55 protein-coding genes and 2 pseudogenes (1 of these 57 running past the window's edge) are annotated in these 55,265 nt (G+C 62.9%); 23 read left to right on the forward strand and 34 right to left on the reverse strand.

Features of this window, described 5'->3' with window-relative positions:
* Positions 1-203: 203 nt before the first annotated feature.
* From C7I36_RS12910 to C7I36_RS12920, 3 genes are all read right to left on the reverse strand, one after another.
* Positions 204-1,124 (reverse strand): LysR substrate-binding domain-containing protein, encoded by a 921-nt coding sequence (locus C7I36_RS12910; protein ID WP_106454114.1) that lies wholly within the window; start codon positions 1,122-1,124, stop codon positions 204-206.
* A gap of 10 nt (positions 1,125-1,134) precedes the next feature.
* The gene (locus tag C7I36_RS12915; protein WP_106454115.1) at positions 1,135-2,241 is read right to left on the reverse strand and encodes a 1-acyl-sn-glycerol-3-phosphate acyltransferase; all 1,107 of its coding nucleotides are present in this window, start codon (positions 2,239-2,241) and stop codon (positions 1,135-1,137) included.
* A gap of 83 nt (positions 2,242-2,324) precedes the next feature.
* The gene (locus tag C7I36_RS12920; protein WP_106454172.1) at positions 2,325-2,918 is read right to left on the reverse strand and encodes a LysE family translocator; all 594 of its coding nucleotides are present in this window, start codon (positions 2,916-2,918) and stop codon (positions 2,325-2,327) included.
* A gap of 119 nt (positions 2,919-3,037) precedes the next feature.
* Between C7I36_RS12920 and C7I36_RS12925 the strand changes: the two genes are divergently transcribed.
* The 3 genes from C7I36_RS12925 to C7I36_RS12935 are packed head-to-tail and all read left to right on the forward strand — an operon-like array spanning position 3,038 to position 5,167.
* Positions 3,038-4,018 carry a hydrolase gene (locus C7I36_RS12925; RefSeq protein WP_106454116.1) on the forward strand — a complete coding sequence of 327 codons (981 nt, stop codon included), beginning with the start codon at positions 3,038-3,040 and terminating at the stop codon, positions 4,016-4,018.
* Entirely contained in the window at positions 4,015-4,239 is a 225-nt protein-coding gene (locus C7I36_RS12930) for a YheU family protein (RefSeq protein ID WP_106454117.1), read from the forward strand. Before C7I36_RS12925 ends, C7I36_RS12930 begins: the two co-directional genes overlap by 4 nt.
* 58 nt (positions 4,240-4,297) lie before the next feature.
* Positions 4,298-5,167: a phosphoribulokinase gene (locus tag C7I36_RS12935; protein WP_106454118.1), complete on the forward strand. Its 870-nt coding sequence runs from the start codon at positions 4,298-4,300 to the stop codon at positions 5,165-5,167.
* Positions 5,168-5,421: 254 nt separating this feature from the next.
* Here C7I36_RS12935 and C7I36_RS12940 read toward each other — a convergent pair whose 3' ends face one another.
* Both C7I36_RS12940 and C7I36_RS12945 read right to left on the reverse strand, forming a co-directional pair.
* Complete coding sequence (locus tag C7I36_RS12940) at positions 5,422-6,420, reverse strand: cytochrome-c peroxidase (RefSeq protein WP_106454119.1); 999 nt, start codon at positions 6,418-6,420, stop codon at positions 5,422-5,424.
* 152 nt (positions 6,421-6,572) lie between these two features.
* Positions 6,573-6,977, reverse strand: coding sequence for an OsmC family protein (locus tag C7I36_RS12945; protein WP_106454120.1), 405 nt, complete (start codon positions 6,975-6,977; stop codon positions 6,573-6,575).
* A gap of 180 nt (positions 6,978-7,157) precedes the next feature.
* Between C7I36_RS12945 and crp the strand changes: the two genes are divergently transcribed.
* Positions 7,158-7,796, forward strand: coding sequence for a cAMP-activated global transcriptional regulator CRP (gene crp, locus C7I36_RS12950; RefSeq protein ID WP_106454121.1), 639 nt, complete (start codon positions 7,158-7,160; stop codon positions 7,794-7,796).
* 91 nt (positions 7,797-7,887) lie between these two features.
* Complete coding sequence (locus tag C7I36_RS12955) at positions 7,888-8,238, forward strand: putative quinol monooxygenase (RefSeq protein WP_106454122.1); 351 nt, start codon at positions 7,888-7,890, stop codon at positions 8,236-8,238.
* 67 nt (positions 8,239-8,305) lie between these two features.
* On the opposite strand, the gene C7I36_RS12960 is transcribed toward C7I36_RS12955, so the two are convergent.
* From C7I36_RS12960 to hutI, 6 genes are all read right to left on the reverse strand, one after another.
* Complete coding sequence (locus C7I36_RS12960; RefSeq protein ID WP_106454123.1) at positions 8,306-9,409, reverse strand: phosphoribosylaminoimidazolesuccinocarboxamide synthase; 1,104 nt, start codon at positions 9,407-9,409, stop codon at positions 8,306-8,308.
* Positions 9,410-9,511: 102 nt separating this feature from the next.
* Complete coding sequence (locus C7I36_RS12965; RefSeq protein ID WP_106454124.1) at positions 9,512-10,180, reverse strand: metal-dependent hydrolase; 669 nt, start codon at positions 10,178-10,180, stop codon at positions 9,512-9,514.
* Positions 10,181-10,290: 110 nt separating this feature from the next.
* The gene (hutH, locus tag C7I36_RS12970; protein WP_106454125.1) at positions 10,291-11,823 is read right to left on the reverse strand and encodes a histidine ammonia-lyase; all 1,533 of its coding nucleotides are present in this window, start codon (positions 11,821-11,823) and stop codon (positions 10,291-10,293) included.
* 3 nt (positions 11,824-11,826) lie between these two features.
* Positions 11,827-13,521: a urocanate hydratase gene (gene hutU, locus C7I36_RS12975; protein ID WP_106454126.1), complete on the reverse strand. Its 1,695-nt coding sequence runs from the start codon at positions 13,519-13,521 to the stop codon at positions 11,827-11,829.
* A gap of 14 nt (positions 13,522-13,535) precedes the next feature.
* Positions 13,536-14,465: a formimidoylglutamase gene (hutG, locus tag C7I36_RS12980; RefSeq protein ID WP_106454127.1), complete on the reverse strand. Its 930-nt coding sequence runs from the start codon at positions 14,463-14,465 to the stop codon at positions 13,536-13,538.
* Positions 14,462-15,670, reverse strand: coding sequence for an imidazolonepropionase (hutI, locus tag C7I36_RS12985; protein WP_106454128.1), 1,209 nt, complete (start codon positions 15,668-15,670; stop codon positions 14,462-14,464). Before hutI ends, hutG begins: the two co-directional genes overlap by 4 nt.
* Before the next feature lie 177 nt (positions 15,671-15,847).
* Here hutI and C7I36_RS12990 point away from each other — a divergent pair, with 177 nt between their 5' ends.
* Both C7I36_RS12990 and C7I36_RS12995 read left to right on the forward strand, forming a co-directional pair.
* Entirely contained in the window at positions 15,848-17,170 is a 1,323-nt protein-coding gene (locus tag C7I36_RS12990) for a YjiH family protein (RefSeq protein ID WP_106454173.1), read from the forward strand.
* Positions 17,171-17,259: 89 nt separating this feature from the next.
* Positions 17,260-17,796, forward strand: coding sequence for a YaeQ family protein (locus C7I36_RS12995; RefSeq protein WP_106454129.1), 537 nt, complete (start codon positions 17,260-17,262; stop codon positions 17,794-17,796).
* A gap of 61 nt (positions 17,797-17,857) precedes the next feature.
* Here C7I36_RS12995 and hutC read toward each other — a convergent pair whose 3' ends face one another.
* Positions 17,858-18,568, reverse strand: coding sequence for a histidine utilization transcriptional repressor HutC (gene hutC, locus C7I36_RS13000; protein ID WP_106454130.1), 711 nt, complete (start codon positions 18,566-18,568; stop codon positions 17,858-17,860).
* A gap of 131 nt (positions 18,569-18,699) precedes the next feature.
* Between hutC and C7I36_RS13005 the strand changes: the two genes are divergently transcribed.
* Positions 18,700-19,182 (forward strand): MarR family winged helix-turn-helix transcriptional regulator, encoded by a 483-nt coding sequence (locus C7I36_RS13005; protein WP_106454131.1) that lies wholly within the window; start codon positions 18,700-18,702, stop codon positions 19,180-19,182.
* Here the strand turns inward: C7I36_RS13005 and C7I36_RS13010 are convergent.
* Positions 19,179-19,760 (reverse strand): YjaG family protein, encoded by a 582-nt coding sequence (locus tag C7I36_RS13010; RefSeq protein ID WP_106454132.1) that lies wholly within the window; start codon positions 19,758-19,760, stop codon positions 19,179-19,181. The genes C7I36_RS13005 and C7I36_RS13010 overlap by 4 nt on opposite strands.
* Before the next feature lie 155 nt (positions 19,761-19,915).
* On the opposite strand from C7I36_RS13010, the gene C7I36_RS13015 reads away from it, so the two are divergent.
* Both C7I36_RS13015 and C7I36_RS13020 read left to right on the forward strand, forming a co-directional pair.
* Positions 19,916-20,860 (forward strand): D-2-hydroxyacid dehydrogenase, encoded by a 945-nt coding sequence (locus C7I36_RS13015; protein WP_106454133.1) that lies wholly within the window; start codon positions 19,916-19,918, stop codon positions 20,858-20,860.
* Positions 20,854-21,438 carry a uracil-DNA glycosylase family protein gene (locus C7I36_RS13020; RefSeq protein ID WP_219899655.1) on the forward strand — a complete coding sequence of 195 codons (585 nt, stop codon included), beginning with the start codon at positions 20,854-20,856 and terminating at the stop codon, positions 21,436-21,438. The genes C7I36_RS13015 and C7I36_RS13020 overlap by 7 nt, the downstream gene beginning before the upstream one ends.
* Here the strand turns inward: C7I36_RS13020 and znuB are convergent.
* Together znuB and znuC are read right to left on the reverse strand one after the other, a co-directional pair.
* Positions 21,435-22,223 carry a zinc ABC transporter permease subunit ZnuB gene (gene znuB, locus C7I36_RS13025; RefSeq protein ID WP_106454135.1) on the reverse strand — a complete coding sequence of 263 codons (789 nt, stop codon included), beginning with the start codon at positions 22,221-22,223 and terminating at the stop codon, positions 21,435-21,437. The two genes, C7I36_RS13020 and znuB, sit on opposite strands and share 4 nt — an antisense overlap.
* Positions 22,213-22,950 carry a zinc ABC transporter ATP-binding protein ZnuC gene (gene znuC / locus C7I36_RS13030; RefSeq protein ID WP_106454136.1) on the reverse strand — a complete coding sequence of 246 codons (738 nt, stop codon included), beginning with the start codon at positions 22,948-22,950 and terminating at the stop codon, positions 22,213-22,215. The genes znuB and znuC overlap by 11 nt, the downstream gene beginning before the upstream one ends.
* A gap of 88 nt (positions 22,951-23,038) precedes the next feature.
* Here znuC and znuA point away from each other — a divergent pair, with 88 nt between their 5' ends.
* Both znuA and mepM read left to right on the forward strand, forming a co-directional pair.
* Entirely contained in the window at positions 23,039-24,004 is a 966-nt protein-coding gene (znuA, locus tag C7I36_RS13035; RefSeq protein WP_106454137.1) for a zinc ABC transporter substrate-binding protein ZnuA, read from the forward strand.
* A gap of 188 nt (positions 24,005-24,192) precedes the next feature.
* Positions 24,193-25,539 carry a murein DD-endopeptidase MepM gene (gene mepM / locus C7I36_RS13040; RefSeq protein WP_106454138.1) on the forward strand — a complete coding sequence of 449 codons (1,347 nt, stop codon included), beginning with the start codon at positions 24,193-24,195 and terminating at the stop codon, positions 25,537-25,539.
* A gap of 67 nt (positions 25,540-25,606) precedes the next feature.
* Here the strand turns inward: mepM and hemE are convergent, their stop codons facing one another.
* Positions 25,607-26,674: a uroporphyrinogen decarboxylase gene (hemE, locus tag C7I36_RS13045; RefSeq protein WP_106454139.1), complete on the reverse strand. Its 1,068-nt coding sequence runs from the start codon at positions 26,672-26,674 to the stop codon at positions 25,607-25,609.
* 187 nt (positions 26,675-26,861) lie between these two features.
* Here hemE and rsd point away from each other — a divergent pair, with 187 nt between their 5' ends.
* Together rsd and C7I36_RS13055 are read left to right on the forward strand one after the other, a co-directional pair.
* A complete protein-coding gene (gene rsd / locus C7I36_RS13050; protein WP_106454140.1) occupies positions 26,862-27,329 on the forward strand; it encodes a sigma D regulator in 468 nt (155 codons plus the stop codon).
* A 13-nt stretch (positions 27,330-27,342) separates the two neighbouring features.
* Entirely contained in the window at positions 27,343-27,708 is a 366-nt protein-coding gene (locus tag C7I36_RS13055) for a PilZ domain-containing protein (protein ID WP_106454141.1), read from the forward strand.
* Here the strand turns inward: C7I36_RS13055 and radA are convergent.
* A complete protein-coding gene (gene radA, locus C7I36_RS13060) occupies positions 27,705-29,072 on the reverse strand; it encodes a DNA repair protein RadA (protein WP_106454142.1) in 1,368 nt (455 codons plus the stop codon). The genes C7I36_RS13055 and radA overlap by 4 nt on opposite strands.
* A 70-nt stretch (positions 29,073-29,142) precedes the next feature.
* On the opposite strand from radA, the gene C7I36_RS13065 reads away from it, so the two are divergent.
* Positions 29,143-31,422: a PilZ domain-containing protein gene (locus C7I36_RS13065; protein WP_106454143.1), complete on the forward strand. Its 2,280-nt coding sequence runs from the start codon at positions 29,143-29,145 to the stop codon at positions 31,420-31,422.
* On the opposite strand, the gene serB is transcribed toward C7I36_RS13065, so the two are convergent.
* The gene (gene serB, locus C7I36_RS13070) at positions 31,382-32,353 is read right to left on the reverse strand and encodes a phosphoserine phosphatase SerB (RefSeq protein ID WP_181256377.1); all 972 of its coding nucleotides are present in this window, start codon (positions 32,351-32,353) and stop codon (positions 31,382-31,384) included. The genes C7I36_RS13065 and serB overlap by 41 nt on opposite strands.
* Positions 32,354-32,450: 97 nt before the next feature.
* Between serB and C7I36_RS13075 the strand changes: the two genes are divergently transcribed.
* Entirely contained in the window at positions 32,451-33,011 is a 561-nt protein-coding gene (locus tag C7I36_RS13075; RefSeq protein WP_106454145.1) for a hypothetical protein, read from the forward strand.
* Here C7I36_RS13075 and deoD read toward each other — a convergent pair.
* From deoD to C7I36_RS17985, 10 genes and pseudogenes are all read right to left on the reverse strand, one after another.
* Positions 33,003-33,722: a purine-nucleoside phosphorylase gene (gene deoD / locus C7I36_RS13080; RefSeq protein ID WP_106454146.1), complete on the reverse strand. Its 720-nt coding sequence runs from the start codon at positions 33,720-33,722 to the stop codon at positions 33,003-33,005. The genes C7I36_RS13075 and deoD overlap by 9 nt on opposite strands.
* Before the next feature lie 336 nt (positions 33,723-34,058).
* Positions 34,059-35,285 carry a phosphopentomutase gene (locus tag C7I36_RS13085; protein ID WP_106454147.1) on the reverse strand — a complete coding sequence of 409 codons (1,227 nt, stop codon included), beginning with the start codon at positions 35,283-35,285 and terminating at the stop codon, positions 34,059-34,061.
* Complete coding sequence (deoA, locus tag C7I36_RS13090) at positions 35,282-36,613, reverse strand: thymidine phosphorylase (protein WP_245880111.1); 1,332 nt, start codon at positions 36,611-36,613, stop codon at positions 35,282-35,284. Before deoA ends, C7I36_RS13085 begins: the two co-directional genes overlap by 4 nt.
* Positions 36,613-37,386: a deoxyribose-phosphate aldolase gene (deoC, locus tag C7I36_RS13095; protein WP_106454149.1), complete on the reverse strand. Its 774-nt coding sequence runs from the start codon at positions 37,384-37,386 to the stop codon at positions 36,613-36,615. Before deoC ends, deoA begins: the two co-directional genes overlap by 1 nt.
* A gap of 192 nt (positions 37,387-37,578) precedes the next feature.
* Complete coding sequence (locus tag C7I36_RS13100; protein WP_106454150.1) at positions 37,579-38,859, reverse strand: NupC/NupG family nucleoside CNT transporter; 1,281 nt, start codon at positions 38,857-38,859, stop codon at positions 37,579-37,581.
* A 168-nt stretch (positions 38,860-39,027) separates the two neighbouring features.
* A complete protein-coding gene (locus C7I36_RS13105) occupies positions 39,028-39,795 on the reverse strand; it encodes a TatD family hydrolase (RefSeq protein ID WP_106454151.1) in 768 nt (255 codons plus the stop codon).
* 79 nt (positions 39,796-39,874) lie between these two features.
* Positions 39,875-41,464 (reverse strand): peptide chain release factor 3, encoded by a 1,590-nt coding sequence (prfC, locus tag C7I36_RS13110; RefSeq protein WP_106454152.1) that lies wholly within the window; start codon positions 41,462-41,464, stop codon positions 39,875-39,877.
* A gap of 379 nt (positions 41,465-41,843) precedes the next feature.
* Positions 41,844-42,143, reverse strand: a complete 300-nt coding sequence (gene sorU / locus C7I36_RS13115; RefSeq protein ID WP_181256374.1) for a SorU family sulfite dehydrogenase c-type cytochrome subunit — start codon at positions 42,141-42,143, stop codon at positions 41,844-41,846.
* A gap of 57 nt (positions 42,144-42,200) precedes the next feature.
* The gene (locus C7I36_RS17785) at positions 42,201-42,632 is read right to left on the reverse strand and encodes a molybdopterin-binding protein (RefSeq protein WP_245880112.1); all 432 of its coding nucleotides are present in this window, start codon (positions 42,630-42,632) and stop codon (positions 42,201-42,203) included.
* Between the two features lie 58 nt (positions 42,633-42,690).
* A pseudogene (locus tag C7I36_RS17985) lies at positions 42,691-43,440 on the reverse strand (molybdopterin-dependent oxidoreductase); the annotation flags it as partial.
* Between the two features lie 175 nt (positions 43,441-43,615).
* On the opposite strand from C7I36_RS17985, the gene C7I36_RS13125 reads away from it, so the two are divergent.
* From C7I36_RS13125 to fabG, 3 genes are all read left to right on the forward strand, one after another.
* A complete protein-coding gene (locus C7I36_RS13125; RefSeq protein ID WP_106454154.1) occupies positions 43,616-44,176 on the forward strand; it encodes a tRNA-uridine aminocarboxypropyltransferase in 561 nt (186 codons plus the stop codon).
* A 430-nt stretch (positions 44,177-44,606) separates the two neighbouring features.
* Entirely contained in the window at positions 44,607-45,833 is a 1,227-nt protein-coding gene (locus C7I36_RS13130; protein ID WP_106454155.1) for a urate hydroxylase PuuD, read from the forward strand.
* 357 nt (positions 45,834-46,190) lie between these two features.
* Positions 46,191-46,943 carry a 3-oxoacyl-ACP reductase FabG gene (gene fabG / locus C7I36_RS13135; RefSeq protein ID WP_106454156.1) on the forward strand — a complete coding sequence of 251 codons (753 nt, stop codon included), beginning with the start codon at positions 46,191-46,193 and terminating at the stop codon, positions 46,941-46,943.
* A gap of 3 nt (positions 46,944-46,946) precedes the next feature.
* Here the strand turns inward: fabG and C7I36_RS13140 are convergent, their stop codons facing one another.
* Genes C7I36_RS13140 through C7I36_RS13160 form a run of 5 tightly spaced genes read right to left on the reverse strand, consistent with a single transcriptional unit; the run spans position 46,947 to position 51,026 of the window.
* Positions 46,947-48,425: a PhnE/PtxC family ABC transporter permease gene (locus C7I36_RS13140; protein WP_245880113.1), complete on the reverse strand. Its 1,479-nt coding sequence runs from the start codon at positions 48,423-48,425 to the stop codon at positions 46,947-46,949.
* On the reverse strand, positions 48,425-49,096 hold the full coding sequence (locus C7I36_RS13145) for an ATP-binding cassette domain-containing protein (protein ID WP_106454157.1): 672 nt from the start codon (positions 49,094-49,096) through the stop codon (positions 48,425-48,427). The genes C7I36_RS13140 and C7I36_RS13145 overlap by 1 nt, the downstream gene beginning before the upstream one ends.
* Positions 49,096-49,974, reverse strand: a complete 879-nt coding sequence (locus C7I36_RS13150) for a putative selenate ABC transporter substrate-binding protein (protein WP_245880114.1) — start codon at positions 49,972-49,974, stop codon at positions 49,096-49,098. Before C7I36_RS13150 ends, C7I36_RS13145 begins: the two co-directional genes overlap by 1 nt.
* A 55-nt stretch (positions 49,975-50,029) precedes the next feature.
* Entirely contained in the window at positions 50,030-50,359 is a 330-nt protein-coding gene (locus tag C7I36_RS13155; protein WP_106454158.1) for a branched-chain amino acid transporter permease, read from the reverse strand.
* Positions 50,352-51,026 carry an AzlC family ABC transporter permease gene (locus C7I36_RS13160; protein WP_106454159.1) on the reverse strand — a complete coding sequence of 225 codons (675 nt, stop codon included), beginning with the start codon at positions 51,024-51,026 and terminating at the stop codon, positions 50,352-50,354. Before C7I36_RS13160 ends, C7I36_RS13155 begins: the two co-directional genes overlap by 8 nt.
* A 156-nt stretch (positions 51,027-51,182) precedes the next feature.
* On the opposite strand from C7I36_RS13160, the gene C7I36_RS13165 reads away from it, so the two are divergent.
* The 3 genes from C7I36_RS13165 to C7I36_RS13175 all read left to right on the forward strand — a co-directional run bounded on the left by C7I36_RS13165 (position 51,183) and on the right by C7I36_RS13175 (position 54,722).
* Complete coding sequence (locus C7I36_RS13165) at positions 51,183-52,067, forward strand: LysR family transcriptional regulator (protein WP_106454160.1); 885 nt, start codon at positions 51,183-51,185, stop codon at positions 52,065-52,067.
* A gap of 601 nt (positions 52,068-52,668) precedes the next feature.
* Positions 52,669-53,625 carry a DUF1852 domain-containing protein gene (locus C7I36_RS13170; protein ID WP_106454176.1) on the forward strand — a complete coding sequence of 319 codons (957 nt, stop codon included), beginning with the start codon at positions 52,669-52,671 and terminating at the stop codon, positions 53,623-53,625.
* 53 nt (positions 53,626-53,678) lie between these two features.
* Complete coding sequence (locus C7I36_RS13175; RefSeq protein WP_106454161.1) at positions 53,679-54,722, forward strand: methionine synthase; 1,044 nt, start codon at positions 53,679-53,681, stop codon at positions 54,720-54,722.
* A 116-nt stretch (positions 54,723-54,838) separates the two neighbouring features.
* Here the strand turns inward: C7I36_RS13175 and C7I36_RS13180 are convergent.
* Positions 54,839-55,012 (reverse strand): annotated as a pseudogene (locus C7I36_RS13180) (NAD(P)(+) transhydrogenase (Re/Si-specific) subunit beta); the annotation flags it as partial.
* An 18-nt stretch (positions 55,013-55,030) separates the two neighbouring features.
* On the opposite strand from C7I36_RS13180, the gene C7I36_RS13185 reads away from it, so the two are divergent.
* Positions 55,031-55,265, forward strand: partial view of a methyl-accepting chemotaxis domain-containing protein gene (locus C7I36_RS13185; RefSeq protein ID WP_106454162.1) — the 5' portion only. It continues 56 nt past the right edge of the window; only the first 235 of its 291 coding nucleotides appear in the window; its start codon is at positions 55,031-55,033; its stop codon lies beyond the right edge, outside the window.

Here is a 55,265-nt window from a genome sequence, read left to right on the forward strand (position 1 = left end):
GCAGAAGATAGCCAGCATGAACACAGACTATCTGGATCAGGTCTTGGCAGCGGGGCTGAGGGCAATGGCGGCGCAGTGAGCATGAACACCTTGGTTTTTTAACAAAATGTTCACGCTCTCACCCTGGGGACAGTGCTCATGATAGAGAAAGGAACTTGGCTAAAAAACGGAGAAAAACCAAAACCATCTATTGTAAAAACTGGTTAAACCTTATCGATCAGGGATGAACAGTTTACAGCCCCCGTTTCCCCGTGCAGCCAGTCGCAGAACAGGCGGATTTCCGTCAGGCGGGGCGAGTCGGGTCGCCACACCAGGTAGTACTGGTGCAGGGGCTTGAGTTCAGGGGCGAAGGGGCGGCACAGCCGGCCGTCGCGCAGCAGATCCGCCACCAGCACCGAACGGCTCAGGGTCACCCCCTGCCCCGCCAGCACCATGTCCAGCGCCAGGCTGCCGTCGTCCACCGTCATGTGCCGGCAGCGGGCGAGCAGTTCGGGCCGGCCGGCCAGCGCCAGCCAGTTGGCCCAGCTCACCCCGGCGTATTCCGGCGCCGTCACCAGGGGCACGCCCGCCAGCTCATCCAGGGAACCTAGCCGTCCGGCCAGGGCCGGGCTGCACACCGGAAAAGCGGTGTCCGCCATCAGCAGCTCGCAGGCGAGATCCGGGTATCGGCCCCGGCCATAGCGGATGGCCAGATCGACCTCTCCCCCCGCCACATCGGCAAGTTGCTGGCTGGGTTGCGGACGGATCTCGATATCGGGGTGGGCTTCGGCGAAGCGCCATAGTCTGGGCATCAGCCAGCGCGCCGCCAGGGACGGCAGCACGCTGACAACCAGAGGCCTGGCGCCGGACGGGACCAATTGTTCCAGCCCCTGGCGCAGCAAAGCCAGCCCCTGCTCCACAAAAGGCAGCAGTTGGCGCCCTTCCCGGGTCAACACCATGCCTGCGCCCCGTCGCACGAACAGCCGGCAACCGAGGGACCGCTCCAGGTTGCGGATTTGCTGGCTGACCGCCGCCTGGGTCACGCACAGTTCGGCGGCGGCGGCCGAATAACTCCCATGGCGGGCGGCGGCGGCGAACACCCGCAGGCCGCTCAGCCGGCTGGCGGTAAGGGAAGGCGCGCGCACAGGCCCGGACTCAGTCCTTGTTCAGCACGGGCCGGGCATACATGGAAAGCACCCGCTCGCGCAGATCGGCGGGAATGCCCGTCATGTGCCGCTCAAATGCCTCGGCGGCGGCGGGATCCACGCCGGCGGTTTGTCCGGCGGCCAGCAAATTACTGGGGAACAGGTGATAGTTGGCGTGGATTTCCCGGTCGATGGCCGCCGCCAGGTCGTCGGCGTTATCGAAGTCGCCGTGCACCGGCTGGCCAAAGGTCACGTGTACCCGGCCCTTCTGGCCGACGATGCCCTGCACTATGCTCTGGATATCCTCGAACTCGCTCTTCTCGTAGCCGCCGTGGGTGGCCTTGGCATGCAGTTCCCGGGCCTTGGCCAGGTCGCCCGGGTCATATTCGTAGGAAATGGACACCGGCACCAGGTTGAGGCTGCGGATATAGTCGCCGAAGGGGATTTTCTGCCGCTTGCCTTCCATATGGAACATCTTGAGGATGGCCGGATCCGTTTTGTCGTCGCCGTCCTTGGCCCGTCCTTCCTTCTGGGCTATCCAGATGGAGTGGCCTTCGTCAATGGAGTGGCGCAGGTAGGAGGACAATTCGCTGAACGCCTTCATCATTTCCCGCGGCCCCTTGGCCGAGCGCTTGACGATAAAGCTTTTGTTCAGCTTCATCAGCTCGGTGACACAGGGCTTGCGCAGCAGGTTGTCACCGATGGCGATGCGCACCGTGTCCAGGCCATGGCTGTGAAGGCCCCAGTTGACGAAGGCCGGGTCCAGGGCAATATCCCTGTGGTTGGAGATGAACAGGTAGCCCACCCCGGGCTTGATGTTCTCCAGGCCGGAGTAGGTCACGCCGGAGGTGGTGCGCGCTATCATCTTTTCCATGTAGGTCGCCACTTCCAGCTGCACCTGGCGGATGCTGTTCACCTTGCGCCAGCGCCAGCCCAGATAGAGGCGGATCAGGGACCTGATGGCGGCCCCGCCCCAGCGGGACAGGCCGGAAAAGCGGTACTTGGCAATGGCGCCGATAAATTCGTCGTCGTGTATCAGGCGCTGGATGGCGCCGGCGACTTCGTCGTCCCGGTAGGGACGGATTTCCTTGAATACGTCTGTTGTGTCAGAAACCATGACAGCCTTGATCTAGGGACAAAAAACGGCCAGATTCTACACCCTTTGCCGCCAAACTCGAACGATTAAGCGCAAAAACGGGATCACCACCAGATCATCGCCACGCTCCCGGCGGTGAGCAGCGCCATCAGCCGGTTGAAGCGACGCCAGTCGGTATCGGTACGCAGCCAGCGTCGCACATGGATGCCGAACAGGGCCCAGACATGGCCGGTCAGCAGTCCAAAAAACAGGAACACCGCCAGTACCAGCGCCGCCGACGGCCAGTACTGCTCCCCGGCCAGGGTGAAACCGCTGATCGCCGAAATGGCCATCAGCCAGGATTTGGGGTTAAGGAACTGGAACAGGGCGCCCTGGTGCCAGCCCATGCCCAGACGCTCCTCTTCGGCCCCGGGCGGCGGTGCGCTGGCAATCTGCCAGGCCAGCCACAGCAAGTAGCCGCTGCCGGCCATTTTCAGGCCCCACTGCAGCGCCGGCCAGTGCAGGAACAGCCGGCCAAGGCCGAGGGCGGTGAGCAGCATCAGCGCCTGCAGGCCCAGCATGATGCCGAGCAGCAGCTTGAGCGTGGGCCGGTAGCCAAAGCGGGTGCCGGAGCTGGTCAGCAGCATGTTGTTGGGGCCGGGGGTGCCGCAGGTAGCCAGGGCAAAACCGGCAACGGAGCCAAGCAGGGCAAAGTCCATGATGGTTAGCAAGAAATAAGGAAGAACACTGTTTTACTCGATTTTCCGGACTGCGCCCAGTATTTTATCAGCACAATGACCGGCCCCGCCGCTCACCCCAGGTACAGCAACAGGAAGCCATGATCCATCCCAGCCGATTCCAGTCACCCTGGTGGGCCCGCAACCCACACCTCCAGACCATACTGGCCAAATACCTGCATCGCGCCCGGCAGCCCTGCCAGACGGAGCGGCTGGAGCTGCCGGACGGCGATTTTGTCGACCTGGCCTGGGGCACCCCGCGGCTGGAGCCGCACCGGCCGTTGGTGGTGCTGTTTCACGGGCTGGAAGGGAATATCGAATCCCACTATGCCCAGGGCATGATGGCGGCCCTGTATCGGCGCGGCTGGCAGCCGGTGCTGATGCACTTTCGCGGCTGCAGCGGCGAGCCCAACCGCCACCTGCAGGCCTACCATTCCGGCGCGACCGAGGACCCCCGCCATGTGCTGGACACCCTGCGCCAGCGCTTTCCCGACCGGCCCATGGCAGCCATCGGCTATTCCCTCGGCGGCAACATGCTGGTCAACTACCTGGCGGAGCAGCCGCGCAACCCGCTGTGCGCCGCCGCCGTGATCTCGGCCCCGCTGCATCTGTCGGCCTGCGCCGATCGCATCAACCGCGGCTTTTCCCGGCTCTACCAGCACTACCTGCTGGCGCGCATGAAACACAATTGGCGCCAGCGCCTGGGGCGCCACCCCCACCATCGCTGGGCGGGCAACCTGGACCATATCCGCAGCCTGCGCCAGTTCGACGATCTGGTCACCGCCCCGGTGCACGGCTTTCGCAATGCGGAGGATTACTACCGGCGCTGCTCGGGCTTGTTCCGCCTGTCCCGGCTGGCCACCCCGACCCTTATCCTCCATGCCGCCGACGATCCCTTTATGAACGATGCCGTCATCCCCGATGCCGACTTGCTGCCGCCGGCGGTGACCTACGAGTTGAGCCGCCATGGCGGCCATGTGGGCTTTATGGCGGGTGCACCCTGGCGCCCCAGTTACTGGCTGGAGCAGCGCATCCCCGAGTGGCTGGAACAACATTGGCCCCCTTATCAGGAAAAAGCATGATTATTCCCTTTGCCGAGTTGCCGGAAGAGACCCTGAACAATTTGATCGAACATTTCGTGCTCCAGGAAGGCACCGAGTACGGCACCCAGGAGGTGTCCCTGGAGCAAAAAGTATCCCAGGTAAAACAGCAACTTAAAGTTGGAGAGGCGGTTATCGTCTACAGCGAGCTGCACGACAGCGTCAATATAGTACCGGCCCGGCGCTTCCATCAGAAACCTTGACCTGGCCCCGGCGCACTGCGTATAAACATTCACGGTTCATTCAATTTTAAGGTCTGTTATGTCTGCCAAGCACCCCATCATAGCGGTGACCGGCTCTTCGGGTGCCGGCACATCGACCTCCACCGACGTTTTCCAGTCCATGTTCGCCCAGCTCGGGGTCAAGGCCGCCGTGGTGGAAGGCGACAGCTTCCACCGCTACACCCGCCCCGAAATGGATGTGGCCATCCGCCGGGCCAGGGAGCAGGGCCGGCATATCAGCTATTTCGGCCCCGAAGCCAACGACTTCGAGCTGCTGGAGCAGTTTTTCAAGGAATACGGCGATACCGGCACCGGCCAGTTCCGCCGCTACCTGCACACCTTTGACGAGGCGGTGCCCTTCAACCAGATGCCGGGCACCTTCACCCCCTGGCAGCAACTGGCCCAGGACACCAACCTTCTGTTCTACGAAGGGCTGCACGGCGGCGTGGTGACCGAAGAGCAGAACGTGGCCCAGCATGTGGATTTGCTGGTGGGCATGGTCCCCATCGTCAACCTGGAGTGGATCCAAAAGCTTATCCGCGATACCGCCGAGCGCGGCCATTCCCGGGAGGCGGTCACCGACTCCATCGTCCGCTCGATGGAGGACTACATCAACTTCATCACCCCCCAGTTCTCCCGCACCCACATCAACTTCCAGCGGGTGCCGACGGTGGACACTTCCAATCCCTTCAGCGCCAAAATCATTCCGACCCTGGACGAAAGCATGATGGTGATCCGCTTTCGCGGCATCAAGAACGTCGACTTCCCCTACCTGCTGGCAATGATCGACGGCTCCTTCATGTCCCGGCGCAACACCATAGTGGTGCCCGGCGGCAAGATGGGCTTTGCCATGGAGCTGATCCTGCGCCCCCTGATCGAACAGCTGCTGGAAACCGGCAAAATCCGCTAAATGTAAACAGGCCCGGCGGTGCCGGGCCTCAGACTGCTGACAAACCTTCAGGCTTACCTAAGCAGGTAACACCCATGCCCAAACAGGCGGACAAAGGGAACGGCTCCGCCGACCCTCCGCGCCAGGGCCGGAAAATGCTCCTGCCGTTCCGACATTCCCGCCATCCCTGGCGGTCAGAAGCGCGGCGGAGCCTCCATGGATGGATTACGGCGTGACGGCGGAGTTGGCCTTTTGGTTGACTTATGCGGCCGCCCTTAACCGAAGGGCTCCGGCGCCGGGGTCTCGTTGGTGGACGGCGGCAGTATCGGCAGCTCAAAGCGTGGCTGCTCGCCGGTCAGCGACTTCAGGAAGGCGACGATCTGGCCAATTTCCTGCTCCGAATACACCCGCCCCAGCTGCAGCCGGCCCATAATGTCTACTGCCTCTTCCAGGGTGGCGGCCTCGCCATCATGGAAGTAGGGGTAGGTCAGCTCCACGTTGCGCAGGGTCGGCACCTTGAAGGTAAAGCGATCCGCATCCTTGCCGGTGACAGCGGCACGGCCGATGGCGTCGGAGTCGGACCGGTAGGGCTCTACTACCCCCATTTTCTGGAAGGAGGTGCCGCCGAGGTTGGGGCCGTTGTGGCAGGCCACGCAACCGCTTTGCTTGAACAGCTGATAACCGGCCAGGGCCTGTTCGGTAATGGCGTCGTCATCGCCCAGCAGCCACTGGTCGAAGGGCGAATGGGGGGTGACCAGGGTTTCCTCGAAGGCGGCGATGGCATCGGTCACCATGTCGATATCCAGTTCGCTCTTGCCGAATACCACCTCGAACTCGGCCACATAGCCGGGGATGGATTGCAGCACACCGATGGCCAGTTCGTGGGTAAAGGCCATTTCACCCGGGTTGGCGATGGGGCCGCCGGCCTGCTCTTTCAGGTCCGCCGCCCGGCCGTCCCAGAACTGGGCCAGGTTAAGGCTGGAGTTGAGCACGGTGGGCGAGTTGATCGGCCCCTGCTGCCAGTTGTGGCCGATGGAGGTCTTGAGGTTGTCGGTGCCGCCCATCGACAGGTTGTGGCAGGAGTTGCAGGAAATAAAACCCGACTTGGACAGACGGGGATCGAAGAACAGCTTTTTACCCAGTTCGGCCAGGGCCGGCTGGCTGATATTGGCGACGGGGACCGGCTGGACCGGTTCGCTGCGGGGAGACTCGGCCCAGGCGACCTGGGCGGCCAGGGCCAGCGCCACGGCGGTGGTGGTAATGCACATTTTCATCCTGCTTCCCTCTGCATGATTGGCAATTTCCTAGAGCCCTGTATGGCTCTCTTTGCCTATCAAGATACCACCTTAGAGGTATTTTTTGTTGACCTGGATCAGGGAAACCGCCAGGGAAGGGCACCCGCCTGGCGGGTGCCCGCAGCCCTGGCTCAGGCTTCGCGGATTTCAAAGGAAGAGGAAACGTCCACCGCCTTTTCCAGCATTTTCATCACCGAGCAGTATTTTTCCATGGACAGTTCCACCGCCCGGGCCACCTGCTTTTCGGGCAGCGCCTGGCCGGTCACCACGAAATGCAGCCGGATACGGGTAAAGACCCGGGGCGGATTCTCGGCCCGGTCCGCGTCCAGCTCCACCTCGCAACCGGTCACCTGCTGGCGTCCCTTCTCCAGGATGGACACCACGTCGATGGCGCTGCAGCCACCGGCGCCCAACAGCACCGCTTCCATCGGGCTCGGGCCCTGGCCCGGATTGGTGCCGTCCAGCAGGATTTTGTGGCCGGACTCGGACACCCCTTCAAAACACATGTTTTCCAACCAGCGAACCTGGGCTTTCATAACACCTCCCTCAACGGAAAAGCCAAATACTAGCGGATTGCGCCGCCGCCGACGAGCAGATCTGGCCTTGGCGCTTGATGCCCGGAGCCAAGCCTTTTATGCTAGCCGTCTATCCACGAAGTAAGGCAAGGCTGCCTGCTTGCCTGGGTGTTGCGCCCGCGTCAATAAAGAGGAAAGTTCATGGTTATTGGCAAGTCCCAAAGTGACCCTACCCTGGAATGGTTTTTGTCACATTGCCATATTCATAAGTATCCGGCCAAAAGCTCGCTGATCCACGCCGGAGAAAAGGCCGAAACCCTCTACTACATCGTAAAAGGCTCGGTCGCGGTATTGATCAAGGACGAAGACGGCAAGGAGATGATCCTGTCCTACCTCAACCAGGGCGACTTTATGGGCGAGCTGGGCCTGTTCGAGGAAACCGAAAACCCGGTGCGCACCGCCTGGGTCAGGGCCAAGACTCCCTGTGAAGTGGCCGAGATCTCCTACAAGAAATTCCGCCAGCTGATCCAGGTGAATCCGGAAATCCTGATCCGCCTGTCGGGCCAGATGGCCAAGCGGCTGCAGAGCACCAGCCAGAAGGTAGGAGACCTGGCCTTTCTCGACGTGACCGGCCGCATCGCCGAAACCCTGCTCAACCTGGCCCGCCAGCCGGACGCCATGACCCACCCGGACGGCATGCAGATCAAGATCACCCGCCAGGAAATCGGCCAGATCGTGGGCTGCTCCCGGGAAACCGTGGGCCGCATCCTGAAGATGCTGGAAGAGCAGAACCTGATCTCCGCTCACGGCAAGACCATAGTGGTGTTCGGCACCCGCTGAGGCCCGGACCTCCCCTCGCATACGCCGCCGTCATGGCGGCGTTTTGTTTTTGGCCTACGACGGGGCCGCCTTTCACAGGAGAAAGAGAAAGATGTCCAGCAAGATATATTGTATCGCCAGCTTCGAGCCCAAACCGGGCAAGGAAAGGGCGCTGTTCCGGGTGCTGCAGGGGCTGGAAGCCGACACCCTGCGCGAGGACGGCTGCCTCCAGTACAGGGTCACCCGCCACATTCCCAGCCCCTTCGCCGGCGGCCAGAGCTATCCGCTGGTGTTCAACGAGATCTGGGCCGACATGGCCAGCTTCGAGGCCCACTGCCAGCGCAGCGCCATCGCCGAGTTTTTCGAGACCCACTGCGTCAGTCCCGAGGGCCTGGTGGCCCGGCACAACGTCTGCATCTACACCGACGAGCCGGAAGACTTCGACGCCCCCCGCTTCGGCTGAAGCCGCCCCGGCAAGAAGGCATTAAAAAACCCGGGATGTCCCGGGTTTTTATCGTTTGAGCTGATGCTCAGTCGATCAGACCGTACTGGTCGCGCAGTATGGCGATGATATCCGCCTTGGGATGGTCGGACAGCTCCAATTTCTGGCCGGTGATCTTCTCGGCGATGCCCACATAGGTGCGGGACACGTCCATCAGCACCTCAGCCGGCAGGGCATTGTCCCGGGCCAGGGCCTCGCGCTCGGGCATGCGGTCCTTGTTGAGCAGGATATCCGGGTCCGGGAAGTGGTTGAGCAGCACCTGGCGGAAGTCCTCCTTGGAATTCTCCACGATGCGCCCTTCCCGCCAGGCGGGGCCGTCCCAGATGCGCGACGAGTCGGGGGTACCCACCTCGTCCATGTAGATCAGCTTCTCGTTGCCCGCCGCGTCGGTGACATAACCGAACTCGAACTTGGTATCCACGAAGATCTGGTCGAGCTTGGCCAGCTCATCGCTGATCACCTCGAAGCCTTCCTTCAGCAGCCGCTCGTACAGGGCGATATCGTCCTTGCTCCTGAAGTTGAAGGCGGCGAAGTTGTCTTCGATATTCCGGCGGGTGATGTTGACGTCGTCCGCCTCCGGCACCCCGGGAATACCCCTGAGGATGCCCTTGGTGGAGGGCGTCATCAGCAGTTCGGGCAGCTTCTGATCCTTTTGCAGGCCGTCCGGCAGACGGATGCCGCAGAAGTCCCGCTCGCCCTTGGCGTAGCTGCGCCACATGGAGCCGGTGATGTACTGGCGGCAGATGGCTTCTATCTTCACCGGGGTGGCCTTCTGCACTATCCACACGAAGGGATGGGGGATGTCGAGGATATGGCTGTCGGCCAGGCCCCGCTCCTTGAACAGCCGGAACCAGTGGTTGGAGATGGCATTGAGCGCCGCTCCCTTGCCGGGCACCCCGTTCAGGCCACCCTCCCCGTGCCAGATGCAGTCGAAGGCGGAGATGCGATCGCTGATCACCATGATGGCCAGGGGCGCGTCGGGCGCCACGTCATAGCCCTTTTCCTCGATCAGGCGGCGGCTGTCCTCTTCGGTCAGCCAGTAGACGGAGCGCACCTTGCCGCTGTGCACCGGCTGGCGGGTACGGATGGGGAGGTCGTTGTTAACGGCCAATACCTTGTCTGCAAGACTCATCGGTGTGTCCTGTGTGGAATGTTGAACCTGTACTGGAAGTCGGCCCCGGTGGTTATTGTGTTTATATTTGGGAGACGGCAGGGCTTGCCAGCGGCGCCTATCTTACCAGAACTGGGAAATCGGCAATAGCCGCGCCAGCAGGCCGGATGATACGGGCGCCAGCCACCAGCCGCCCGCCAGCAGGCAAAGCAACAGCAGGTTGGCCAGGGGCGCGCGCCACTCGATAAGCTTCAGGGCGGTGCCGAAGGATTTTTTGATGCGCCGCCCCTCCAGATCGATGCTGTACAGCTCATCCAGCAGCAGGTGGATAAAGGCGCCGACAAAGACGAAGACACCGGTCTCCCAGGCAAGTCCGGGGGGCAGGCCGAACAGCCGGTGGCCGATCACCACAGTGGCCAGGGCGAAGACCCCGTTGGCCAGCAGCGAATGCAGGCTGCCCCGGTGCACCGTGAAGCGGGCGAAGACCCAGCACAGGGGATAGCGGACCAGGCCGTAGGCGACGGCGCCCAGCACCAGGGTATCGGTAAGCGCCAGCCGCTCCCGGCCGTAAAGCAGGGCCAGCAGGGCCGCCAGCACACCGAACAGCCGAAAGACGATGCGGATGGAGCGGGAGCTGTCGGCGTCGATGTCCGGCAGTATGCCGCCCAGGGTGCCGGCCAGCCACAGCAGTACCCCCTCGGCCAGGGTCAGTTGCTGGGCCCACACCAGGGCGCCGGCCAGCAGACCGCCGGCCACGGTGGCCACCTGGATATGGGTTCTGAAATCCGCCATCGACCGTCCTCCCCGGCTGACAAGGGGCGCGAGTCTAGCACGAAGGTGCTGGATAAAAAAACAGGGCTGCCGAGGCAGCCCTGTCAAATTCCCCGCAAGCGGAGTCGTGCTCAGTGACTGGGCAGCAGGTCCTTCGGAACCAGGCGGCTCAGGCTGCCCGCCTTGAGCAGGGCGTCGGCCTGCTCGATGTCGGGGGCGAAAAAGCGGTCCTTGTCGTAATAGCTCACCTTCTCCCGCAGGGTCTGGCGGGCCAGCTCCAGCGGGGCCGTGGTCTTGAGGCCACCACGGAAATCCAGGCCCTGACAGGCCGCCAGCCATTCGATGGCCAGCACGCCCCGGCTGTTTTCCACCATGTCCCACAGCCGGCGACCGCCGTTGGGGGCCATGGAGACGTGGTCTTCCTGGTTGGCGGAGGTGGGCAACGAGTCCACCGAATGCGGGTGGGCCAGCGCCTTGTTGTCGGACGCCAGGGCCGCGGCGGTGACCTGGGCGATCATAAAGCCGGAGTTGACGCCGCCGTTTTCCACCAGGAAGGGCGGCAGGCCGGACATGTGGGTATCCATCATCAGCGACACCCGCCGCTCGCTTAAGGATCCGATCTCGGCAATCGCCAGGGCGATGTTGTCCGCCGCCATGGCCACCGGCTCGGCGTGGAAGTTGCCGCCGGAGATGACGTCGTTGTCCTCGGCGAACACCAGGGGGTTGTCGGACACCGCGTTGCCCTCGACGAGCAGCACCTCGGCGGCCTGGCGCAGCTGGGTCAGGCAGGCGCCCATCACCTGGGGCTGGCAGCGCAGGGAGTAGGGATCCTGCACCTTGGCACAGTTGACATGGGTCTTGCTGATATCGCTCTGCTCGCCCAGCAGGTGGCGGTAGGCAGCGGCGGCGTCGATCTGGCCGGCCTGGCCGCGCACCTCGTGGATGCGGGCATCGAAGGGGCGACGGGAGCTCAGGGTGGCTTCCACCGTCAGGCCACCCACCACCACGGCGCTGGCGAACAGGTCTTCCGCCTCGAACAGGCCGCGCAGGGCGAAGGCGGTGGACACCTGGGTACCGTTCAGCAGCGCCAGGCCTTCCTTGGGCGCCAGGCCCATCGGCTTCAGGCCGGCGATCTCCAGTGCCTGGCCGGCGCTGATGATCTCGCCCTGGTAGCGGGCCTGGCCCTCGCCCAGCAACACGCAGCTCATGTGCGCCAGGGGCGCCAGGTCGCCGGAGGCGCCGACGGAGCCCTTGCCGGGGATGCAGGGGTAGACGCCGTGGTTGACCAGCGCCATCAGCGCCTCCAGCACCTGCAGGCGGATGCCGGAGTAGCCGCGGGCCAGGCTGTTGATCTTGAGCACCATGATCAACCGCACCAGCTCGTCGCTGACCAGCGCCCCCAGGCCGGTGGCGTGGGACAGCACCAGGGAACGCTGCAGGGTTTCCAGGTCTTCCGGTTTGATGCGGGTATTGGCCAGCAGGCCGAACCCGGTGTTGATACCGTACACGGTGCGGTCTTCCGCCACCATGCGGTTGACGCAGTCGACCGAGGCCTGGATGGTGCCGTGCACCGCAGGATCCAGCGCCAGCTTCACGGGCTGTTCATAGGCCTGGCGCATCTCGGCCAGGGTCATTTTTCCGGGATGGATAGTCAGAGTGCTCATAAATTAGTCCTTGTTGCTCAAGCCATTAACCATGGGCAGGTCCAGGCCGTTGTCACGGGCGCAGTTGATGGCGATATCATAACCCGCGTCGGCGTGGCGCATCACGCCGGTGCCCGGGTCGTTACGCAGCACCCGGCCCAGGCGCGCGGCGGCGGCGTCGGTACCGTCGGCCACGATTACCACGCCCGAGTGCTGGCTGAACCCCATGCCGACCCCGCCGCCGTGGTGCAGGGACACCCAGGTGGCGCCACCGGCGGTGTTGAGCAGGGCGTTCAGCAGCGGCCAGTCACTGACGGCATCGGAGCCGTCCATCATCGCCTCGGTTTCCCGGTTGGGGCTGGCGACGGAGCCGGAGTCCAGGTGGTCACGGCCGATCACGATGGGCGCCTTGAGTTCGCCGTTCTTGACCATCTCGTTGAAGGCCAGGCCCAGGCGGGCACGGTCTTTCAGGCCGACCCAGCAGATACGGGCGGGCAGGCCCTGGAAGCTGATGCGCTCGCGCGCCATGTCCAGCCAGTTGTGCAGGTGCGGGTTGTCGGGGATCAGCTCCTTCACCTTGGCGTCGGTCTTGTAGATGTCCTCCGGATCGCCGGACAGGGCCACCCAGCGGAAGGGACCTATGCCCTGGCAGAACAGCGGACGGATATAGGCCGGGACGAAGCCGGGGAAGTCGAAGGCATTCTTGACGCCCTCTTCCAGCGCCATCTGGCGGATGTTGTTGCCGTAGTCGAAGGTGGGCACGCCCATCTGCTGGAAGTCGAGCATGGCCTGCACGTGCACCGCCATGGACTGCTTGGCCGCCTTGACGGTAGCCTCGGGCTGGCTCTTGCCACGCACCACGTACTCCTCCCAGCTCCAGCCCTGGGGCAGGTAGCCGTGCAGCGGATCGTGGGCGCTGGTCTGGTCGGTGACCATGTCGGGCTTGACGCCGCGCCTGACCAGTTCGGGCAGCACGTCGGCGGCATTGGCGCACAGGCCGATGGAAATCGCCTTGCCCTCGGCGGTGTAACGCTCGATGCGGGCCAGGGCGTCATCCAGGCTCTCGGCCTGCTCGTCCAGGTAGCGGGTGCGCAGGCGGAAGTCGATGCTGGACTGCTGGCACTCGATGTTGAGCGAGCAGGCGCCGGCCAGGGTCGCCGCCAGGGGCTGGGCACCGCCCATGCCGCCCAGGCCGGCGGTGAGGATCCAGCGGCCCTTGAGGTTGCCGTCATAGTGCTGGCGACCGGCCTCGACGAAGGTCTCGTAGGTGCCCTGGACGATGCCCTGGGAACCGATGTAGATCCAGGAGCCGGCGGTCATCTGGCCGTACATCATCAGGCCTTTTTTATCCAGCTCGTTGAAGTGCTCCCAGTTGGCCCAGGCCGGCACCAGGTTGGAGTTGGCCAGCAGCACCCGCGGCGCGTCGGCGTGGGTCTTGAACACGCCCACCGGCTTGCCGGACTGGATCAGCAGGGTCTCGTCGTCTTCCAGCCGCTTGAGCACATCGACGATGCGGTCGAAGCAGGGCCAGTTGCGGGCGGCGCGGCCGATACCGCCGTACACCACCAGATCCTCGGGCCGCTCGGCCACGTCCGGGTGCAGGTTGTTGTGCAGCATGCGGTAGGCGGCTTCGGTCAGCCAGCTTTTACAGACTTTATTGACGCCGGTGGGCGCCTTGATAACACGGCCGGGAGCGTGACGATCGTTTTGTTGTGACATGTGGGTTTCCCTCTTTACAGTGTCAAAGTATGAATCAACCGAGCCGCCAGCCTGGCCGTGTGGCCATCCACGTCATACTCGGGGTTGAGCTCGGCCAAATCGGCGAGCCGGAGCTTGCCACTGGCCTTGATCTGTTCAATTACGGGTTCAATCAAATCCAGCCCCACCCCCCGGGCCGCCGGCGCACTCACGCCGGGCGCCTGGGCGGCGGGGAACACATCGATGTCGATGGTCAGGTAGAGGTGGTCGCAGCGACCGATAAAGTCCGCCACCTCCTGCTGCAGCCGGGGCAGGGCCGCCGCCGTCATGGCCCTGTCTTCCCATGCCAGCACCCCGAGCTCTTCGGCGCGCCGGAACAGGTTCTGGGTGTTGGCGGCCCGGCTCACTCCCAGGCAGGCATACTGGAAGGGCCAGCCCCGCTGCGCGCTCGCCTCCGCGATCTGGGCAAAGGGGGTGCCGGACGACACCACGAAGCCGGGGTCGCGCAGATCGAAGTGGGCGTCGAAGTTGATGATGCCGATGCGCGGGCGCTGCTCGCGTGGCGCCAGATGCGCGGCCAGGCCAGACCAGGAGCCGAAGGCCACCTCGTGGCCGCCACCCATCACGATGGGGAAATGGCCCAGATCCAGCGCCTCGCTCACCCGGGCGGACAGGGCCTGGTGGGCCCCTTCCAGATCCTCGCCCTGGCAGACCACGTCGCCGGCGTCGAACACGGCCGTGCCCTGGTGCCAGGCCAGGCTGCCCAGCATCCTGCGCATGGCCGCCGGGCCCTTGGCGGCGCCGACGCGGCCCTGGTTGCGGCGAACCCCTTCGTCACAGCCAAAGCCGATCAGCACGGCGCCCGGTTCCCGGGCCTGCTCCAGCGGCTGCACCTGCTGGTGCCAGCGATAGGTGTCGGGCTCGGGATCGACCCGGCCGGTCCAGGGGGTCATGTCAGTCTTCATGCAGGCTCTCCCGCTACGATGCGTTGAACGAGCCGGGGCAGGCCCAGGCTATAGGCCAGCTCGGCGTAATTGTCGGTTTCCCACAGGCACAGATCCGCCGCCATACCCGGGACGATGCGGCCGCACTCGTGCGACAAGCCCAGGGCCCGGGCGCCCTGGGCGGTAACGCCGCGCAGGGCCTCCACCGGGGTCAGGCGGAACAGGGTGCAGGCCATGTTCAGCATCAGCCTCAGGCTGAAGATGGGCGAGGTACCCGGGTTGGCGTCGGTGGCCAGGGCCATAGGCACCCCGTGGCGACGCAGCAGCGCGATGGGCGGTACTGTTGTTTCGCGCAATATGTAGAAGGCGCCGGGCAACAGGGTGGCGACGGTGCCGGCCTCGGCCAGGGCCTTTACCCCCGTCTCGTCCAGGTATTCCACATGATCCACCGACAGCGCCCCGGCGCGGGCGGCGGCGGCGCTGCCGCCCAGGTTGGACAACTGCTCGGTATGGCCCTTGATGGCCAGGCCATGGGCCTTGGCGGCGGCATAGACCCGCTCGCACTGGGCCACCGAGAAGGCGATGTTCTCGCAGAACACGTCCACCGCATCCGCCAGCCCTTCGGCGGCGGCGGCCGGGATCATCCTCCGGCACACCAGCTCGATATAGCCGTCGGCATCGTCTTTGTATTCCGGCGGCAGGGCGTGGGCACCCAGCAGGGTGGTGACCACCCGCACCTTGAGCTCCCGCCCCAGGCGGCGCGCCACCCGCAGCATCTTGAGTTCGTTGTCCACATCCAGGCCATAGCCGGACTTGATCTCGACCGTGGTCACCCCGTCCGCCATCAGCGCCTCGAGGCGCGGGCGGGCAGCGGCGAACAGCTCGTCCTCCGAGGCGGCGCGGGTGGCCCGCACCGTGCTGAGGATGCCGCCGCCGGCGCGGGCGATTTCTTCATAGCTCTTGCCTTCGAGCCGGGCCTCGAACTCCCCGGCCCGGTTGCCGCCGTACACCAGGTGGGTATGGCAGTCCACCAGCCCCGGGGTCAGCAGCCGGCCTTCGGCATCGATAAGCTCGAACCCGGCACGGTCGGCCTTGCTCAGTTCGCTCATGGGCTTCAGCCAGGCGATGCGGCCCTCCTTAACTGCCACCGCCATGGGCTCGGCGGCGGCGTCGAGGCCGTCGAACAGGGTGGCATTGACCCAGAGGCGGAGGGATGACGATGGCATGGCTGGCTCCTTGAATCGCTATTTGTATATACATTTAAATCATACCCCACCTCTTTGCAAGCAGGCCCGCACAATAAACCCGGATTAATAGAGATGGATCACATAAAAAACATACAGATCATTAACATTGACATCATTTTTGTATATACATTAATCATCGTTAACAGGGAGGCCCCCATGCACCAGACCAAGGAACAATCCAAGGCTCAATCCCGGCCCCAGGGCAAGGCCATAGGCCGGCTGCTGGGCCTGAGCGCCATCGGCATCTTTATTTTCTTTATTCCCATCACCCTGCAGGGCAAAACCAGCATACCGCTGGATCATATGGTGGGCTGGCTGCGCGCCGCCCTGGGCGAAAGCGGCGCCGGCTGGTACGCCATGGGGATGATAGTGGCGGGAGCGGTTTATCCGCTGGTCACCGGCCGCTGGAAACAGAGCCCGACCGACACCGTCTTCCTGGTACTGAAATGGCTGGGGGTAGTGGCGGGCCTGATGGCGCTCACCGGCCTGGGCCCGGCGGCGCTGCAGGCGCCGGACATGCTGCCCTTCCTGTTCAACAAGCTGGTGATCTCGGTGGGGCTGATCGTGCCCATCGGCTCGGTATTCCTGGCCTTCCTGGTGGGTTACGGCCTGCTCGAGGCCATCGGCATCCTGGTGCAGAAGCTGATGCAGCCCATCTGGCGCACCCCGGGCCGCTCGGCCATCGATGCGGTGGCCTCCTTCGTGGGCAGCTATTCCATCGGCCTGCTGATCACCAACCGGGTGTACAGCGCGGGCCACTACTCGGCGCGGGAAGCGGCTATCATCGCCACCGGCTTTTCCACCGTTTCCGCCACCTTTATGATCATCGTGGCCAAGACCCTGGGGCTGATGGAGATCTGGAACCAGTACTTCTGGCTGACCCTGGTGATCACCTTTATCGTTACCGCCATCACGGTGCGGCTGCCGCCGCTGTCCCGCATGGACAACAGGGCCGAACACCGGGAGCCGGAAGGCGAGCCCGGCAACCGCCTGGCCACCGCCTGGCAGAACGGGCTGGAAGTGGCCGAGCAAGCGCCGCCGCTTGGCCGCAACGTGATAGACAACTTCAAGGACGGCCTGGTGATGACCATCAGCATACTGCCGTCCATCATGTCGGTGGGGCTGATTGGCCTGCTGGTGGCCAAATACACCCCGGTGTTCGACTGGCTGGGCTACCTGTTCTACCCGGTGACCTGGCTGTGGGGCCTGGAGGACGGCATGCTGCTCGCCAAGGCCACCGCCTCGGGGCTGGCGGAAATGTTCCTGCCGGCGCTGCTGATGGCCGAGGCCGACTTCGTGGCCCGCTTCGCTGCCGGCGTGGTGTGCGTGTCGTCGGTGCTGTTCTTCTCGGCCTCGATTCCCTGCATACTGGCGACCCGTATCCCGCTCAAGGTGGGCACCCTGGTGCTGGTGTGGTTTGTCCGCGCCTTCCTCAGCCTGCTGCTGGCCATCCCGGTCGCCATGCTGATCGCCCCCTGAGCCAATGACGGCCCGGCGCCGGGCCGCGTCGGGCTGGATACCGCCCCGGCTTGCCGTTAAGATGGCGTTTTTGTTAACGAGATCCTTTCATGGCCCTGACCGCCACCCTGCACAAGGTGCGGCTGAATATCAGCGATCTGCACCGCCACTACTACCAGGAACACAGCCTGACCGTGGCCCGCCATCCGTCGGAAACCGAAACCCGGATGATGGTGCGGCTGCTGGCCTTTATGCGCCATGCCGACGAGGATCTGAGTTTTACCAAGGGACTCAGCACCGACGACGAACCCGAACTGTGGCAGAAGGCGCCGGATGGGCGCATCCTGCTGTGGGTGGAACTGGGCGAGCCCAGCGTCAAGCGCATCAAGCAGGCCCTGTCCCGGGCCGAGCGGGTAGTGGTGTACAGCTATGGCGGGCGCTCCGCCCTGGAATGGTGGAGCAAACACCAGGTAGAGCTGGGGCAGTTGCCGCGGCTCGAAATCTACCACCTGGCCGATCCCCAGCCGGCCCGGCTGGCCGAGCTCTGTAGCCGCAGCATCGATCTCTTCGCCACCCTGCAGGAGCTGGACATCCAGGTCACCGACGGCAAGAACAGCCTGGATCTGCAACTGACCCAGTGGCGCTGACCCAGGTGGGAAGTATTGTGGCTCCGGCTTGCGTCCGCCACCCTGAGCGCCGGGATGGCGCTCAGTCCAGCTTGAGGGTGGAGCGCAGCTTGTAGCGGTTGCCCGGGTGCCAGAGCCGGGCAAAGCTCACCAGCTGGTGCAGCGACCAGGTACGGCGGGTCACCAGCAGGCAGGGCTCTTCGGACCCTATCTGCAGCCAGTCGCACACCTGGGCCGGCGCCAGCCGCGCCTCGACGATATGCTCCAGATCCGACAGCGGGCAGTGCTGCACCAGGTAGGCATTGGGGGTCATCCGAGCAAAGTCGCAGCCCAGGTAGCCGGGTGCCAGCGCCGGATTGACGAAGCGCTCTTCCACCTGGATCGGCGCCTGGTTTTCCAGATGGACTATCACCGAGTGGAATACCCGGGCATTGAGCCGCATGCCCATCTGCAGGGCCACTTCCTCATCGGCGCGCAGGCTTTCCAGCAGCAGTACCCGGTTGCCGTAGTCGTGGCCGCGACTGCGTACCTCGTCGGCGATATTGTTGATGTCCGCCAGCGGCGACTCGGCCTTGGGCTCGGTGACAAAGGTGCCCAGCCCGGCCCGGCGCATCAGGTAGCCCTCCTGCACCAGGTCGCGGATCGCCTTGTGGGCCGTCATCCGGCTGACACCGAACTGACCGGCCAGCTCCTGCTCGGGGGGAATTTGCTGGTGCAGCGGATATTCACCGGACTGGATGCGGGCCAGGATATGCTGCTTGATCTGCTGATAAAGGGGAATGGATTGCGTCACTGGACCTCCTGCGTCAGGGCAATTGTACATACAATTGCCGCCGGCTCCCAGCCTGGCCCGGGACTTTCCAGTCCGCGTGTTTTGCGCTAAGGTGCGCGCACATCCAGCAAGCCCACATCGGCAGGTATATTGTGGAAAAACATGAAGAAGTGCTGGTGGCCCTGCGCCAGATCATCCGTGCCATCGACCTCCATTCCCGCCAGCTCAGCAAGGCCTCCGGCCTGACCGGCCCCCAGTTGCTGCTGATGCAGGCGATCAGCGAACATGGCGACATCACCATGCGCAAACTGGCCCAGGCCACCAACATGAGCCAGGCCACCGCCACCACCATCATCGACCGGCTTGAGCAAAAGCAGTTGGTGCGCCGGGAGCGCAGCCTTACCGACAAGCGCAAGGTGCACGCCGTGCTCACCGACGAAGGCAAGGTCAAGCTGAAAACGGCCCCCCGCCCCCTGCAGGAAAGCTTTATCCAGCGCTTTCAGGCACTGGAAGCCTGGGAGCAGAACCTGCTGCTGTCGTCGGTACAGCGCATCTCCTCGATGATGAACGCTCACGAACTGGACGTGGCCCCCCTGCTGCAGGTGGGCAGCCTGGTTCAGGAAGAAAAGTATTAATCCTGCAGGCTGATGCCGATATTGGACACCCCGTCCTGGGCGGCGAGGTCGCGGATGGCCAGAATGGTTTCGGCCTCCCTCGGTTGGGCCACCTGCTCCAGCAGTGCCACCTGAAACTCCATTTCCGCTTCCACCAGCTCGTGCTCGTACAGCTCTTCCTCACTCAGATCCCGCTCGGCCAACAGCTCGGCAAAGCCGGCCACCGTCCCCAGGGACGCACTGCTGGCTTCCATGGCTTCCTCGCCGATACGGCAGATCACCGAGTTGTAGGCCGCCCCCAGGGCCACGCAGGCATCCAGCGCCGGATAGGCACCATAGGACTCAAAGCGGCTTGGATCGGGAATAAGAGGTTCGAACGATTCCAGTTCGGCCGACAAGTCCACCCTTGAGCCCTTGATCGTGAGGTAGGTCCAGAGCACATCCAGGCAGTGGCGAAAACGGGCTCCGTCGCCAAACCCCGAGGCCTCGGCGAAAAGGTGGTAGTTGGGATACATGCGCTCCGCCAGGGCCAGGGCGAATACGGTCTGCTGCCAGGGCATCAGCTTGTTGAGTTTCTTGTAGAATTTGTCGCCGAACACGGTCTGTTCCTTGTGGTTGTATGGCCGCCCCTGCTGACGAACTGACCGATTGCCGCCGGGGCTCACACTTTGCAGGGGAAACACTGGTATAAGTTTTTGCTTGTGCCATTGTCTCATAAAAGTCAGCACACACCGCATTTTGAGGAGACGATGGTATGGCCCATCATACCCTGTTACTGCTCAGCCAGGACAATGCCCAGTATCACGCCCTGTTGAACCAGGCCTACCTGCCGGGGCTGACCATACTCGAACCCAGGGACGAGGCCGGTATCCGGGAAGGCCTGGCCCGGGCCGATATCCTGCTGGGCGAGCCGGCGCGCATCCGGCCCCGGCTCAAGGACGCCCGGGCACTGAAGTGGGTCCAGTCCACCTATGCCGGGGTCGATGCCCTGCTGGCGCCGGGCACCCGCCAGGACTACCTGCTGACCAATGTGCGCGGCATCTTCGGCCCGTTGATCAGCGAATACGTGTTTGCCCATCTGCTGTCCATCACCCGCCATCTGCGCCACTACCGGGAACAGCAGCGCCACCACAACTGGCAGCCGATTCCCTACCAGAGCCTGCAGGGCAAGACCATGCTGATCATCGGCACCGGCAGCATCGGCCAGCACGTGGCCGGCACCGCCCGCCACTTCGGCATGGAAGTGCTCGGCATCAGCCGCTCCGGCCACGAGGCGCCGAACTTCGATCGCACCTATCAAACCCAGGCCCTGAACAAGGTGCTGCCCCGGGCCGATGTGGTGGTCAGCGTAGTGCCCTCCACGCCCCAGACCCGCGGCCTGTTCAATGCCGAGCGGCTTAATCACGTCAAACCGGGTGTCGTGTTCTGCAACGTGGGCCGGGGCGATGCAGTAGATGAAACCGCCCTGGTACAGGCCCTGCGCAGCGGCCGCATCGGCGCCGCCGTGCTGGACGTATTCGCTACCGAACCCCTGCCGGCGGAAAGCCTGCTGTGGGACATGCCCAATGTGATCATCACTCCACACAATGCCGGTTACAGCTTTCCGGATCAGATAGTGACGCGCTTTAGCCGTAACTACCTGAAATACATAGAAAACAAGGCAATGGAAGGAGTGGTCAACTTCGATCTGGGATACTGAGCATGGAGTCCCTGCTGCGGGAAGTGCGGGCCTGCAGGCTGTGTGAGGCCCATCTGCCGCTGGGGCCCAGGCCCGTGGTGCAACTGGGCGGCGGCGCCCGTATTCTCATCATCGGCCAGGCGCCGGGCACCCGGGTGCACAACACCGGCATTCCCTGGAACGATCCCTCCGGCGACACCCTGCGCCGCTGGCTGGAGGTGGGCCGGGAGCAGTTCTACGATCCGGAGCTGTTCGCCATCATGCCCATGGGCTTTTGTTATCCGGGCAAGGGCAAGAGCGGCGACCTGCCGCCCCGGCCCGAATGCGCCCCCACCTGGCATCAGCGGATACTCGACGCCCTGCCCCACATTGAACTGACCCTGCTGATCGGCCAGTACGCCCAGCGTTACTACCTGGGCAACCGCTACCCTACCCTTACCGAGACGGTACGCCACTGGCGGGAATTCGCGCCGACGCAACTGCCCCTGCCCCATCCCTCGCCCCGCAACCGTCGCTGGCTTACTCAAAACCCCTGGTTCGAGCGGGAGGAACTGCCCGCCCTGCGGGCTCGGGTGCATCAGGCACTGGGGCAGAGTTAACCCCGTTTCGGCAACAACTGGGACAGCAGGAACAGGCCGGCGGCCACCACCACCACCGAAGGGCCACTGGGCGTATCGTAACTCACCGACAGCTGCAGTCCGCCGAGCACCGACAGCACACCCAGCCCGGCGGCATAACCGGCCATCTGCTCGGGCGTGCGGCTGAAACGCCGGGCGGTGGCGGCAGGAATGATCAGCAACGAGGTGATGATCAGCGCCCCCACGAATTTCATCGCCACCGCAATCAGCACGCTGATCATCAGCAGCAGCAGCAGCTTGAGCGGCTCTACCCGCACGCCTTCCACCCGGGCCAGCTCCTCGCTGACGGTAATGGAAAGCAACTGGCTCCAGAAGCGGCGCAGGATCAGCAGCAACACCACGCCTCCCCCGTAGATCCAGTACAGATCCACCGGCTGGATCGCCAGCAGATCCCCGAACAGGTAGGCCATGAGATCGACCCGCACATTGTCCATAAAGGCCAGCGCGACCAGGCCGAGGGACAGGGCCGTATGGGCCAGGATGCCCAGCAGGGTGTCGGTGGCCAGCCAGCTGGCCCGCTGCAACGCCGCCAGCAGTATCCCCAGCACCAGGCAGGCCACCAGCACCGCCAGGGTCAGGTCGATGTGCAACAAGAGGCCAAGCGCCACCCCCAGCAGGGAGGAATGGGCCAGGGTATCGCCAAAATAGGCCATCCGCCGCCATACCACAAAACTGCCCAATGGCCCGGCCAGCACGGCGATGCCCAACCCCGCCAACAGGGCATAAAGCAGAAAACTATCCCACATGGCGTACGTCTCCGTGGTGCTCGTCGTCACAATGATGGTGGTGGGTATAGACCGCCAGTTGGGCCAGCTCGGGCCGCCCGAACAGACGGGCGAACTCGGGATGACGGGCCACCTGCTCAGGCTCCCCATGGCAGCAGATATGCTGGTTCAGGCAAATAACCCTGTGGGTGCTGGCCATCACCAGATGCAAATCGTGGGATACCATCAGCACACCGCAGCGCAATTCGTCGCATAATCGCTGGATCAGGGCATAGAGTTCGGTCTGCCCATGCACATCGACCCCCTGGGCGGGTTCGTCCAGGATCAGCAGCTCAGGCTCCATCATCAGGGCCCGCGCCAGCAGTACACGCTGCATTTCACCACCGGACAGGGCCTGCATGCCACGTTCGGCCAGCCGCTCCGCCCCTACCCGTGCCAATGCCCGGGCTACCGTCAGCCGGCGACCGTGGGACAGGCTGAGAAAGCGGGCCACAGTCAGCGGCAATACCGGATCCAGGTGCAACTTTTGGGGCACATAGCCGATACGCAGGCCCGGCTTGCACCACAGGCTGCCGCTGCTCGCCTGGCGCAGGCCCAGCACCAGCTTGACCAGCGAACTTTTGCCGGCGCCGTTGGGGCCGACGATGGTCAGTATCTCGCCGCCATTCAGGGTCAGGGAGATCCGCTCCAGGATCAGATTGCCGTCGGCTTCCAGGCCGACCTCCGTCAATTCCACCAGTTTGGTCATCCGCCGCGCGCCTTTACTTTGTGATATGTAATATTATAACATTCTCGACCAGCCGAACTCCATCAACAAATTCAGAGCGCCCCCGCCGATGAAAGCCCTGCTACCCTTAGCCCTGTCCCTGCTGCTGATCAGCCCGGCCCGGGCCGTTGAGATTGTCACCACCATCAAGCCGCTGCAACTGATCGCCGACGCCATTACAGATGGCGCCGCCAACTCGGAGCTGTTGTTGCCGCCCGGTACTTCGCCCCACGACTATGCCCTCAAGCCCTCGGACTTGCGCCGGGTAAACAATGCCGACCTGGTGATCTGGGTCGGTCCCGAGCTGGAAGGTTTCCTGGCGCCGCTGCTGGAAAGCCACCCAGGCAGCCTGGCGTTGATGGCCCGCATTGAGGCGGAACCGCACAACCACCAGGAACCTGCCGACGCCCATGACCATGACCATGACCATGACCATGACCATGATCATGATAACGGCAAAATCGTGATCGCCCACCAGGAAACCGCAGATCCCCATCATGACCATGATCATGGCGCCCGGGATCCCCATATCTGGCTCGATCCCCATCACGGCCGGCAGATTGCCATCCTGATCGCCGCTCGCCTGGCCGAACTTGATGCCGCCAATGCTGATCGATATCAACAAAACCTGGCCCGTTTCGAGGCAGAATTACGGCGCACCAATGCCGAGGTCGAAGCCCGGCTGGCGCCGGCCCGGGGCAAGGGCTATTTCGTGTTCCACGATGCCTACGGCTACTGGGAAGAACACTACCGCCTGCCATCGCTCGGCTATTTCACCGTCAACCCCGAGCGGGCTCCCGGCGCCCGGACCCTGAGCCTTATCCACCAGGCACTGAAAGACGCCCGGGCCGAATGCGTGTTTGCCGAGCCCCAGTTCCGCCCCGCTGTGATCGAGGCGGTACGGCGCGGCACCCAGGCCCGGATCGGCGTGCTCGACCCGCTCGCCGCCAGGGTGGAAAGCGGCCCTCAGGGATATTTTGTCTTCATGCGACAAATGGCGGACGCCATGGCCGCATGTTTACTTAACGAATCATAAAAAACTGAAATTAAATTCTGTATAATGGTGAACTTTCATATCACCCCATGTACTAACCATGGTGGCCCGCCCAGCGGGCCGTTTTGTGATAAGAATCCGGCCGCTTTATTATCCTTGGATCCATGCCTGGATAGATAAAGCGGTTTTTGCATGCACAGTTCAGCAACCAACAGGCACAGGTAATCCGGATGAATCCTCTCCGCCCGATACAAACCCGACTGCAAGGAATGCCCACGCAACTACCCAAGCGGCATCTGTACGGCATCATCTTCCTGAGCGGCCTTACCCTGACCACAGCGGTCATGATGCCCTCCCCCAATGAACTGATGGAGCAGCCGGTCAGGATCAGCATCCCCGCCAGCCTCAACCTGCCCAAGGAAGCCCGGGAGCAGGTCGACAACACCGAATTTTATTCCCTGCCCAATGACGAGATAGGCCCGGTCGAACCGGTGGACGCCCTCGATGCCATTGCCTCCGAGGAACCCGAATGGCAGGAATATGTGGTGCAAAACGGCGATACCCTGAGCACTATCTTCAACGGTCTGGGGCTGCCCCTGGCCACCATGTACAAGCTGCTGGACGCCGACAAGGAAAGGGTGCTGGATGGACTCAAGCCAGGCCAGACCCTTTCCTTGCTGATCGATGAAGACAACCTGCTGCAGGAATTCAAAATCCAGCAGGATCTGATGCACAGCCGCCTGTTCACCCGCACCGGCGAGGGCTACCAGAGCAACCTCAAAACCGAGGAAAGCCGTTGGGAAAGCCGCACCCTCGGCGGCGTCATCAGTGGCAGTTTTTATATCAGCGCCCGGGATGCCGGCCTTTCGCCCAGCCAGATCCAGCGGGTGGCCAACCTGTTCCAGTGGCAGCTCAACTTCGCCCGCGACCTGCGCCAGGGCGACAGCTTCAAGGTGGTGGTGCAGCGCGAGTTCGTCGATGGCCAGAGCACCGGCAAGTCCGAGCTGCAGGCGGTGGAGATCACCAACAAGGGCAAGACCTACCAGGCCTTCCGCCATGAAGACGGCAAATTTTACGACGCCAGGGGCGAAAGCATGGAGCGCGGCTTTGTACGCATCCCCCTGGAGCGCAATGTCCGCATCAGCTCCAACTTCAACCTGACCCGCAAACACCCGGTCACCGGCCGGGTCCAGCCTCACAACGGAACCGATTTCGCGGTGCCGACGGGCACTCCCGTTGTCGCCCCCGGCGATGGCGTGGTGGTCAAGGCCACCCGGCATCCCCTGGCGGGCAACTATCTGGTGATCCGCCACGGTCGTCAGTACACCACCCGCTTCCTGCACCTGAGCCGCTTCCTGGTCAAACAGGGCGACACGGTCAAGCGCGGCCAGCGCATCGCCCTGTCCGGCAACACCGGTCGCTCTACCGGCCCGCACCTGCATTATGAGTTCCACGTCAACAATCGCCCGGTGGACCCCATGCAGGTCAAACTGCCCATGGCCGAGGGCCTGAACGGTGCCGAGCGCCGCGCCTTCCTCGCCAGGGTGGAGCAGTACAAAAAGGAGTTCGCCGGCTAACGGCCCCCATCACCATCAAAAAAGCGCCCTAGGGCGCTTTTTTGATTCCGGTTCAACACCAGCCTGCTCAGCCCTGGTGGTAGGGCCGGGACAGGCGGTGTACCGCTTCGATAAAGGCACCGGCGTGCTCGGGATCCACGTCCAGGTGAATGCCGTGCCCCAGGTTGAACACATGGCCCGGGCCCTGGCCATAGCCTTCGAGTATGGTCGCCACTTCCTGCTCGATGCGGGGAATGGGGGCGTAAAGCATGGACGGATCCATGTTGCCCTGCAGCGCCACCTTGTCGCCCACCCGTCGCCGGGCGTCGGCGATGTTGATGGTCCAGTCCAGGCCCACTGCATCGCAGCCGGTGGCGGCGATGGCCTCCAGCCACTGTCCCCCGTTCTTGGTGAACAGGGTCACCGGCACCCGGCGGCCGTCGGCTTCGCGGGTCAGGCCGTCGACTATCTTGGCCATGTACTGCAGCGAGAAGTCGTTATAGTCGCGCGGGGTCAGCACCCCGCCCCAGGTGTCGAAGATCATCAGCGACTGGGCGCCGGCCGCCACCTGGGCATTCAGGTAAGAGGTCACGCTGTCGGCCAGCTTGTCGAGCAGCAGATGCAGGGTTTGCGGCTCGGCGTACATCATCTTCTTGATTTTGGTAAAGGCCTTGGAGCTGCCGCCTTCCACCATGTAGGTGGCCAGAGTCCAGGGGCTGCCGGAAAAACCGATCAGCGGCACCTCGCCCTTCAGCTCGCGGCGGATGGTGCGCACCGCGTTCATCACATAACCGAGTTCGGCTTCCGGATCGGGCACGCCTATCTTCTGCACATCGGCAAGGGAGGCCACCGGCCGCTCGAACTTGGGACCTTCGCCCGTTTCGAAATACAGTCCCAGGCCCATGGCGTCGGGAATGGTGAGGATATCGGAGAACAGGATGGCGGCATCCAGCGGGAAACGACGCAGCGGCTGCAGGGTCACCTCACAGGCCAGCTCGGCGTTCTTGCACAGCGACATAAAGTCGCCGGCCTGGGCCCGGGTCGCCTTGTATTCCGGCAGGTAGCGGCCGGCCTGGCGCATCATCCAGACCGGAGTGTAGTCTACCGGCTGGCGCAAAAGGGCACGTAAATAGCGATCATTCTTGAGTGTGTTCATCCCGTCGTTCCGGATCAGGTGGCAAATTGGCCGCATTGTACCATCATGGCGGAAAATCGGAAAAAACTGCGTCCATCCGCCGAATGGCGAGCCAGGACGCAACTTGTCGACGCCGCTATTGACCGGAGCCGGTCTTTTCTTTACTTATATTCCATCACCCTGTACCTGGCAGCCCACGGAGGGAAACATGCTCGGGAAAATGGAACGGACCAAGACCCGGCTCGCCGGCAAACACCGGGCGCTGGACGCCTTTCTCAATGCCCGCCAGAGCCTGCTGGTAGAATACATCCGCCTCAGCACCCATCAGAAAACCCTGCCGACACAGGCCGAACTCGAAGAGTTTTGCGGTCAACTGGTGGATTACGTCTCGGCCGGGCATTTTGAAATCTATGATTATGTCATGGCCGCCTACGAGGCCACCCGGGGCAACGCCCGCGTATTGGCCGAGCGCATCTACCCGCGCATCAAGCACAATACCGACGAGGCGCTGAATTTTCACGACAAATACACCCAGGCCGACGAGGACACCCTGATGGAGCTGGATCGGGATCTCAGCCACCTGGGGGAATTGCTGGAAGAGCGGTTCGAGCTGGAAGACCGGCTGGTCTCGGCCATCGACCTGGTCGATCACCTCGATACCAGCCAACCCGCCTGAACAGGAGGCCACCATGGCCGAGCGCAGAGTGTTTTCCCGAATCGGATTCAAGGCCCAGGCCTGGCTGGTCGACGCCGGCGGCCGCCATCACCGGGGGCTGGTGCGCGATCTTTCCCTGCACGGGGCCCTGGTGGCGGTAGAAGACGACTGGGCCGGGCAAAACGGCGACGAGTTCGAACTGCTGCTCGATCTGGACGGACACGGTCAACGTATCGTGATGCAGGGACGCCAGCGCCACCACCACGGCACCTGCATCGGCCTGGAATGCCAGCGGATGGACATCGACAGCGCCGCCCACCTGCGCCGGCTGGTGGAGCTGAACCTGGGCGACGACGCCCTGCTCCAGCGCCAGTTCGCCCAGTTGGTGGACGAGGACTAGAGCGCCTCGAGCGCCTCTTCCAGTTTTTTCACCGCAATCACTTCCATACCCTCGGGGGCCTGCTTGGGCCGGTTGGCCCAGGGCACAATGGCCCGGGTAAAGCCGTGCTTGGCCGCTTCCATCAGCCGCTCCTGCCCCGACGGCACCGGCCGGATTTCCCCCGACAGGCCCACCTCGCCAAACACCACCAGCTCTTTCGGCAGGGCCTTGTCGCGAAAGCTCGACACCAGCGCCAGCAACAACGCCAGGTCGGCGCTGGTGTCCTCTACCCGCACGCCGCCCACCACGTTGACGAACACATCCTGATCCGCCATCTGCATGCCGCCGTGGCGGTGCAGCACCGCCAGCAGCAGCGCCAGCCGGTTGTGCTCCAGGCCCACCGTCACCCGCCGCGGGTTGGCCAGTTGGGAATAATCCACCAGCGCCTGCAGCTCCACCAGCAAGGGCCGGGTGCCCTCCCAGATCACCATCACCACGGATCCGGTGGTCTGCTCCTCGCCCCGGCTGAGGAAAATGGCGGACGGGTTGCTCACCTCCTTCATGCCGGTTTCGGTCATGGCGAACACCCCCAGCTCGTTGACCGCGCCAAAGCGGTTCTTGTGGCTGCGCAGGGTGCGAAAGCGGCTGTCGGCGGCGCCGTCGAGCAGCACAGAGCAGTCGATGCAGTGCTCCAGCACCTTGGGGCCGGCCAGGGTGCCGTCCTTGGTGACATGGCCCACCATCAGGATCACCACCCCCTGCTGCTTGGCGAAGCGGGTGAGCTGGGCCGCTGCTTCCCGCACCTGGCTCACCGAACCCGGCGCCGACTGCACATCGGCCACGTGCATCACCTGGATGGAGTCGATCACCATCACCGCCGGTTGCTCTTGCCGGGCCACCTGGCAGATTTGCTCCACGCTGGTTTCCGACAGCATACGCAACTGATCCCGGGGCAGGCCCAGGCGCTGGGCGCGCATCGCCACCTGCTGCAACGACTCCTCGCCGGTGACGTACAGAGTTTTCATACGCCCGGCCAGGCCGCACATGACCTGCAGCAGCAGGGTACTCTTTCCGGCGCCGGGGTTGCCGCCGATGAGAATCGCCGAGCCGGGCACCAGGCCGCCGCCCAGTACCCGGTCCAGCTCGCGAAAGCCGCTGTCGATGCGCGGAATTTCGGTCATGGCGATTTCATTCAGGGTCTGGACCTTGTTCTCCAGCGCGCCGGCATAGCCGGAAAAACGGGCATTGCGGCCTGACGAGGCGGCCGGCGCCAGCCGGATTTCGCTGAGGGTATTCCACTCCTTGCACTCGGAGCACTGCCCCTGCCAGCGGGGAAATTCGGCACCGCATTCACCGCATACAAAGGCGGTCTTGGACTTGGCCATGCTGACTCACTCATTCATTAACGAGCTGTTATACTGGACCAAGTTTTTACCTCACTCAACCACAAGCAAGATGGATCTCAGCCCCTACAAAGCCCTGGTGACCAAACTGGTACCGCTCAGCTATCAGCACGATCTGGATAGCCTGCTCGACAGCTTTCTGCCCGGCCTGGATACCCAGGCCCGGTTCCAGATCCAGGCGGAAATCCGGCGGCTGACCTCGCCCTGCCTGCGCGTGCTGGACTTGCGCAGCCTGTTCCCGGAGCAATGCCGTCTGTTCCGCCACCAAGGGCTGGACCACATGCTGCCTCCCCGGCTGGAACAGCGCTTCCAGCAGCTGCTCGACGACTACCACGGTGAATATACCCGCGGCCTGTACGAAGCATTGATCGCCGACCTGGCCGCCCTGCGCAAACAGCCGGCCATGCTCAATGCCAGCCCCTGGCACCTGCCTGCCTTCGGTACCCGGCGCAAGGAAACCCGGCTGCAGTTCGTCACCCCTGTGCTGCTGCACGGCAAGGGAACCACAGTCCAGGCCAACAGCCTGAACATTTCGGTGGGCGGCCTGCTGCTTCATCTGGGAGCGCCCCTGACCCTGGCGGACGGCACCGACATCCTGGTTTCCTTTCCGGAACTGGCACAGCAGCCGGGACTGGACTGTCTGGCCCGGCCCGGGCGTTACCAGGTGATCGGCGGCCAGGAACGGGGCGAGGAATCCAACCGGCTGAAGCTGCGCCGGCAGGAAGCCAGCGAGGAATGGGACAAGGCGCTGCACGACTTTATTGAGCAGAAGCGGCCACGCTATGGCAGCGATGCCGAAGACCTCTACAGCACCACCCTGTCCCAGTGCTGGGGCCAGGCCCTGCTGGAAACCGGCCTCGGTATGTCCCTGTTCTGCGACCGGCAGGGAGGGATCCGGGAAGTGCTCAGCAACCGCTTCGGCAACCGGCTGCTGGAACGCTGGCGCCTGCGGGACACGGGCGATTTGCTCGCCAGCCTGCTGCCGCCCGAGCGGATCATGCGCATGGCGCAAAATCCGGCACACCCCGTGCTGCTGTACAGCTTCCAGCTCAAGGGGCAGCAGCAGGCCTATTACTTTGCCGCCGACCAGCGCCAGCTGGCCGATGCCGGCCTTTACCGGGAGTTTATCGCCGAAGGCAACCGCGCCGGCAGCCTGCAGCTCTATTACCTGAACATCCGTCCCGTCACCTTCACCGACCAGGTGATCGAAAGCCTCGACAGCCAGGGAGTACAACGGCTGCAACAGCTGGGCTGGCACCTCTGGCTGACCCCCTTGCCGGCTCCGGAATACCGGCCCGAGGGCAAGGCCAACATCCGGCCCCTGGCTCCCTTCCTGCTGCAACCCCAATCCCGGCCGGTCAGCCTGGTGCCACTGCGCCAGCCTTCCCTGCGCCAGGAAACCCGCTTTCGTTATGAAACCCCGGTAGAGCTGGAGCTGAACGGACAACGGCTGCCCGGACGCACCGAGGACATCTCCGCCAGCGGCCTGAAGATCCTGCTCGATGCTCCGCTCGAGCTGGCCCTGCCCGCCCGGATCGCACTGACCCTGCCCGAACTCGACAAACTCGGCCGGGCCTGGAAGCTGCGCGGCCTGGACTACGAGGTGGTCAACCAGAGCGGCGGCGGCAAGGTATTGCACCTGCACCTGCTGGGTGAGCCCAAGACCCATGTGGGATTCCAGTTTTTTTCGGCCCTGCTGGAACAAAACCAGGACAAACTCCGGGCCCGTCCCCAAAGCCACCATCAGCCGGCCTGGCTGATGTGGCTGAGCCGGCAGGCCCAGCAACAGCCACCCTCGCCCACCTTCCTGCTGGGCCGCAACGACAGCGGCTTTTATGTGCAGGGCGCCATCGCCTGCCTGGCCCAGCAGGGACTGATGTCCTTCCTGTCCAACGAGTTTCAGCAGGCCTACCTGAGCCGGCTGATCTCCCGTCAATTGATGCAGTCGATCGCCACCGCCCTGCACCGTCCCGACGGCAAGAGCCATCTGATGGTGGAAATCTGGACCGCCAGCCATGCCGACGGCGAAGGCAAATCGGTGCTGGTGGTCAACCCGACACCGGCCCGCCAGGCAGAACTGTTCGATCCCGGACGCTATCGCCAGCCCAGGGTCAGCCTTGCCGTCGTCAACCGGCTGCAATTACGTCAACTCGACTTTTTTATCCCCGAGTGGCAAAACCTGACCCAGACCGCCCTGCACAAAACCCAGTTGCTGGAACAGCAGCTGGCGGAGCTGGCCGCCCTGTGCCAGGTATTCGACCTGACCGATCTGGCCCTTTCCCGGGTACGGCTCAGCGCGCCTGCAGCAAGCCCAGCACCCCTTCCAGGCTGAGCCGGTTGAGGCAGACCGGCGCCTTTTCCTGCACCAGGGGCTTGGCGTGCAGCGCCACGCCCAGACCCGCCTGGGCCAGCATCAGCAGATCGTTGGCCCCGTCGCCGACGGCCACGGTCTGGCTGATGGGAATATTGTGCTCATGGGCCAGGTTGACCAGGATGTTGGCCTTGGCCTCGGCGTCGACGATGGCGCCCAGCACTTCGCCGGTCAGCCTGCCGTCGCGGATTTCCAGGGTATTGGCAAACACCGCGTCCAGTCCCAGTTGCTGCTGCAGGTGACAGGCGAAAGGAGTGAAACCGCCGGAGGCGATGGCCACCTTCCAGCCCATCTGCTTGAGGCCGGCGACCAGTTCGGTCAGGCCCGGCATCAGCGGCATCATGCCGATGACCTCCTCGATGATGGCAGCATCGGCGCCGGCCAGGGCCTTGACCCGACGGCGCAGGCTCTCGGAAAAGGGCAAGGCTCCTTCCATCGCGGCCCGGGTGATGGCGGCCACTTCCTCGCCCACCCCGGCCAGACGGGCGATTTCGTCGATGCATTCAATCTGGATGGCGGTGGAGTCCATGTCCATCAACACCAGGCCGGGCCGGTCGCAGACGGGCAACTCGGGCACACAGGCCAGATCCCAGCCCTGGGCCACCCGCTGCAGCCCGGCCTTTAGCGACGGCGACCAGTGCGACAGGCGCAGGCTCAGCAGCTCCCGCTGCGCCACTCGTGTCATCCGCTCGAGTTCGGCGGTCACCCCGGCCTGTTCCAGGACCGCCAGGCTGCGAGTCAGGGCGGACTTGTCCAGCTGCTCGGCCAGCAGCACCAAATGTCCCTCGGCCTGGGCCAGGCTGCCCGGCACCAGATGCGCGCCACGGCACAGGTGCGATTCCCGCCCCAGCACGGCTTCCCACTCCAGAACCCTGTCGGGCAGGGCTTCCATCAATAGCGCCACGTGAATTCCTTCAGTAAGTAATGACAAACCGGCGCTCAGGGTAGCGTATTGCTTTTTCCACAGGCAAGGGACAATATGGACCGCTATGTGGAAAAACACCCTCACTTCCAAACCCCTCTGGCGGCTCCTGCTGCTGCTTGTACTGTTGCTGCTGGCCGGCTGGCAGTGGAGCGGTATCCAGCAATTGGGCCAGCGCTGGCAACAGCTGCCTCACCGCCACTCGGCCGCGGCTCTGGCCGATTTTGCCGAGTTCCAGGCCCTGCGTGCCCTGGCGGCAGAAGACGGAGAGGTGCAGCAACAGTTGGTGGACGAACTGGCCGCCGCCGCCCCGACCCGCTCGGTCCGGCTCCATGACGCGGGCGGCCGCCTGCTGGCCGAAGCCGGCACCCCGGATGGCACTACCCTGCCCTATGTGCGGACACTGTACGAAAACGACCGGCCGGTCGGCTTCTTGCATCTGGAGTTGTCCGAATCGGCGTTGACCTCGGCCCAGAGCCATATCTGGCAGCGGCTGCAACATCATCTGGCCTGGCTGGTGCCGCTGGCGGCCCTGCTTGGCGCCGCCGTTTCCCTCTTTCCCCTGGGCCGCCGGGCGGCGGCCAAAAAACAGGAGGCCGGGCGGCCTCCCGAAGGAAGTTCAGGCTGAGTCGCCCAGCAGCACCGACTCCAGCGCCACTTCCATCATGTCGTTGAAGCTGGTCTGGCGCTCGTCGGCGCTCAGGGCCTCGTGGCGCAGTATGTGGTCGGACACGGTGCAGATGGTCAGGGCCCGGGCGCCGAACTCGGCGGCCACGCCGTACAGGCCCGCCGCTTCCATCTCCACCCCGAGGATGCCGTAGTCCTTCATCAGCTGGAACAGATCCGCCTGGGGCGAGTAGAACAAGTCGGCCGAGAAGAGGTTGCCCACCTTGACCGGCACGCCCCTGGCCCTGGCGGCCGCCACCGCGTTGGCCACCAGCTCGAAGTCGGCGATGGCGGCGAAGTCGTGATCCTTGAAGCGGATGCGGTTGACCTTGGAGTCGGTGCTGGCGCCGAGGCCGATCACCACGTCGCGCAAGTTGACATCGTCGCGCACGGCGCCGCAGGAGCCAACCCGGATCAGGGTGTTCACGTCAAACTCGGTGATCAGTTCCTTGGCGTAGATGGATACCGAGGGGATGCCCATGCCGTGGCCCATCACCGAAATCCGCCGGCCCTTGTAGCTGCCGGTGAAGCCGAGCATGTTGCGCACCTTGTTCACCAGCTTGACGTCGGACAGGAAGGTGTCGGCGATGTACTGGGCGCGCAGCGGGTCGCCGGGCATCAGTACGGTATCGGCGAAATCGCCGCGTTCGGCGTTGATATGTGGGGTTGCCATAATATTCCTCGTTAATCTTGTCGGTTACATCAAAACTGAAATCATTGCTGCCGCACCGCGGCCACTGCTGTTGCCTCTTTCAATCCCCGCCGCGGCCCGAGGGTAACGTCGGCAAGCGACACCGACGCTCCGGGGAAGGACAAAGGGTGCTGTTCTGCCGACCCTCCGCGCCAGGGATGGCGCGGCGGAGCCCCCAGGGGGCGAGCTTGCTCGCCGTGACGAGCGGTTTCGGCCTGACCGAGCATCCAGTGAATGCTCGCAGCAGGTCGAAACAGCGAGTATCAGGACCCACGGCGTGTCGGCGGAACAGTGCGCTTTGGCCGAGTACACCAGATATCAAACAGGCCCTAAAAACGACTTGCCGTAATCCATCGGGCTCAGGCCGAAATAGGCCGCCAGGGACTGGCCGATATCGGCAAAGGTCTCGCGCCCGCCCAGGGAGCCGACGGCGAGGCCGCCGCCCAGGCAGATCACCGGGATATGCTCGCGGGTGTGATCGGTGCCGGTCCAGGTCGGGTCGCAGCCGTGATCGGCGGTCATGATCAGCAGATCCTCCGGCTGCATGATGGCCAGCAGCTCGGGCAGGCGGCGATCGAAAGCCTCCAGGGCGGCGGCGTAGCCGGTCACGTTGCGGCGGTGGCCGTAGCTGGAGTCGAAGTCGACGAAGTTGGTCATGACAATGGTATCGTCGCCGGCCCGCTTCACCTCCGCCAGGGTGGCGTCGAACAGCTCGTCCAGGCCGTTGGCCTTGACCTTGCGGGTGATGCCGCAGTGGGCGTAGATATCGGCAATCTTGCCGATGGACACCACCTCGCCGTTTTTCTCCTCCACCAGCTTCTGCAGCACGGTCGCGGCCGGCGGTTCTATGCTGTAGTCGCGGCGGTTGCCGGTGCGCGCGAAGTCGGCGGCGCTCTCCCCCTTGAACGGGCGGGCGATAACCCGGCCGATGTTGTAGGGCATCAGCAGCTCGCGGGCCAGCTCGCACAGTTCATAGAGCCGATCCAGGCCGAAGCTGTCTTCGTGGCAGGCAATCTGGAACACCGAGTCCGCCGAGGTGTAGCAGATCGGCTTGCCGGTGCGCACATGCTCCTCGCCCAGTTGCTCGAGGATGGTGGTGCCGGAGGCGTGGCAGTTGCCGAGAATGCCCGGCAATTTGGCCTTCTCCACCAGCTCGTCGATCAGCGCCTGGGGGAAGCTGTTTTCGGTGTCGGTGAAATAGCCCCAGTCGAACAGCACCGGCACCCCGGCGATCTCCCAGTGGCCGGAGGGGGTATCCTTGCCGGAGGACAGTTCCCGGGCATAGCCGTAGCTGCCGGTCACCTCGGCGGGCAGGGTCACCCCTTCGGCCACCCGGCCGGTGCTCTCGGCATGGGCGTGGAACAGGCCGAGCCGGCCCAGGTTGGGCAGCCACAGCGGCCCCCGGCGGCCGTTGTCCGCCTCGCCCCGGGCACAGACGGCGGCGATGTGGCCCAGGGTGTCGGCGCCTTCGTCGCCGAAGCGGGCGGCATCGGGTGCGGCGCCGATGCCGAAGGAATCCAGTACCAGTACTATTGCGCGTTTCATGCTACCTCCTCGGGGCGGATCACGTCGTAGACGCTGCGGGGCGCCTCTTCCCGTTGCTCGCCCAGCACCATGGCGCGGCGGACCTGTTCGGCCGCGGCGGCATAGTCGTCTTCATTGCGGGCATGGACGATGGCCAGCTCGGTGCCGACCTCGACCCGGTCGCCGATGCCGGCGATGGCGGTCAGGCCGACACTGTGGTCGATGACGTCGTCGGCCCGGCGGCGACCGCCGCCCAGGCCCACCACCGCCATGCCGATGTCGCGGGTGTCCATGTCGATGATATAACCCTCCGCCTCGGCCAGCACCGGGCGGATCACCGGCGCTCTCGGCAGGTGGCGCTCGAAGCCGGTGAGGATGTCGGTCGGGCCGCCGAGCCCGGCCACCATCCGCTCGAAGCGTTCGGCAGCGGCGCCTGAGCTGAGCGCGCCGTAGAGCTTGCCCCTGGCGTCGTTCTCGGTGTCGGCCAGCCGGCCCGCCAGCAGCATTTCCACCGCCAGCGCCTCGGTCACTTCATAGAGGCGGCCCTGGCGGATCTCGCCCTTCAGCATGGCGATGGCCTCGGCTACTTCCACCGCGTTGCCGGCGCAGCTGGCCAGCACCTGGCTCATGTCGGTGAGCAGGGCCGAGGTGGGGGTGCCGGCGCCGTTGGCCACGGTGACGATGGCTTCCGCCAGTTCCCGCGACGCCGAGGCGGTCGCCATAAAGGCGCCCGAGCCCATCTTCACGTCCATCACCAAAGCATCCAGGCCGCAGGCCAGCTTCTTGCCGAGGATGGAGGCGACGATCAGCGGAATGGACTCGACGGTGGCGGTGACGTCCCGCACCCCGTACAGCCGCTTGTCGGCGGTGGCCAGGCTGCCGGTCTGGCCGATGATGGCCACCCCCACCTCCTGCACCAGCCGGCGGAAGTCGGCGTTGGAAGGCATGATGTTGTAGCCGGGAATGGACTCGAGCTTGTCCAGGGTGCCGCCGGTGTGACCCAGGCCGCGGCCAGAGATCATGGGCACATGGGCGCCGCAGGCGGCCACCCAGGGCCCCAGCACCAGGGACACCAGATCCCCCACCCCGCCGGTGGAATGCTTATCGAGCACGGGGCCGTTCAGGCCCGCACCGGACCAGTCCAGCACCTCGCCGGAATCGCGGATACCCAGGGTCAACTGGATGCGCTCGTCGTCATTCATGTCGTTGAAGTACACCGCCATGGCGAAGGCGCCGATCTGGCCCTCACTGATGCTGCCGTCGGCGATGCCCTTGACGAAGAAGGCGATCTCCTCGGCACTGAGGGCCTGGCCGTCGCGTTTGTGGCGGATGATTTCCTGGGGCAGCATCAGTAGCCTCCTTCGGCGGCACCCTTGTCGCTTTCACCCAAGGTATGCAGCAGGTTGGCCAGCAGGCTGGAGGCGCCGAAGCGAAAATGCCGAGGAGAAATCCAGTTGGACCCCATAATGCTGGCCGCCATCGCCAGGTATTCCGCCGCTTCCTCGGCGGTGCGCACACCGCCGGCGGGCTTGAAGCCGATATCCCTGCCACTGTCGCGGATCACCCTGAGCATGATGTCGGCGGCCTCCAGGGTGGCGTTGACCGCCACCTTGCCGGTGGAGGTCTTGATAAAGTCGGCGCCGCCCTCGATGGCGAGCTCGGAGGCGCGCCGGATAAGCGCAGGATCCTTCAGTTCGCCGCTTTCGATGATCACCTTGAGCAGCACCTCGCCGCAGGCGGCCTTGCAGGCGCGCACCAGTTCCAGGCCGCGTTGTTCGTCGCCGGCCAGCAGGGCGCGATAAGGGAAGACCACGTCCACTTCGTCGGCGCCATAGGCGACGGCGGCGCGGGTTTCCCGCACGGCGATCTCGATGTCGTCGTTGCCCCGGGGGAAGTTGGTGACGGTGGCGATCTTCACCTGGCCTTCCACGCCCAGTTCGCGCAGGGTCTTGCGGGCCACGGGAATGAAACGCGGGTAGATACAGATGGCGGCGGTGTTGCCGGCCGGGGTGACCGCCTGTTGGCACAGGGCGATCACCTTGGCGTCAGTGTCGTCGTCATTGAGGGTGGTCAGATCCATCAGGCCCAGGGCCTGGCGGGCTGCGGTGTGTAAGTCTGTCATTTGCTTCTCCAGTCTTCACCAGGTGTGAACGAGCGGACTTGGTTCCTTGAAGACAGTTTAAATCCGTTTAACCGCAAATAGGGGCGGCCGACATATCCGGTTGTTGCTGATACCTGCCGAGCAAGTCGGCCAACCGGCAGTGGCTGCCGGGTGACTCATCAACAGACCGGGGAAAGGGCTCGCCTAATCCTTTTACAGTGCCGCCAGGGCCAGAAAGAAACCGGCGATGGTGGCGGACATCAGGTTGGACAGGGTGCCGGCCAGCACCGCCTTGAGGCCGAAGCGGGCAATGTCGTGGCGGCGGTTCGGCGCCATGCCGCCCAGGCCGCCGAGCAGGATGGCGACGGAGGACAGGTTGGCGAAGCCGCACAGGGCGAAGGAGATGATGGCCTTGGTATGGTCGGACATCACCTGGCCGGTGCCTTCCACCAGCAGTTCGTTGCTGAGGTAGGGGGCGAAGTTGATGTAGGCCACGAATTCGTTGACCACCAGCTTCTGGCCGATGAAGGAGCCGGCGATGGTGGCTTCTTCCCAGGGCACGCCCAGCAGGAAGGCCAGGGGCGAGAACAGCCAGCCGAGCAGCAGTTCGAGGCTCAGGTTGTCCATGCCGATCCAGCCGCCAACACCGCCCAGCATGCCGTTGATCAGCGCAATCAGGCCGATAAAGGCGAGCAGCATGGCGCCCACGTTCATGGCCAGCATCATGCCGGAGGTGGCGCCGCCCGCGGCGGCGTCGATGATATTGGCGGGCCTGTCCTCTTCCGGCATGTCGGCGTTGATGCTGGATTCATCCACCTCTGGGGTATCGGTTTCGGGCATGATCAGCTTGGCGAACAGCAGGCCGCCGGGGGCCGCCATAAAGGAAGCGGCGATCAGGTATTCCATGGGTACACCCATGGAGGCGTAACCGGCCAGCACCGAGCCGGCCACCGAGGCCAGGCCGCCGCACATCACCGCGAACAGCTCGGAGTCGGTCATCTTGGAAATAAAGGGACGCACCACCAGCGGGGCTTCGGTCTGGCCCACGAAGATGTTGGCGGTGGCGGACATGGATTCGGTGCGCGAGGTGCCCAGCACCTTTTGCAGGGCGCCGCCCAGGATGCGGATAATCCATTGCATGATGCCCAGGTAGTAGAGCACGGCGATCAGCGAGGAGAAGAAGATGATCACCGGCAGTACCCGCAGGGCGAAGATAAAGCCGAGGCCGCTTTCGAAGGCGGCGTCGCCCACCAGGCCGCCGAACAGGAAGCCCATGCCGTCGTTGGCGAAGGCGATCACCTGGGACACGCCGGCGGAGATGGACTGCAGTATGTCCTTGCCCACGGGCACGTAGAGCACAAAGGCGCCCAGGCCGGCCTGGATGGCGAAGGCGCCGCCCACGGTACGCAGCCGGATGGCACCGCGATTGCTCGAAAACAGTATGGCAATCAGGATAAGCGTCGCCATCCCCACCAGACTCATGATCAACGTCATAGTTCTATCCTTCAGTAGCAGCGGAAAACAAGGGCCCGACAGTCATTGTCAGCTGGGCGGGATTATACGAGTTCGCTGACAACAGAATAGGAAAACAGCGGCAATAATCGAGCAAAAAGCCAATAAAATTATGGTTTTTAGAACGAAAACGTTTTTCTTGGCACGGCCTCAGCGCCAGCCGAACAACCGTTCGACATTGGCTTCCAGTTGTGCGGCCAGCGGCTCGGACTCCTCGCCGCGCAGCTCGGCGAGCGCGGCCAGCACCAGGGGCAGGCGGGCGGGATGGTTGGGCTGGCCCTGAAAGCCGCACAGGGGCATGTCGGGGGCGTCGGTTTCCAGCACCAGGGCGTCTGCCGGCATGGCGGCCAGGGTGTGGCGGGTCTTGCGGGCCCTCGGATAGGTGATGGTGCCGCCCACTCCGAGGTGAATGCCCAGCCGCCAGAAGGCCTCGGCCTGCTGCAGGGAGCCGGAAAAGCCGTGCACCACCCCACCCTTGGGGGGATGGCGGCGCAGCCATTTCAGCAGGGTGTCGTGGCTCTTGTGGCTGTGCAGTATCACCGGTAACTCCCGTTCCCGGGCCAGCCCTAGCTGGAACAGCAATGCGGCTTCCTGCTCCGCCAGGGGCAGCGGGATGGCCGCATCCAGCCCCATCTCGCCGAGGGCGACACAGCGGTGATCGGCTTCGTCCAGGGCTTGCACCAGCCGCCCTTGCCAGTCGGCGGACGCCCGCTCCACCCACCAGGGATGCAGCCCCAGGGCGTAATGCACGCCTCCCAGTCCGGCGCAGAGGGCCGGCAGCCGTGGCCACTGGGCCTCTTCCACCCCGGGGATCACCAGGCGGCGCACCCCCAGCGCGTTGGCGCGTTGCCAGTGGCCCGGCCTGTCGTCATCGAAGGCGGCAAAGTCGAAATGGCAGTGGCTGTCGGTCAGGCGCATGATTTTCCCTCCCTCGGGCCGGGTTTCAGCCGGGCCGAAACAAAAAAGCCCCGGCGACCGGCCGGGGCTTGGGGCGTTGTTAGTGTTCCCGGGTTTTGCTGAACTCGATATCCGGGTAACGCTCCCGGGTCAGGTTGAGGTTGACCATGGTGGGGGCGATATAGGTGAGGTTGTCGCCCCCGTCGAGGGCCAGGTTGAGGGACATCTTGCGCTGGAACTCGTCCAGTTTTTTGGCGTCCTTGCAGTATACCCAGCGGGCGGTAGACACGTTCACCGCCTCGTACAGGGCATCCACGTTGTATTCGGATTTGAGCCGGGCCACCACCACGTCGAACTGCAGCACCCCCACGGCGCCCACGATCAGGTCGTTGTTGTCGAGCGGACGGAACACCTGCACTGCGCCTTCCTCCGAGAGCTGTACCAGGCCCTTGAGCAGTTGCTTTTGCTTGAGCGGGTCGCGCAGCCGGATACGGCGGAACAGTTCGGGGGCAAAGTTGGGGATGCCCGAGAACTTGAGATCCTCACCCTGGGTAAAGGTGTCGCCGATCTGGATGGTGCCGTGGTTGTGCAGGCCGATGATGTCACCGGCAAAGGCTTCCTCGGCCCGCTCCCGGTCGCCGGCCATAAAGGTCACGGCGTCGGAGATGCTGACCGTCTTGCCGATGCGGACGTGCTTCATCTTCATGCCCTGGCTGTACTTGCCGGACACGATGCGCATAAAGGCGATGCGGTCCCGGTGCTTGGGATCCATGTTGGCCTGGATTTTGAACACAAAACCGGAAAATTTCTCGTCCGAGGCCGGCACTTCCCGCTCGTGGGCCTGGCGCGGCAGAGGCGCCGGCGCCCACTCGGTGAGACCGTCGAGCATGTGATCCACGCCGAAGTTGCCGAGGGCAGTGCCGAAGAACACCGGCGTCAGTTCACCGGCCAGGAACAGCTCCCGGTCGAACTCGTGGGAGGCGCCCATCACCAGCTCCAGCTCTTCGCGCAGCTGGGCGGCGAAGTCGTCGCCCACCGCCTCATCCAGCTCGGGATTGTCCAGGCCCTTGACAATGCGCACTTCCTGTATGGTGTGGCCCTGGCCGGACTGATAGAGGATGGTCTCGTCCCGGTGCAGATGGTAGACCCCCTTGAACAGCTTGCCGCTGCCGATGGGCCAGGTGACGGGGGCGCACATGATGTTGAGCTCGGTTTCCACCTCGTCGAGCAGCTCCATGGGATCGCGGATGTCCCGATCCAGCTTGTTCATAAAGGTGACGATGGGGGTGTCGCGCAGGCGGGTCACTTCCATCAGCTTGCGGGTACGGTCTTCCACGCCCTTGGCGGCATCGATCACCATCAGGCAGGAGTCCACCGCAGTCAGGGTGCGGTAGGTGTCTTCCGAGAAGTCTTCGTGACCTGGGGTATCGAGCAGGTTCACCAAGCGGTCGTTGTAAGGAAACTGCATCACGGAAGTGGTGACCGAGATACCCCGCTCCTTTTCCATCTCCATCCAGTCGGACTTGGCGTGCTGGTTGGATCCCCGCCCCTTGACGGTGCCGGCGGTCTGGATGGCGCGCCCGTGCAGCAGCACCTTTTCGGTGATGGTGGTCTTACCCGCATCCGGGTGCGAAATGATGGCGAAGGTCCTGCGACGCGAGACCTCCTGCGCGATAGAGCTGTTTGACATCGATGTGTATCTTCTGTTTGGGCACGGACTGTCTGCCGCCGCACCGGTGCGATACCGGGGGCGACCCGTCGCCGGGTGAAAAATATCCGGCGGCTATTTTCACTGATCTGGCGGCACTACACAATCCATGTCCTCGGTGCAAGGCCGGGAGCACCACCGGGACTACCGGCACGGCACCGGGGGCGTTATCATCTGGACTCATCCCGAGTTGTAAGGATATGCCCCTTTATGCAAGCCCTCATCGCCGCGCAGGATCCCATGGTGGTGGCCAGGCTGAGCGATATTATCGGCCGGGCCACCGTGCTGGCAGCCCGCCACCGCCGACGCGGCTGAAAGCCCTTTGCCAGCGGCTGGGCATTAAACCGGAACAGTTGCCGGCTCAGGATCCGGCCACGCCGGCCACATAGGCCGCCACGGCCGATATCTGTTCCGGACTCAGGCTGTCGGCAAAGGGCGGCATTATGCCCACGCCGCCGCTGACGGCCTTGCCAACCTGTTCCGCCGTGGGCCTGAGTTCATCCAGGTTGGGGCCAATCTGGCCGGCGCTGCCCGCATCATTCAGGGTATGGCACAGGCTGCAACTGGGTTGGGCCAGTTCGGTAAAAATCCTGCGCCCTTCCGCCAGGGGGTCCCCGGCCAGGGCCGGCAGAACCAGGGCTGGCCACAGGGCCGCTGTCATCCATTGCCGCATTGCTGTCCTCACTGGTTAAAAGACGGGCCTGGCTGGCCCGCCGTTTCAGGCCACCGTCAGGGTCACGCCGTGATCCTGCCAGCCGTTGTGACCATATCCCCTTTCGTTGTCCACCCTGTCTCTGGGCTGAACCTGGCCCTGGTCGTCCGTCGCCCGGCTGACCAACCGGTATTCCCCCGTCGCCAGTTCGGCCGCCAGCACAAAGGGGCGCCAGGCAAACCGTCCCAGGTCCGGCCCCAGCAAACGCGCCTCGGCCCAGCGTTCGCCGCCGTCGACCGACACCTCCACCTTGCTCAGGGCATGCACGCCACCGAAGGCCACACCGTAAATCAGGGTCCGCCCGGCCACTGCCGACTGCAGGGGCGAGGTAATCCAGGATTTGACCGGCATTTCCCACATGGAAGGCTGATCCGGCGCACCTTCCACGCCCAGATCCCGTACCCGGTAGCCGGAAGCCGGAAGCCTGGATCTTGGCATCGGTCTGCTCCCGGGTGAAGGCAAGCTGGCGGAGATATTTGACGTTGTTGACCCCGAAATAGCCGGGAATCACCAGCCGCAGGGGGCCGCCATGGGCCAGGGACAGGGGTTCGTCGTTCATTTCCCAGGCCAGCAGCGCCTGCTCCAGAGCCGCCAGGGGCACGGAGCGTTCCACCATGATCGACTTGGGATCCAGGCCATCGGGCAGGGTTTCGCCGCCGGTGCCGGTGATGTAGTTCATGCCCTCCATCACGCCGCCCAGTTCACGCACCAGTTCGCGCAGCGGCACACCGGTCCAGGCCACGCAACCGGCGGCACCGGTTTCCCACTGGGTGCCGCTGGCGCCATGGGGGAAAAATTTACGGCCGTTGCCGGAACACTGCAGCACGCTGACCACGGTTTCCACTCCCAGGGTCTTGAGCTGGCCCAGGGTAAAACGCTGTGAACGGGTGGTGCCCAGTATGTCCAGGCTCCAATCGTCGGGGCTGGCCATGATAGCGCTGTCCGGCGCCGACAGGTTGTTACGCACGAACAACTGGTCGCTGGGCGTCAGGATGCCACGGCCAATGGCGTCACGGCGGGTTTCCAGGGTATTGGCGCTGTGCATGATGAGTGCCTGGGCATCCTTCCAGCCCACGTATTCGGGCAGCTCGGCCGCCTGGGCCCAAGCTCGGGGCGCCAGGCCGGCCAGACCGGCGGTGGCGGCCAGGCCGGCACCGCCCAGCAGCAGCTGGCGGCGCTGCGGGCTATCCGGTCCCTCGGCGGACGCCGGCGGATGGGAGGTATAATGGGTAGGGTTCACGACCATTCTCCTTATGGACTGACAGGGCTTCGCAAGCCGGAAACGACCCGGCTCTATAAAGGTCTATGCCCTTGTTAACGGAGTGTCAATTAACGATATCTGTATTAACACTTCCTGAAGCGGCGGCCTTTGCACCGCCGGCCGCGGCGGCTATCATGGCTCGTTTAAGCCGGAGAGTGCCATGTCCCGCTCTTATTGCCCCCGCTGCCGTTTGCCCCTGGCCACCTGCCTCTGCCCCCTGGTACAGCCCCAACCCTGCCCTTTGCCGGTAATGCTGATCCAGCATCCCAAGGAAGCCCGCCATGCCAAAAGCACGGTCCCGTTGCTGCAGCTGGCCTTGCCGGAGATGGAGCTGACGGTGACGGAGACTCTGCCTGCGCCACCACCGCCGCCCCGGGGAGCATGGTGGCTGCTCTATCCCGCCCCCGACGCAGCGGACATCGACACCCACCCACCCGGCTCCCTGGCTCCGGGCGGCCTGGTGGTACTCGACGGTACCTGGCGCAAAACCCGCCGCCTGTGCCACCTCAACCCCTGGCTGCAAGATTTGCCGGCGCTCAGCTTCAGCCGGGCTCCCGCCAGTCGCTACGCCATCCGCAAGGGTCCCGGCGGCCAGGCTCTGTCTACCCTGGAAAGCCTGGCCCATGTGCTGAGCCGGCTGGATCCGGACTTTGACCCGGCACCGCTGCACCGGCTGCTGGCCCACAGGGTCGCCCAGTTCAGCTCCCGCCGCCCGGCCTGACAGGCTGTATACAAGAGGTTCTACATCCCTGCTTTGACCTTTTCGACAGACTGCCGCCACTTGGCCGGTCATATCCGGTATCATGGTCCATGCCCGGCGCAGCCGACGGATTGTCCGCCAGAGTGAGCACAGCGCCATCCCATCCAGGCCAGCCAGTAAGGCTATGAAATAAAAGAACTTTAAAGCTGATCAATGGGTCATTAATTCTTTTTTGGCATCAGCCCCACGAAATTAACTGTTAAAGAATATTGACAAACATCATATAATTGAAAAAAATCACCCCATAAATTGTCAACACTTTAAATTTTAAACTGTATACAGTTTGAACCAGAAGGCAGCGCATGTGGTCTCAGCTCCCGCCTCCGGCAGGGCATCTGTTTCGATGCGCTAGGGTCCAAGTAATAAAACATGAAACAGAGAAGGTAATACCATGGAAGCGTATCTGCTGGAATTTGGTAACTTGTTGCTGAGATGGCTGCACGTCATTGCCGCCGTCGCCTGGATCGGCGAATCGATCTACTTCGTCATGCTCGATAACGGCCTCAAGCCGCCCAAGGCGGAAGAGTGCAAAAAGAAGGGCGTGTTTGGCGAGATGTGGGCGGTACACGGCGGTGGTTTCTACCACAACCAGAAGTATGCCACCAGCCCGGAAAAACTGCCGGATGACCTGCACTGGTCCTTCTGGAAATCCTACACCACCTGGCTGTCCGGCTTCGCCCTGTTCACCCTGCTGTACATGACCAAGCCTAGCTTCTATCTGGTCAACCCCAACTCTCCCTGGGAGTGGGCCGCCAACCTGACCGGCTGGCAGGCCAACGTCGTGGCCCTGGTATTCCTGGCCATGGGCTGGATTGTGTACAACGAACTGTGCAAGCGCATCAGCCCCAACATGGAGCGCGACGGTGTGCTCAGTATCGCCGTGGCGGTGATGATGGTGGTGGTCGCCTACCTGAGTTCCCATATTTTCTCCGGCCGCGCCGCTTTCCTGATCACCGGCGCCGTCATGGCCACCGCCATGTCCGCCAATGTGTTCTTCTGGATCATCCCCGGCCAGCGCCGCATGGTGAAGGCGCTCAAGGCTGGCGAAACCCCGAATCCGATCGACGGCAAGCGCGGCAAACAGCGTTCGGTGCACAACACCTACTTCACCCTGCCGGTGCTGCTGCTGATGCTGAGCAACCACTACTCCTTCACCTACAACCATCCCCAGGCCTGGGTGATCATGACGCTGTTCATCTTTGCCGGCGCCCTGATCCGCCAGTACTTCGTGCTGATGCACTCCGGCCAGCACAAGCCGGCCTATCCGGCAGCGGGCGTGGTACTGATCCTGGCGGTGGTATGGATAGCCGCACCCAAGCCCCAGCCGGCGGTTGCCACCCAGGGCAGCGAGGCAAGTGCTGACGCCGCGCCCAGTGTGACCCTGGCCCAGGTGCAGGGCATCATGGAAGCGCGCTGTGTGCAATGCCATGCGGCCCAGCCGAGCCAGCCCGGCTTTGCCTCCGCCCCGGCCGGCATGATGATGGACTCCGAGGACAAAACCCAGGTCCTGGCCCAGCAAATCAAGCAGGTGGTGGCCAGTGGTTACATGCCCCTCGGCAACATGACCCAGATGACCGACGAAGAACGCGCCCTGATCGCCGCCTGGAACGGCAACTAATCCGCTCTGCGACGTTTTACAAGGGGCCCGCCAATGCGGGCCCTTTTTGTTACCTCTCCATGTGCGTCGCACAAAAAATCCATCATGCGCTGACCAGATAAAGGCTCTCTCCATAGTGCCCGGCAGTCAACGGCTCTCTGCTCCTTCGTCTTGCCACCCCTCTTTTCTTTATTATTTCAACGATAAATCTGTTCAAATCTGCTGATGCAGGCACCCATGGCAACAATGCCCCGCAACGTGAATATTCGATTAAATTAGAGACTCATCACAATGCGGCGCAAAAAATTAGCTAAGATGTCCTTAGGGTCCTGCCACAGGTCGGACCATTGCACCCCATCTACAACAAGGATAACGACCATGAGCCACAACAACGACGACATGAACGGCAAGATCTGCGTGGTGACCGGCGCCGCCCGGGGCCTGGGCCGGGCCATCAGCGAAACCCTGGCCGAGAGCGGTGCCACCCGGGTCTATGCCTGCGACATCAACCTGGCGCCGGCCCTCGGCTGGATGGAAGCCTACCCCAATATGACCGGTGCCACCCTGGACGTGTGCGATCCGGTCGCCCTGAGCGAGCTGAGCGGCCGCATCCTGGCCGAGCACGGCCGGGTGGACGTGCTGGTGAACAACGCCGGTATCACCCGCGACGCCCTGCTCGACAAAATGACCGAAGCGGACTGGGATCGGGTGATGGATGTCAACCTCAAGGGGGTGTTTATGATGACCCAGGCCATGATTCCCTTGATGAAACTGCAGGGGCGGGGCAGCATCGTCAGTATCTCCTCCATCGTCGGCACCGACGGCAACATCGGCCAGAGCAACTACGCGGCCAGCAAGGGCGGCATCATTGCCATGACCAAGGGCTGGGCCAAGGAGTTCGCCCGCGGCGGTGCCCGGATCCGCGCCAACTGCATCGCCCCCGGCTTTATCAACACCGAGATGACCCAGGCGGTGCCGGAGAAGGTACTGGACAAGATGCGTTCCCGCATCCCCCTGGGCGAGTTGGGTGAACCCCGGGACATCGCCGAGGGCGTGCTGTTCCTGGCGAGCGAGCGCTCGCGCTACATCACCGGCCAGGTGCTGAAAATCGACGGCGGCCTGGTGCTTTAATCCTCACAACACCTCCGCCCGGCTGCTCAGGTGCAGCCGGCGGCGCAGGCGCCGGGCCAGGGCATCCACCAGGATATTGAGTCCGGCGCACACCAGCAGCAACGCCATGGCCCGGTCGAAGCGGAACTCGCTGAACGCCGAATCGATAAAAAATCCCAGGGTGGGAATGCCCAGCATGCCCAGTATCGCCGTTTCCCGGATCAGGTTCTCGAACCGGTACAGACTGTAGGCCATAAAGGCCCGGTACAGCCGGGGCAGCACCTCGAACAGGTAAAGATTCACTCCGCGGGGAGCGTCCTCCCGCAGCACCAGGCCATTGAGATGATGCCCCAGCAGGTGGGCGATGATGGCGCCGTTGTGCAGGCCGAGCGCCAGCATGGCCGGCAGCATGCCCGGGCCGAGCAGCAGCATGCCGATAAAGGCCAGCAGGTATTCGGGCAGGGAGCGCATCAGCACCAGCCACCCGTGGCTGAGGGTACGGCTGGCCGGGTTGCCGAAGCGGCGGGAGATGGCCGGAAACCAGGCCAGCGCCAGCAGCGCGGTGACCACCAGCGCCAGCAGCGCCAGCACCAGGGTGTTGAACAGCCCGGGCGCCACCTGCCCCCGCCACAACGCCCCCAGCCAGGGCCAGAGCCCGGCCCAGTCGCCGACCCGCAGCGGGGCGGGCACGATATCTTCAGTGAAAAAGCGCACCATCAGCGCCCAGTCCAGCCCGGCCAGCGGCGGCAGCCAGAGCAGCGCCGCCAGCAGGTAGAGCGGCACCAACCGGGGGCGGAGCCACCACTTGATGGTGGCGATGATCAGCACCAGGGCGTAGAAGAAGCTCGCCGCCTCATGGTAGTAGCCCTGGCGCAGCAGGGATTCCAGGTGATAGCCCAGGGTCGGCAGGCCGATAAAGCCCAGTACCGCCGAGCTGCGGATACCGCACTCCAGCCGGTAACCGGTGTAGGTGGCCATCTGCCGCCAGCACAGGGGCAACTGGATGAACAGCAGCCGGGACAGGCCGCCGATGCCCGGTGCAAGCGCCTGCTCCGGCGCCGGATCCGCCTCTTCGAACAGCTCGCCGTAGATCTTGGCGAAGGTGCCGGCGTAGGGCAGCGCGATGGCCAGCACCCCGGCCGGCGCCGTGAGCCCCAGCAACTGGATGAACAGCAGCGCCCAGAACAGCTCGTGTACCGCCCGCAGGGCCGCCGCCAGCCGGCGCACCCAGGGCAGGCGGTAGCCCGCCGCCAGCCCCAGCCCCAGCACCGCGCCCAGGGCCACCCCCTGCAGGGCGAAGGCCAGGGTGTTGGCCAGCGCCGACAGCAGGGTCCCCGCCTCGGGCGGGGCCGGCAGCAGCAGGCCGGTGCCCAAGCGGGAAAGCTCGTGCCAGGGGTCGAGGGCGGTGACGGACAGATCGGCCCAGGGCAGGCACAACAGCGCCAGCAGCAGGAACAGCAGGCTGCTGTGCACCATGGCCCGGGCCGGCTGCGGCTGGGCCATCAGCGGCTCCGGTACAGGGTGCGCAGCTGGTCCGGGGTCAGCGCCTGGCTGGCCGCGTCCAGCACCACCCGCCCCTGGCGCAGGCCGACGATGCGGGTACAGTGAGTGAGTGCCTGCTCCACATTGTGCAGCGCCAGCACTACTGTGCGGTGGCGGGCACAGACCAGCCGCAACAGCTCGTCGGCCTGGCGCTCGTCCAACGCCGACACCGGCTCGTCGCCGATAAAGATGGGCTTTTGCTGGTACAGGGCCCGGCCCAGGCCGACCCGGCCCTGCTGGCCGCCGGAAAGCCGCTCGGCGGCGGTCCACAGCTGGCCGGCCAGCCCCAGCTGGCTGGCCAGCTCGGTGATCTCGGCCCGGGGACGGGCCAGAGGCCGCACCAGGTTGGCCAGGTTGTACCAGAAGGGATGGCGTTCGAGCCGCCCCATGTAGATGTTGTGAAAGGCCGACAGCATGGGCACCAGCCCCGGATGCTGCGGGCACCAGGCCACCTCCAGCGGGCGCAGCTCGCGCAGCCGGCGCAGCAGGGTGCTCTTGCCGGTGCCCGACTCACCCAGCAGGGCGACTTTTTCCCCTTCCCTCACCTCCAGCGACAACTCGCGCAACACGGGGGTGCCTGCGTAGCCCAGGGTGTCCTGGTGGAAGCGGAACAGGCTGGCGCCCTTGTCCATTACGGCTCGGGATCCATGATGCCGATGGCCACGGCGGTGTCGCGGATGGGGGCGTAGTCGTCGTTGCTCGCCGCGATAAAGCCGGAGCGGGGAAAGGCCGCCAGCAGCGCGGGGTCTTTCATCTCCAGCAGCGCCTGCTGCACCTTCTGCTTGAAGCCGGCGCCGAAGCGCGCGTCCACGTCGCCGCGGATGCTCCACTGGTAGTCGGGATAGGCCGGCGTGGCCCAGATCACCCGGACCTTGCTCTCGTCGATATTGCCCTTGGCCTTTTCCGCCTCCCACACCGCGTAGTTCACCGCGCCCAGCTCGAAGGCGCCGGACTGCACCAGGCTGATGGTGCGGTTGTGGTCGCCGGAAAAGCCGACCCGGGAGAACAGCTGCTCCGGCGCCTGGCCGAAGTGCTGGCGCAGGTAGAACTCGGGCATCAGCCGGCCGGAGGTGGAGCCCTTGTCGCCGAAGGTGAAGCGCTTGCCGGCAAGGCCGGCGGGTAACTGCTCACTCTCTCCCAGGCCAGTGCTGGCGTGGGCGATGATGTAGCTGACGAACTCGGTGTCCTCCACCCCCTGGGCGATGGCCTCGCTGCCCGGCACCAGCTCGCGGGCCTGCACCCCGGTCAGGCCGCCGAACCAGGCCAGCTGCACCTGATCGTTGCGAAAGGCGCTCACCGCCGCCGGGTAGCTCTTCACCGGAATGTACTGCACCTCCACCTCCAGCTGTTCGGACAGGTAGTCGGCAATCTTGCCGAAGCGCTCGGTCAGGTGGCGCTCGTCCTGATCGGGGATGGCGGTAAACACGAAAGGCGCGGCCTGGGCCAGGGAGCCCAGGCACAGGGTTATCAGGCCCAGCAGTCGGGCGCGCAAAGCAGGGGTCATCTTCATGGTGGCTCATCCGGAAAAATGCGGGAGCCGGATTATAGCCGAAAGCCGGCCGGGATCAGAGCCCCAGCCAGCCGTTCATCAGCGCCATGTACACCAGGGTGCCGGCAAGGATGCTGAGCAGCGCCTGCCGGCGCCACAGCTGCAGCACTGCTACCACCAGCACCGCGATCAGCTGGTTGGTGCCGTCGGCAGGCTCGCTCCACTGGTGCACCCCCATGGCATAGAGGGTGAGCAGCACCATCATGGCCACCGGCAGCCGCCGGCCAAGCACCTGGATGCGCCTGTGGTGGGCGATAAAACCCCGGGCCACAAAGGGGAAGGCGCGCAGACCGAAAGTGACCGTCCCCATGATCAGCGCCGCCAGCAGGTAGTCAAGTTCAGACATGGGCCGCCTCCCGCTTCGCTTCCGGCCAGGCCAGCAACACCAGCACCAGCATCAGCGAGGCCACCAGCAGGAAGTACTCACTGACCCAGATACCGGCCACGGCCGCCGCCAACAGCCCCAGGGCCACGGCGCCCCAGTCCTTTTTGGCGCGGATCTGCTCCACCGCCAGCACGGTGAACAGGGCGGTGAGGGCGAAGTCCAGGCCCTGCAGTCCGGGGGGCAGGCCCCGCGCCAGCAGTATGCCCGCCAGGGTGCCCAGCACCCAGTAGCCCTGATTGAACAGCGTCACCAGCAGGGCGGTCTTGCTGTCCTTCACCTGGCCGGAGGCGCTGAGCAGGGAATAGGTTTCGTCGGTGATGCCGAAAATGAAGTACTGGCGGCCGAGGGCGCCCTTCGGCAACAGGTGGTAAAGCGACAGACCGTAGAACAGGTGGCGGAAATTCACCAGCAGCGCCGCCACCGCCAGATCGATCCAGCCGATGCCCGCCGCCAGCATGCCCACCGCCAGGTATTGCAGGGCGCCCGCATAGACCAGCACGCTCATCAGCGGCGCCCAGTACCAGCTCAGGCCCGCATCCACCCACAGCACCCCGAATACCGCTCCCAGTGGCAAATAGCCCATCATCACCGGCAGGGTAAGCGGCACCACGCCGCGCCATGTATCCATGATTTTTGCCCCGAGACCTTAAAAAACATTAGAAACTAAGGGATTGACCGAAGCTTGGCAAGACATCGGCGACATTTTAACAATAAAATAATGATATATTTTCAATAAGTCATAAATTACATTCAACGTATTAAGCACTAAAACCGGAGTTAAGTGATGTTGGAACGGTTTCACCTTGAAGTACTGGCAGCCATAAAGGAGCAAGGAACGCTAACCCAGGCTGCTGAATCGTTAAATTTATCCCAGTCAGCATTAAGCCACAGCATCAAAAAATTAGAAGGCCAGATCAAAACACCTGTCTGGCAAAAAGAAGGGAGAAACTTGCGCCTTACCAATGCGGGTGAACGCATTCTGACGCTTGCCAACCGAGTATTACCTCAATTTAAACACACCGAACTGCTGTTGCGTCAGATAGCGACAGGGGAAATGGGTTCACTGCGTATCGGCATGGAATGCCACCCTTGCTATCAATGGCTGTTAAAAGTGATTGAACCTTATCTTGACACATGGCCCAACGTTGATATTGACGTAAAGCAGGAATTCCAGTTCGGCGGCCTGGGTGCCCTGCATAGCTACGAAATTGACATCCTGGTTACTCCGGATCCCTTGCATACACCCAAGGTAACCTTTATACCGGTATTTGACTATGAACATAGACTCGTCGTTTCAGCATCTCATCCTCTTTCCACGCAAGACTCGATCATGCCTGAACAGCTGAGTGAAGAAGTCTTATTCAGCTATCCGGTAGAGCCTGAGCGACTGGATATTTACAGTCAGTTTTTAAACCCCGCAAAATGTACGGTAAAAAAACACAAGACTATCGAAACGACGGAAATCATGCTGCAAATGGTGGCCGCAGGCAGAGGCGTCTGTGCGTTGCCAGGTTGGTTGGTGGATGAATTCGCCAAAACAATAGCCATTAAAAGCCTCCGCTTCGGTCAACACGGGATTAAAAAACAGATCTTTTTGGGAATACGAAAAGGCGAAGAGCAGATTGATTACCTGAGTGATTTCATTGTTCAGGCTCAGAAGATCAGATGATCACGCTGCTTTTTTTATTCAAGCTCCCTCCTCTCTTTGATCATACCGCTGCCGCCTCTGCCAGGTGTTACAGCATCTGTCAGAGGTGGTTGTGTCCTGCTCGTTACACACCTAAATCACTGATCATAATAGTGCTACATCGACCGGGTCCCGCACGCAGACACGCCGTGAACCCATGGGGCTGTGCCGCGCTTCTGACCGCCAGGGATGGCGGGAATACCGGAGCGGCAGGAGCATTTTCCGGCCCTGGCGCGGAGGGTCTACTTAGCGGAATCCGGTCGCTGCCGACAGTGAGCTACCATTCGGAACTGTTATTTAGCGGGCCCAAGGTTTACGGGCATCGCCGACGTTGATCGAAGCAGGCTGCGCACCGTGAATCCGGCATACCGCTTGCTCTTGTGAGCACAGTCCCACCGAAAACCATGAAAATATTGCATGCATTTATGAGGTAAAATCACTTTTTCTCATGCAATGTCCCCTGTATAACATAGCCATGTTCAGCTCTAGACATCCGGACTTCCAAACAAAGGTGATGATCAAGTCCGGAAAGAACAATAAACAAACTCAGATTTTAGTGCGGGAAATGGGGTGTCAGGAGATTATGAGTAACGAATTTAAATTTACCATCAACAGCATCGCTTTCGATGAAAACTATCAGCCCTCTGACAGTACGCGTCTTACCACCAACTTCGCCAATCTGGCCAGAGGAGATAACTGCCGGGCAAACTTGCGCAACGCCTTGGCGATGATTGACAATCGGTTCAATGCCCTGGCCCATTGGGACAACCCCAAAGGAGATCGTTATTCTGTTGAACTTGAAATCATTTCCGTTGATATGAACATTAGTAACGAAGACAATGGCCAGAGCTTTCCCACTATCGAGATATTGAAAACAAATGTCGTCGATCACAAAACCAACAAACGCATTGAAGGTATTGTAGGAAATAACTTTTCTTCGTACGTACGGGATTACGACTTTAGCGTACTGTTGTTGGAACACAACAAGAACAAACCCGGTTTCAGCATTCCGGAGAACTTTGGCGATCTGCACGGCAGACTTTTTAAATGTTTTGTGAACTCCGGTGCCTACAAGCAGAATTTCACTAAACCACCTGTAATATGCCTCAGTGTTTCCGATAACAAGACTTATCATCAAACGGAAAACCATCACCCCATATTGGGTGTTGAGTACCTGCCCAATGAATCATCCCTGACTGAACAATACTTCAAGAAGATGGGGTTGAAAGTTCGTTATTTTATGCCGTCACATAGCGTTGCGCCTCTGGCTTTTTACTTTTTTGGTGATTTGCTCAATGATTACAGCAACCTTGAATTGATAAGCACCATCAGCACAATGGAAACGTTTCAAAAAATCTACCGGCCTGAAATTTACAATGCCAACGCAGCGGCGGGAAAATGCTACAAACCAAACCTGAAAAACCGGGATTACTCATTAACTCGGATTGTTTATGACCGAGAAGAGCGTAGCCAGTTAGCCATCAAGCAGGGAAAACTTGCTGAGAAGTACTTTATCAAACCATACCAATCTATTATTTAACAATGGTCTGCCAATTACGCCTAATCATTAGCAGGATATAAACGGTATTTATTATGAAAAAATTATTACCCACTTCCACTGCAGGCAGTTTACCCAAACCTTCCTGGCTTGCACAACCTGAGACACTTTGGTCACCCTGGAAATTGCAGGAAGAGGAATTGCTTGAGGGAAAACATGATGCTTTGCTGGTATCGTTGCAAGAGCAGCAACAAGCAGGCATTGATATTGTCAGTGATGGCGAGCAAACGCGCCAACACTTTGTGACCACCTTTATTGAGCACCTTAGCGGTGTTGATTTTGAAAAACGCAAGACCGTTAAAATTCGTGACCGCTATGATGCGAGTGTACCGACGGTCGTTGGTGCAGTCAGTCGCCAGAAGCCGGTTTTTGTTGAGGATGCCAGGTTTTTACGTCAGCAAACCAGGCAACCCATCAAATGGGCCCTGCCAGGCCCCATGACCATGATAGATACGCTTTATGATGACCATTATAAAAGCCGCGAAAAGCTGGCCTGGGAATTCGCCAAGATACTCAACCAGGAAGCCAAAGAATTAGAGGCGGCTGGCGTTGATATTATCCAATTTGATGAGCCTGCATTTAATGTGTTTTTTGATGAGGTAAATAACTGGGGGATTGCAGCTCTCGAGAGAGCCATTGAAGGCCTTAAATGTGAAACCGCCGTACATATTTGCTATGGCTATGGCATCAAAGCCAATACGGACTGGAAAAAGACGTTAGGTTCCGAGTGGAGACAATACGAAGAAGTCTTTCCCAAACTGAAAAAGTCCAATATCGATATTATCTCATTAGAATGTCACAACTCCCGTGTTCCAATCGAGCTGCTTGAACTCATTCGAGGAAAAAAGGTGATGGTCGGGGCCATCGATGTGGCAACCCATACCATAGAGACGCCGGAGGAAGTCGCCAATACCCTACGAAAAGCACTTGAGTTTGTAGATGCCGACAAACTCTACCCTTGTACCAACTGTGGTATGGCCCCCTTACCTCGTCGGGTAGCAAGAGCCAAACTCAATGCCTTGAGTGCGGGTGCAGATATTCTCCGCAGAGAACTCTCGGCCCAGGGTATTGTTTCCTGAACCGGTGAACGATCTGTCTCGGCTCCGAGCATGTGAGTAGCTCATTCGGCTTGAAGCGGAAATAATACAAAAAGGGAGCCGAAGCTCCCTTTTTCATGGTGACAAGCTGCAACGAATTACAGCGCTTTCAGGATATTGTCCACGCTGTCTTTGGCGTCGCCGAACAGCATGACGCTGTTTTCGCGGAAGAACAGCGGGTTCTGCACCCCGGCGTAGCCGGTGTTCATGGAGCGCTTGAACACCACCACCTGCTGGGCCTTCCACACTTCCAGCACCGGCATGCCGGCGAGCACGGCCAGGGCTTCGCGATGGTGGCCCAGGAGGTGCGCGAGCTCTCCACTCGCAGCAACGAGTCCGCCCGCCAGACCCGCGAGCTGCTGGCCAGCAGCCACCAGGAAGTGAGCAGCGGCGAGGCGGTGATCCGGGGCGTCACCCAGGCACTTTCCGGCATACTGGAACTGGCCAAGGGCATCGGCCGGGACATGCAGGAGCTGAGCACCCTCACCCGCCGCCAGCAACAGGCCTTGCAGTCCCTGAGCCAGG

This window comes from Zobellella taiwanensis, assembly GCF_003012795.1.
Taxonomy (GTDB): domain Bacteria; phylum Pseudomonadota; class Gammaproteobacteria; order Enterobacterales; family Aeromonadaceae; genus Oceanimonas; species Oceanimonas taiwanensis.

Excerpts from the sequence above, each read along its gene's own strand:
- C7I36_RS13055 (WP_106454141.1), top strand. The coding sequence starts at position 27,343 with ATGGCCGAGCGCAGAGTGTTTTCCCGAATCGGATTCAAGGCCCAGGCC.
- hutG (WP_106454127.1), bottom strand. The coding sequence starts at position 14,465 with ATGAAGACTGACATGACCCCCTGGACCGGCCGGGTCGATCCCGAGCCC.
- C7I36_RS13140 (WP_245880113.1), bottom strand. The coding sequence starts at position 48,425 with ATGGCCCAGCCGCAGCCGGCCCGGGCCATGGTGCACAGCAGCCTGCTG.
- znuA (WP_106454137.1), top strand. The coding sequence starts at position 23,039 with ATGAAAGCCCTGCTACCCTTAGCCCTGTCCCTGCTGCTGATCAGCCCG.
- C7I36_RS12960 (WP_106454123.1), bottom strand. The coding sequence starts at position 9,409 with ATGAGTCTTGCAGACAAGGTATTGGCCGTTAACAACGACCTCCCCATC.
- C7I36_RS13160 (WP_106454159.1), bottom strand. The coding sequence starts at position 51,026 with ATGGATACATGGCGCGGCGTGGTGCCGCTTACCCTGCCGGTGATGATG.
- C7I36_RS13015 (WP_106454133.1), top strand. The coding sequence starts at position 19,916 with ATGGCCCATCATACCCTGTTACTGCTCAGCCAGGACAATGCCCAGTAT.
- C7I36_RS12995 (WP_106454129.1), top strand. The coding sequence starts at position 17,260 with ATGGCCCTGACCGCCACCCTGCACAAGGTGCGGCTGAATATCAGCGAT.
- C7I36_RS13075 (WP_106454145.1), top strand. The coding sequence starts at position 32,451 with ATGTGGAAAAACACCCTCACTTCCAAACCCCTCTGGCGGCTCCTGCTG.
- znuC (WP_106454136.1), bottom strand. The coding sequence starts at position 22,950 with ATGACCAAACTGGTGGAATTGACGGAGGTCGGCCTGGAAGCCGACGGC.
- C7I36_RS13145 (WP_106454157.1), bottom strand. The coding sequence starts at position 49,096 with ATGGACAAGGGCGCCAGCCTGTTCCGCTTCCACCAGGACACCCTGGGC.
- C7I36_RS13130 (WP_106454155.1), top strand. The coding sequence starts at position 44,607 with ATGGAAGCGTATCTGCTGGAATTTGGTAACTTGTTGCTGAGATGGCTG.
- crp (WP_106454121.1), top strand. The coding sequence starts at position 7,158 with ATGGTTATTGGCAAGTCCCAAAGTGACCCTACCCTGGAATGGTTTTTG.
- hutU (WP_106454126.1), bottom strand. The coding sequence starts at position 13,521 with ATGTCACAACAAAACGATCGTCACGCTCCCGGCCGTGTTATCAAGGCG.
- fabG (WP_106454156.1), top strand. The coding sequence starts at position 46,191 with ATGAGCCACAACAACGACGACATGAACGGCAAGATCTGCGTGGTGACC.
- mepM (WP_106454138.1), top strand. The coding sequence starts at position 24,193 with ATGAATCCTCTCCGCCCGATACAAACCCGACTGCAAGGAATGCCCACG.
- znuB (WP_106454135.1), bottom strand. The coding sequence starts at position 22,223 with ATGTGGGATAGTTTTCTGCTTTATGCCCTGTTGGCGGGGTTGGGCATC.
- C7I36_RS13105 (WP_106454151.1), bottom strand. The coding sequence starts at position 39,795 with ATGCGCCTGACCGACAGCCACTGCCATTTCGACTTTGCCGCCTTCGAT.
- C7I36_RS13085 (WP_106454147.1), bottom strand. The coding sequence starts at position 35,285 with ATGAAACGCGCAATAGTACTGGTACTGGATTCCTTCGGCATCGGCGCC.
- hemE (WP_106454139.1), bottom strand. The coding sequence starts at position 26,674 with ATGAACACACTCAAGAATGATCGCTATTTACGTGCCCTTTTGCGCCAG.
- C7I36_RS12935 (WP_106454118.1), top strand. The coding sequence starts at position 4,298 with ATGTCTGCCAAGCACCCCATCATAGCGGTGACCGGCTCTTCGGGTGCC.
- C7I36_RS13125 (WP_106454154.1), top strand. The coding sequence starts at position 43,616 with ATGTCCCGCTCTTATTGCCCCCGCTGCCGTTTGCCCCTGGCCACCTGC.
- radA (WP_106454142.1), bottom strand. The coding sequence starts at position 29,072 with ATGGCCAAGTCCAAGACCGCCTTTGTATGCGGTGAATGCGGTGCCGAA.
- deoD (WP_106454146.1), bottom strand. The coding sequence starts at position 33,722 with ATGGCAACCCCACATATCAACGCCGAACGCGGCGATTTCGCCGATACC.
- C7I36_RS13150 (WP_245880114.1), bottom strand. The coding sequence starts at position 49,974 with ATGAAGATGACCCCTGCTTTGCGCGCCCGACTGCTGGGCCTGATAACC.
- C7I36_RS12920 (WP_106454172.1), bottom strand. The coding sequence starts at position 2,918 with ATGGACTTTGCCCTGCTTGGCTCCGTTGCCGGTTTTGCCCTGGCTACC.
- C7I36_RS12940 (WP_106454119.1), bottom strand. The coding sequence starts at position 6,420 with ATGAAAATGTGCATTACCACCACCGCCGTGGCGCTGGCCCTGGCCGCC.
- C7I36_RS13100 (WP_106454150.1), bottom strand. The coding sequence starts at position 38,859 with ATGACGTTGATCATGAGTCTGGTGGGGATGGCGACGCTTATCCTGATT.
- C7I36_RS17785 (WP_245880112.1), bottom strand. The coding sequence starts at position 42,632 with ATGCCAAGATCCAGGCTTCCGGCTTCCGGCTACCGGGTACGGGATCTG.
- C7I36_RS13170 (WP_106454176.1), top strand. The coding sequence starts at position 52,669 with ATGAGTAACGAATTTAAATTTACCATCAACAGCATCGCTTTCGATGAA.
- deoA (WP_245880111.1), bottom strand. The coding sequence starts at position 36,613 with ATGCTGCCCCAGGAAATCATCCGCCACAAACGCGACGGCCAGGCCCTC.
- C7I36_RS13065 (WP_106454143.1), top strand. The coding sequence starts at position 29,143 with ATGGATCTCAGCCCCTACAAAGCCCTGGTGACCAAACTGGTACCGCTC.
- prfC (WP_106454152.1), bottom strand. The coding sequence starts at position 41,464 with ATGTCAAACAGCTCTATCGCGCAGGAGGTCTCGCGTCGCAGGACCTTC.
- C7I36_RS12930 (WP_106454117.1), top strand. The coding sequence starts at position 4,015 with ATGATTATTCCCTTTGCCGAGTTGCCGGAAGAGACCCTGAACAATTTG.
- serB (WP_181256377.1), bottom strand. The coding sequence starts at position 32,353 with ATGGAAGCCCTGCCCGACAGGGTTCTGGAGTGGGAAGCCGTGCTGGGG.
- rsd (WP_106454140.1), top strand. The coding sequence starts at position 26,862 with ATGCTCGGGAAAATGGAACGGACCAAGACCCGGCTCGCCGGCAAACAC.
- hutH (WP_106454125.1), bottom strand. The coding sequence starts at position 11,823 with ATGAGCACTCTGACTATCCATCCCGGAAAAATGACCCTGGCCGAGATG.
- C7I36_RS13165 (WP_106454160.1), top strand. The coding sequence starts at position 51,183 with ATGTTGGAACGGTTTCACCTTGAAGTACTGGCAGCCATAAAGGAGCAA.
- C7I36_RS12945 (WP_106454120.1), bottom strand. The coding sequence starts at position 6,977 with ATGAAAGCCCAGGTTCGCTGGTTGGAAAACATGTGTTTTGAAGGGGTG.
- C7I36_RS13155 (WP_106454158.1), bottom strand. The coding sequence starts at position 50,359 with ATGTCTGAACTTGACTACCTGCTGGCGGCGCTGATCATGGGGACGGTC.
- C7I36_RS12925 (WP_106454116.1), top strand. The coding sequence starts at position 3,038 with ATGATCCATCCCAGCCGATTCCAGTCACCCTGGTGGGCCCGCAACCCA.
- sorU (WP_181256374.1), bottom strand. The coding sequence starts at position 42,143 with ATGACAGCGGCCCTGTGGCCAGCCCTGGTTCTGCCGGCCCTGGCCGGG.
- deoC (WP_106454149.1), bottom strand. The coding sequence starts at position 37,386 with ATGACAGACTTACACACCGCAGCCCGCCAGGCCCTGGGCCTGATGGAT.
- C7I36_RS13175 (WP_106454161.1), top strand. The coding sequence starts at position 53,679 with ATGAAAAAATTATTACCCACTTCCACTGCAGGCAGTTTACCCAAACCT.
- C7I36_RS12965 (WP_106454124.1), bottom strand. The coding sequence starts at position 10,180 with ATGGCGGATTTCAGAACCCATATCCAGGTGGCCACCGTGGCCGGCGGT.
- C7I36_RS12990 (WP_106454173.1), top strand. The coding sequence starts at position 15,848 with ATGCACCAGACCAAGGAACAATCCAAGGCTCAATCCCGGCCCCAGGGC.
- C7I36_RS12955 (WP_106454122.1), top strand. The coding sequence starts at position 7,888 with ATGTCCAGCAAGATATATTGTATCGCCAGCTTCGAGCCCAAACCGGGC.
- C7I36_RS12915 (WP_106454115.1), bottom strand. The coding sequence starts at position 2,241 with ATGGTTTCTGACACAACAGACGTATTCAAGGAAATCCGTCCCTACCGG.
- hutI (WP_106454128.1), bottom strand. The coding sequence starts at position 15,670 with ATGCCATCGTCATCCCTCCGCCTCTGGGTCAATGCCACCCTGTTCGAC.